Source organism: Haemophilus paraphrohaemolyticus (assembly GCF_002015045.1).
Classification (GTDB): domain Bacteria; phylum Pseudomonadota; class Gammaproteobacteria; order Enterobacterales; family Pasteurellaceae; genus Haemophilus_A; species Haemophilus_A paraphrohaemolyticus.
Window position 1 is genome coordinate 1 of sequence record NZ_MUXX01000013.1, and the last position, 57671, is coordinate 57671.

50 protein-coding genes are annotated in these 57671 nt (G+C 41.4%); 31 read left to right on the forward strand and 19 right to left on the reverse strand.

The genetic code is table 11. From position 1 onward, the window contains the following. The first annotated feature begins 280 nt into the window (after nucleotides 1-280). The 3 genes from tal to B0184_RS07935 all read left to right on the forward strand — a co-directional run bounded on the left by tal (nucleotide 281) and on the right by B0184_RS07935 (nucleotide 2587). Nucleotides 281-1231, forward strand: a complete 951-nt coding sequence (tal, locus tag B0184_RS07925) for a transaldolase (RefSeq protein ID WP_005709800.1) — start codon at nucleotides 281-283, stop codon at nucleotides 1229-1231. 319 nt (nucleotides 1232-1550) lie between these two features. Then, nucleotides 1551-1928 carry a DUF2220 domain-containing protein gene (locus B0184_RS07930; protein WP_078177660.1) on the forward strand — a complete coding sequence of 126 codons (378 nt, stop codon included), beginning with the start codon at nucleotides 1551-1553 and terminating at the stop codon, nucleotides 1926-1928. Then, the gene (locus B0184_RS07935) at nucleotides 1925-2587 is read left to right on the forward strand and encodes an MOSC domain-containing protein (RefSeq protein WP_005709789.1); all 663 of its coding nucleotides are present in this window, start codon (nucleotides 1925-1927) and stop codon (nucleotides 2585-2587) included. The genes B0184_RS07930 and B0184_RS07935 overlap by 4 nt, the downstream gene beginning before the upstream one ends. Before the next feature lie 139 nt (nucleotides 2588-2726). Here B0184_RS07935 and B0184_RS07940 read toward each other — a convergent pair whose 3' ends face one another. Together B0184_RS07940 and B0184_RS07945 are read right to left on the reverse strand one after the other, a co-directional pair. Continuing rightward, nucleotides 2727-3257: an inorganic diphosphatase gene (locus B0184_RS07940; protein WP_005709785.1), complete on the reverse strand. Its 531-nt coding sequence runs from the start codon at nucleotides 3255-3257 to the stop codon at nucleotides 2727-2729. A gap of 79 nt (nucleotides 3258-3336) precedes the next feature. Continuing rightward, the gene (locus B0184_RS07945; protein WP_005709787.1) at nucleotides 3337-4026 is read right to left on the reverse strand and encodes a YggS family pyridoxal phosphate-dependent enzyme; all 690 of its coding nucleotides are present in this window, start codon (nucleotides 4024-4026) and stop codon (nucleotides 3337-3339) included. 66 nt (nucleotides 4027-4092) lie between these two features. Between B0184_RS07945 and B0184_RS07950 the strand changes: the two genes are divergently transcribed. From B0184_RS07950 to miaA, 5 genes are all read left to right on the forward strand, one after another. Then, nucleotides 4093-4629, forward strand: coding sequence for a KdsC family phosphatase (locus B0184_RS07950; protein WP_005709774.1), 537 nt, complete (start codon nucleotides 4093-4095; stop codon nucleotides 4627-4629). Nucleotides 4630-4764: 135 nt separating this feature from the next. Next, on the forward strand, nucleotides 4765-5790 hold the full coding sequence (gene murB, locus B0184_RS07955) for a UDP-N-acetylmuramate dehydrogenase (protein ID WP_039851619.1): 1026 nt from the start codon (nucleotides 4765-4767) through the stop codon (nucleotides 5788-5790). Nucleotides 5791-6013: 223 nt separating this feature from the next. Continuing rightward, a complete protein-coding gene (locus B0184_RS07960) occupies nucleotides 6014-7330 on the forward strand; it encodes an MFS transporter (protein WP_005709721.1) in 1317 nt (438 codons plus the stop codon). 94 nt (nucleotides 7331-7424) lie between these two features. Further along, on the forward strand, nucleotides 7425-8186 hold the full coding sequence (locus B0184_RS07965) for a biotin--[acetyl-CoA-carboxylase] ligase (RefSeq protein WP_005709765.1): 762 nt from the start codon (nucleotides 7425-7427) through the stop codon (nucleotides 8184-8186). Between the two features lie 14 nt (nucleotides 8187-8200). Next, entirely contained in the window at nucleotides 8201-9139 is a 939-nt protein-coding gene (gene miaA / locus B0184_RS07970) for a tRNA (adenosine(37)-N6)-dimethylallyltransferase MiaA (RefSeq protein WP_005709766.1), read from the forward strand. A gap of 94 nt (nucleotides 9140-9233) precedes the next feature. Here miaA and B0184_RS07975 read toward each other — a convergent pair whose 3' ends face one another. Further along, a complete protein-coding gene (locus B0184_RS07975; protein WP_005709802.1) occupies nucleotides 9234-9746 on the reverse strand; it encodes a DUF1440 domain-containing protein in 513 nt (170 codons plus the stop codon). 491 nt (nucleotides 9747-10237) lie between these two features. Here B0184_RS07975 and purL point away from each other — a divergent pair, with 491 nt between their 5' ends. Beyond that, entirely contained in the window at nucleotides 10238-14134 is a 3897-nt protein-coding gene (gene purL / locus B0184_RS07980; protein WP_005709748.1) for a phosphoribosylformylglycinamidine synthase, read from the forward strand. Nucleotides 14135-14221: 87 nt separating this feature from the next. Here the strand turns inward: purL and rdgC are convergent, their stop codons facing one another. The 6 genes from rdgC to cysB form a co-directional block, all read right to left on the reverse strand. Beyond that, entirely contained in the window at nucleotides 14222-15127 is a 906-nt protein-coding gene (gene rdgC, locus B0184_RS07985) for a recombination-associated protein RdgC (protein WP_005709793.1), read from the reverse strand. 99 nt (nucleotides 15128-15226) lie between these two features. Then, a complete protein-coding gene (gene trpD / locus B0184_RS07990; RefSeq protein WP_005709750.1) occupies nucleotides 15227-16231 on the reverse strand; it encodes an anthranilate phosphoribosyltransferase in 1005 nt (334 codons plus the stop codon). A gap of 118 nt (nucleotides 16232-16349) precedes the next feature. Continuing rightward, on the reverse strand, nucleotides 16350-16928 hold the full coding sequence (locus tag B0184_RS07995; RefSeq protein ID WP_005709742.1) for an aminodeoxychorismate/anthranilate synthase component II: 579 nt from the start codon (nucleotides 16926-16928) through the stop codon (nucleotides 16350-16352). A gap of 26 nt (nucleotides 16929-16954) precedes the next feature. Further along, the gene (gene trpE, locus B0184_RS08000; RefSeq protein ID WP_005709759.1) at nucleotides 16955-18502 is read right to left on the reverse strand and encodes an anthranilate synthase component I; all 1548 of its coding nucleotides are present in this window, start codon (nucleotides 18500-18502) and stop codon (nucleotides 16955-16957) included. 120 nt (nucleotides 18503-18622) lie between these two features. After that, on the reverse strand, nucleotides 18623-19267 hold the full coding sequence (locus B0184_RS08005; protein WP_005709725.1) for a hypothetical protein: 645 nt from the start codon (nucleotides 19265-19267) through the stop codon (nucleotides 18623-18625). Nucleotides 19268-19276: 9 nt separating this feature from the next. Next, the gene (cysB, locus tag B0184_RS08010) at nucleotides 19277-20260 is read right to left on the reverse strand and encodes an HTH-type transcriptional regulator CysB (protein ID WP_005709783.1); all 984 of its coding nucleotides are present in this window, start codon (nucleotides 20258-20260) and stop codon (nucleotides 19277-19279) included. Between the two features lie 123 nt (nucleotides 20261-20383). On the opposite strand from cysB, the gene rsgA reads away from it, so the two are divergent. The 6 genes from rsgA to B0184_RS08040 all read left to right on the forward strand — a co-directional run bounded on the left by rsgA (nucleotide 20384) and on the right by B0184_RS08040 (nucleotide 24244). Further along, nucleotides 20384-21421, forward strand: a complete 1038-nt coding sequence (gene rsgA / locus B0184_RS08015) for a small ribosomal subunit biogenesis GTPase RsgA (RefSeq protein WP_005709727.1) — start codon at nucleotides 20384-20386, stop codon at nucleotides 21419-21421. 3 nt (nucleotides 21422-21424) lie between these two features. After that, the gene (gene rnhB, locus B0184_RS08020; protein WP_005709723.1) at nucleotides 21425-22021 is read left to right on the forward strand and encodes a ribonuclease HII; all 597 of its coding nucleotides are present in this window, start codon (nucleotides 21425-21427) and stop codon (nucleotides 22019-22021) included. 12 nt (nucleotides 22022-22033) lie between these two features. Further along, nucleotides 22034-22399 carry a purine nucleoside phosphoramidase gene (gene hinT, locus B0184_RS08025; RefSeq protein ID WP_005709740.1) on the forward strand — a complete coding sequence of 122 codons (366 nt, stop codon included), beginning with the start codon at nucleotides 22034-22036 and terminating at the stop codon, nucleotides 22397-22399. Nucleotide 22400: 1 nt separating this feature from the next. After that, the gene (locus B0184_RS08030; protein WP_005709756.1) at nucleotides 22401-22757 is read left to right on the forward strand and encodes a YcfL family putative periplasmic lipoprotein; all 357 of its coding nucleotides are present in this window, start codon (nucleotides 22401-22403) and stop codon (nucleotides 22755-22757) included. Between the two features lie 392 nt (nucleotides 22758-23149). Beyond that, nucleotides 23150-23827 (forward strand): cation diffusion facilitator family transporter, encoded by a 678-nt coding sequence (locus tag B0184_RS08035; protein WP_005709763.1) that lies wholly within the window; start codon nucleotides 23150-23152, stop codon nucleotides 23825-23827. 24 nt (nucleotides 23828-23851) lie between these two features. After that, on the forward strand, nucleotides 23852-24244 hold the full coding sequence (locus B0184_RS08040) for a MerR family transcriptional regulator (RefSeq protein ID WP_005709773.1): 393 nt from the start codon (nucleotides 23852-23854) through the stop codon (nucleotides 24242-24244). An 86-nt stretch (nucleotides 24245-24330) separates the two neighbouring features. On the opposite strand, the gene cpdB is transcribed toward B0184_RS08040, so the two are convergent. From cpdB to trpS, 7 genes are all read right to left on the reverse strand, one after another. Further along, entirely contained in the window at nucleotides 24331-26304 is a 1974-nt protein-coding gene (gene cpdB, locus B0184_RS08045; protein WP_005709770.1) for a 2',3'-cyclic-nucleotide 2'-phosphodiesterase, read from the reverse strand. Between the two features lie 91 nt (nucleotides 26305-26395). Next, nucleotides 26396-27103 carry an acid phosphatase AphA gene (aphA, locus tag B0184_RS08050; RefSeq protein ID WP_005709754.1) on the reverse strand — a complete coding sequence of 236 codons (708 nt, stop codon included), beginning with the start codon at nucleotides 27101-27103 and terminating at the stop codon, nucleotides 26396-26398. A 79-nt stretch (nucleotides 27104-27182) separates the two neighbouring features. After that, the gene (locus B0184_RS08055; protein ID WP_005709729.1) at nucleotides 27183-31556 is read right to left on the reverse strand and encodes a two-partner secretion domain-containing protein; all 4374 of its coding nucleotides are present in this window, start codon (nucleotides 31554-31556) and stop codon (nucleotides 27183-27185) included. A gap of 159 nt (nucleotides 31557-31715) precedes the next feature. Continuing rightward, nucleotides 31716-33314 carry a ShlB/FhaC/HecB family hemolysin secretion/activation protein gene (locus tag B0184_RS08060; RefSeq protein ID WP_005709744.1) on the reverse strand — a complete coding sequence of 533 codons (1599 nt, stop codon included), beginning with the start codon at nucleotides 33312-33314 and terminating at the stop codon, nucleotides 31716-31718. A 74-nt stretch (nucleotides 33315-33388) separates the two neighbouring features. After that, nucleotides 33389-35263 carry an RNA polymerase sigma factor RpoD gene (rpoD, locus tag B0184_RS08065; protein ID WP_005709715.1) on the reverse strand — a complete coding sequence of 625 codons (1875 nt, stop codon included), beginning with the start codon at nucleotides 35261-35263 and terminating at the stop codon, nucleotides 33389-33391. Between the two features lie 120 nt (nucleotides 35264-35383). Further along, nucleotides 35384-35764, reverse strand: a complete 381-nt coding sequence (psiE, locus tag B0184_RS08070) for a phosphate-starvation-inducible protein PsiE (protein WP_039851615.1) — start codon at nucleotides 35762-35764, stop codon at nucleotides 35384-35386. Nucleotides 35765-35896: 132 nt separating this feature from the next. Beyond that, nucleotides 35897-36925: a tryptophan--tRNA ligase gene (gene trpS, locus B0184_RS08075; RefSeq protein WP_005709761.1), complete on the reverse strand. Its 1029-nt coding sequence runs from the start codon at nucleotides 36923-36925 to the stop codon at nucleotides 35897-35899. A 184-nt stretch (nucleotides 36926-37109) separates the two neighbouring features. Between trpS and menD the strand changes: the two genes are divergently transcribed. From menD to B0184_RS08095, 4 genes are all read left to right on the forward strand, one after another. Then, a complete protein-coding gene (gene menD, locus B0184_RS08080; RefSeq protein ID WP_005709758.1) occupies nucleotides 37110-38816 on the forward strand; it encodes a 2-succinyl-5-enolpyruvyl-6-hydroxy-3-cyclohexene-1-carboxylic-acid synthase in 1707 nt (568 codons plus the stop codon). Continuing rightward, nucleotides 38816-39595, forward strand: a complete 780-nt coding sequence (menH, locus tag B0184_RS08085) for a 2-succinyl-6-hydroxy-2,4-cyclohexadiene-1-carboxylate synthase (RefSeq protein WP_005709731.1) — start codon at nucleotides 38816-38818, stop codon at nucleotides 39593-39595. Before menD ends, menH begins: the two co-directional genes overlap by 1 nt. A 149-nt stretch (nucleotides 39596-39744) precedes the next feature. Next, nucleotides 39745-41520 (forward strand): aspartate--tRNA ligase, encoded by a 1776-nt coding sequence (gene aspS, locus B0184_RS08090; RefSeq protein ID WP_005709790.1) that lies wholly within the window; start codon nucleotides 39745-39747, stop codon nucleotides 41518-41520. A gap of 151 nt (nucleotides 41521-41671) precedes the next feature. Continuing rightward, nucleotides 41672-41878 (forward strand): Lrp/AsnC ligand binding domain-containing protein, encoded by a 207-nt coding sequence (locus tag B0184_RS08095; RefSeq protein ID WP_005709805.1) that lies wholly within the window; start codon nucleotides 41672-41674, stop codon nucleotides 41876-41878. A gap of 19 nt (nucleotides 41879-41897) precedes the next feature. On the opposite strand, the gene B0184_RS08100 is transcribed toward B0184_RS08095, so the two are convergent. Next, a complete protein-coding gene (locus B0184_RS08100; RefSeq protein ID WP_005709781.1) occupies nucleotides 41898-42689 on the reverse strand; it encodes a substrate-binding domain-containing protein in 792 nt (263 codons plus the stop codon). A 73-nt stretch (nucleotides 42690-42762) separates the two neighbouring features. Continuing rightward, on the reverse strand, nucleotides 42763-44703 hold the full coding sequence (locus B0184_RS08105) for a TonB-dependent receptor plug domain-containing protein (protein ID WP_005709795.1): 1941 nt from the start codon (nucleotides 44701-44703) through the stop codon (nucleotides 42763-42765). A gap of 198 nt (nucleotides 44704-44901) precedes the next feature. Between B0184_RS08105 and glyQ the strand changes: the two genes are divergently transcribed. From glyQ to B0184_RS08165, 12 genes are all read left to right on the forward strand, one after another. After that, nucleotides 44902-45810 carry a glycine--tRNA ligase subunit alpha gene (glyQ, locus tag B0184_RS08110; protein ID WP_005709718.1) on the forward strand — a complete coding sequence of 303 codons (909 nt, stop codon included), beginning with the start codon at nucleotides 44902-44904 and terminating at the stop codon, nucleotides 45808-45810. Between the two features lie 53 nt (nucleotides 45811-45863). Continuing rightward, a complete protein-coding gene (locus tag B0184_RS08115; protein WP_005709803.1) occupies nucleotides 45864-46514 on the forward strand; it encodes an FABP family protein in 651 nt (216 codons plus the stop codon). Continuing rightward, a complete protein-coding gene (locus B0184_RS08120) occupies nucleotides 46514-46771 on the forward strand; it encodes a hypothetical protein (protein ID WP_005709778.1) in 258 nt (85 codons plus the stop codon). Before B0184_RS08115 ends, B0184_RS08120 begins: the two co-directional genes overlap by 1 nt. 1 nt (nucleotide 46772) lies before the next feature. Continuing rightward, nucleotides 46773-47153, forward strand: coding sequence for a hypothetical protein (locus tag B0184_RS08125; protein WP_005709733.1), 381 nt, complete (start codon nucleotides 46773-46775; stop codon nucleotides 47151-47153). Nucleotides 47154-47198: 45 nt separating this feature from the next. After that, nucleotides 47199-47837, forward strand: a complete 639-nt coding sequence (locus B0184_RS08130) for a hypothetical protein (protein ID WP_005709788.1) — start codon at nucleotides 47199-47201, stop codon at nucleotides 47835-47837. Between the two features lie 9 nt (nucleotides 47838-47846). Next, complete coding sequence (locus B0184_RS08135) at nucleotides 47847-49112, forward strand: histidine-type phosphatase (RefSeq protein WP_005709768.1); 1266 nt, start codon at nucleotides 47847-47849, stop codon at nucleotides 49110-49112. Between the two features lie 5 nt (nucleotides 49113-49117). Continuing rightward, the gene (locus tag B0184_RS08140) at nucleotides 49118-49483 is read left to right on the forward strand and encodes an endonuclease domain-containing protein (RefSeq protein ID WP_005709776.1); all 366 of its coding nucleotides are present in this window, start codon (nucleotides 49118-49120) and stop codon (nucleotides 49481-49483) included. 356 nt (nucleotides 49484-49839) lie between these two features. Beyond that, nucleotides 49840-50310 carry an OsmC family protein gene (locus B0184_RS08145; protein ID WP_005628144.1) on the forward strand — a complete coding sequence of 157 codons (471 nt, stop codon included), beginning with the start codon at nucleotides 49840-49842 and terminating at the stop codon, nucleotides 50308-50310. Nucleotides 50311-50356: 46 nt separating this feature from the next. After that, entirely contained in the window at nucleotides 50357-52423 is a 2067-nt protein-coding gene (glyS, locus tag B0184_RS08150; RefSeq protein ID WP_005709738.1) for a glycine--tRNA ligase subunit beta, read from the forward strand. A 60-nt stretch (nucleotides 52424-52483) separates the two neighbouring features. Beyond that, on the forward strand, nucleotides 52484-52771 hold the full coding sequence (locus B0184_RS08155) for a DUF5377 family protein (protein ID WP_005709713.1): 288 nt from the start codon (nucleotides 52484-52486) through the stop codon (nucleotides 52769-52771). Nucleotides 52772-52932: 161 nt separating this feature from the next. Continuing rightward, nucleotides 52933-53844 (forward strand): tyrosine recombinase XerC, encoded by a 912-nt coding sequence (gene xerC / locus B0184_RS08160; RefSeq protein WP_005709720.1) that lies wholly within the window; start codon nucleotides 52933-52935, stop codon nucleotides 53842-53844. Between the two features lie 79 nt (nucleotides 53845-53923). Then, nucleotides 53924-55795 (forward strand): SLC13 family permease, encoded by a 1872-nt coding sequence (locus B0184_RS08165; protein ID WP_005709746.1) that lies wholly within the window; start codon nucleotides 53924-53926, stop codon nucleotides 55793-55795. A 95-nt stretch (nucleotides 55796-55890) separates the two neighbouring features. On the opposite strand, the gene B0184_RS08170 is transcribed toward B0184_RS08165, so the two are convergent. Then, a complete protein-coding gene (locus B0184_RS08170) occupies nucleotides 55891-57411 on the reverse strand; it encodes a catalase (protein ID WP_005709752.1) in 1521 nt (506 codons plus the stop codon). Between the last annotated feature and the right edge of the window lie 260 nt (nucleotides 57412-57671).

A 57671-nucleotide genomic window follows, 5' to 3' on the forward strand; every position in this document is an offset into this window, starting at 1 on the left:
TACTTTTTGCAAAAAATTTAAAAAACCTTACCGTTTGTTTACATTTGAATCACAAAGCGTATTTTTATCTCAAATATTGTTCAATTAAACATCACACCATATTCTTATCTAATGCTTTACACTATTGAAGTAATCATTTGACAATTTTTGATTGAATTTAGGATTACTTTTGATTACATTCAGAAAAGCGTGATCTATCTCACATAAATACGAGAAAAAATCGGCTATTATATATAAATATATTTTCAACAATCCATTGATAACACAATAGGAAAACATTATGAGCCAATTAGATGCTTTAAGAGACATGACAGTAGTAGTTGCTGACACCGGTGACATTGATGCAATCAAGCAATACCAACCACAAGATGCCACAACTAACCCATCTTTAATTTTAAGTGCTTCAGCATTACCACAATATGCGCCACTAATTGATGAAGCTGTTGCTTATGCAAAAGCAAAAAGCAATGACAAAGCACAACAATTAGTTGATGCTGAAGATAAATTAGCCGTAAACATTGGTTTAGAAATCTTAAAAATCGTTCCAGGACGTATCTCAACCGAAGTCGATGCTCGCTTCTCATACGACACAGAAAAAACCATTGCTAAAGCACGAAAGCTCATCGCTCTTTATAATGAAGCAGGCATCTCAAATGATCGCATCTTAATTAAAATCGCTTCAACATGGCAAGGTATCAAAGCGGCAGAGCAATTAGAGAAAGAAGGTATTAACTGTAACCTCACCCTTTTATTCTCACAAGCTCAAGCTCGTGCGTGCGCTGAAGCAAACGTGTACCTCATCTCTCCATTTGTTGGACGTATTCTAGACTGGTACAAAGTAAATTCAGATCAAAAAGAATACGCACCAGCTGAAGATCCAGGTGTAGTTTCTGTTACCTCAATCTACAACTACTACAAACAATACGGCTACAAAACCGTGGTAATGGGTGCGAGTTTCCGTAATGTAGGTGAAATTACCGAATTAGCAGGTTGCGATCGCTTAACCATCGCCCCTGCTCTATTGAAAGCATTACAAGAAAACAACGAACCATTAGTACGTAAATTAAGCTTTAACGACGAAATTCAAGCCCGCCCAGCACCAATGACCGAAGCAGAATTCTATTGGGAACACAATCAAGACCCAATGGCAGTAGAAAAATTAGCTGAGGGCATCCGTAAATTTGCCATTGACCAAGAAAAATTAGAAGCAATGCTTTTAACAAAACTTTAATTTAATTATACACTCAAGTATATCACTGCCTCTATTTAGTGAGATTAATCGATGCTAAATAGGGGCATTTTTATAAATCTATAATTTATCTGAAATTATAAAAATATGTCATTAGACTTTCTTACCCTCCAAAATTATCGACAGAATAAACCTACTTGAAAATTACTTTATGTAACTAGCTCTCCATTAATTATTAGTTTTTTCAATTCTGCCTTTATTGAGCCATTTGTTTCAAGTATAGCAATTGTGAAAAATAGTGATGGGGCTTATTCAAGTTTAATTAACTTAAGCATCGAAGAGCATTTAGCAATGAAAGAAAATTTGGGGGGCAGGTTATGGCTGGCAAGCATTAGCTCAAGCAAAATGGTTGAATCAACGTGATATCTATTATTGGGGCAATTTAGATACGCACGGTTTTGCAATTTTGGACCGCTTACGCAGGCATTTTCCACATACCATCTCTTTCTTAATGGATGAGGAAACTTTGCTCAATTACCCCGATTTTTGGAGTAAAGAGAGCAAACCAAAGATAGAAAACCTTACCCTCTTAACCGAAGATGAATTACAACTCTATCTTGCCTTACAATATCACCAATTTGGGAAAAATGTGCGATTAGAGCAGGAGTTTATCCCATTTTCAGTGGTAAAATCAGCGATAGAAAAGATGACTAACAGTAAAAATCAGGAGAAAAAATGACAGCAGAAGTGTTAGCAATAAAAATTGGTTTGGTAGAAAAGATTACTTTTGCCGATGGCACCACGCTTGAAAGTGCGATTCGCAAGCAACCAGTTGAGCAAATGGTCGTGAATGAAATTGGGGCTGAGGGCAACGATGTTGGCTTAAAAGCACATCATGGCGGAGTGGATAAAGCCCTTTTCTTTATGGCAGAGAAAACATTCGAACATCTCACAAGCTTAATTGGCAAGGATTTTGACTGGCAAGGTAGTGCGATTTATGGTGAGAATTTCATCGTTTCTGGCTTAGATGAATATAATGTTTGCGTGGGCGATCATTACCAGATTGGCGAGGTTATTGTCGAAGTTTCGCAACCACGTAAACCGTGCGAACGTTTATCACTCAACAGCGAATATTCCGATACCCAGAAAATTGTGCGAGAAAAAGGCTTAACCGGCTGGTATGTCCGAGTGATTCAAACAGGCGTTTGCAAAAAAGGCGACAAAATCCACCGCTTGCAGCAGCCATTTCCGAAACTCAACATAATGTACCTCAATCAACTTGCTACTCAAAAACCAAATGAAGCAATGAGAGCTGATTTAGAAGAAGCATTAAATTATGAAATATTAGCCGAAGCATTTAAGAGAACGTTGAGAAATCAGTTGAGCAGAATCAAATAGCAAAAAATAAGATTACAGTCAGTAATCGAACCAATGCTTTGATCTACTATGCCTATAAAAAATCCTCACTATATAATGAATAAGATTTACAACCAAAATTCAAGATATAGGAGGATTGATTTTAATCTAAAAAATTAAATTAACGTTCATTCCAACGTTTGATTGATTCACGAATTACTTCTTTTGCTTCTTCTACATCGCCCCAGTGAGTTACTTTAGTAGAACCTGTTTTTTTCAACGCTTTGTAGTTATTGAAGTGGAACTCAATTTGTTTAATTAAGTTCGTAGGTAAATCTGCTAATGTGTTGTATGCATTACCTGTATCACGATCATCTGCTGGCACACAAACGATTTTGTCATCTACTTCACCATCGTCCACGAATTTCATCACACCGATTACTTTCGCTTCAAGGAACACGCCTGTCGCTAATGGTTGGCGAGTGATCAATAACACATCTAGCTCATCGCCATCTTCATCTAAAGTTTGTGGAATGAACCCGTAGTTAGTTGGTTTAGCGAAGATTGCAGGCTCAACACGGTCTAATTGGAATGCTGCAACTTTACGGTTCCATTCGATTTTGTGGCAGCTGCCTTCAGGGATTTCGTTTACTACATTGATAATACCAGCGTCTACATCGCCTGGTGTTAAAATTTGATTAAAATCAGCCATTGAAATGTCCTCATTGGTTGGGTTAAAAAACGTGGCAAGTATATCAGTTTTTGAGTGCTTATCCACAAATAATCTGCATTTATTGCTTGTTATAATCCCTCGCCCCAAAAATCGCTGTGCCAATGCGTACCATAGTTGAGCCACACTCAATTGCACTCGCCATATCGTCCGACATTCCCATTGAGAGCGTATCAATGCCCTCAAATTGCTGCTGTAAGCGGTCAAGAAGTTCCTTCATTTTGCGTAACGCGATTTTCTGCTGTTCTGGCCCACTTTCAGGCTTTGGAATTGCCATCAAACCGCGTAATCTTAAACGTGGCAGCTGGCTGATTTTTTCTGCAAATAACAGCATCTCCTCAGGCTGAATCCCCGATTTTGAAACTTCATCGCTGATGTTGATTTGAATTAACACATTCAACGGTGGTAAATGCTCAGGGCGCTGGTCATTCAAACGCTCGGCAATTTTAAGACGATCTACCGTTTGAATCCAATCAAAATTTTCCGCTACCAAACGGCTTTTGTTTGATTGTAACGGGCCAATAAAATGCCATTCAATCGCTTTATTTTCAGCAAAATAGGTTATTTTTTCTACACCCTCTTGCACATAATTTTCGCCAAAAGCTCGTTGCCCTGCTTTGATTGCTTCTTCAATCGCCTGCACAGGCTTGGTTTTAGAAACGGCTAACAAACGCACATTTTCTCGTTGATATTGGCGAGAAATCTGCTCAATTTGTTGATGAATTCGAGATAAATTTTCAGAAATCGACATAACACTTCTCTTTTTTGCGTGGCTAAAGGCTATAATGGGTAAATCATATCATAAAAGGACAAAACAATGGATTTAACCAAGATTAAATTAGTGATTACTGATGTGGATGGCGTACTTACCGATGGCGGCTTGTATTACACCGCAGAAGGCGAAGTGATGAAGCGCTTTCACGTGCACGATGGCTTAGGCGTGAAAATGCTACAAACTTGTGGCATTCAGGTTGCCGTGATTTCAGGTGGCGATCATCCTTTGCTTCGCAAACGCCTTGAAGTGCTGAAAATCAAGCTGGCTTATTTAGGCAAAATGGAAAAACGCTCCGCCTGTTTCGATATTATGCAGCAAGCTGGTGTAACGCCAGAGCAAACCGCTTTTATTGGCGATGATACGCTTGATTTACCCGCATTCGAAGTGTGTGGTTTAGCGATTGCGACCAAAAATGCCCACGATTACGTAAAAGAAAAAGCGGATTGGGTGTTGGAAAAATCAGGCGGCGAAGGGGCGTTTCGTGAGGTGTCGGATAAAATTTTAGATGCCCAAGGCTTTGATGAGATTTTCCGTACAACGGATGGTTTTTTAACAATTGCGGAGAAAATGGCGCAGTAGCCTTTTATTGGATGCAATTTTAGATGTTGTAAAAGCATAAATTGGAAAACAAGCGGTTGATTTTGCAAATCAAAATGCAAAATCAACCGCTTGTTTATGTTAAAATGCCCGAAATTTTCTAACCGATTAAATATTATGCAAAGTTTAACTCCTTTTCACACCTTTCATCTGCCTACCAAGGCTTCAGAAATTATTGAATATACTAATGTTGAGCAACTTTTAACTGCGTGGCAAACTGCAACTAACGCCAACCAGCCTGTTTTGCTTTTAGGACAAGGCTCGAATGTGCTTTTTACCGATGATTTCCACGGTGTTGTGCTCGTCAATAAAATGCAGGGCATTGAACAGCATGAAGATGCTGATTTCTACTATCTACACGTACAAGGGGGACAGAATTGGCACGAGTTAGTGAAAACAGCGCTCTCGCTTGGCATTTATGGCTTAGAAAATTTAGCCTTGATTCCAGGTGTGGCGGGCTCTGCACCGATTCAAAATATCGGTGCCTATGGCGTGGAGTTTGCGAATGTGTGCGATTTTGTCGATGTAGTGCATCTACCAACGGGCGAACATTCTCAATTAAGCAAAGAGGCGTGCCGTTTTGGTTATCGCGATAGCATTTTCAAGCACGAATACAAAGACGAATATGCGATTATTGCTGTTGGTTTGAAATTGCCAAAAGCGTGGGCACCGGTGCTGAATTATGGCTCATTGGCTCAGTTTGAGCCTGAAACTGTAACGGCTCAGCAAGTGTTTGAAGAAGTGTGCGCTGTGCGTTCTAGCAAATTGCCAAATCCAGATGAATTTGGCAATGCAGGTAGTTTCTTCAAAAACCCTGTGATTGATGCTGTAACTTTCCAACAAATTCAGACCGCTTACCCGCACATTCCAAACTATCCGCAAGCAGATGGCACGGTAAAACTTGCTGCAGGTTGGTTGATTGACCAATGCGGTTTAAAAGGCTTCCAAGTGGGCGGAGCTGCAGTGCATGCCCAACAAGCGTTGGTTTTGATTAACAAAGAGAACGCAACAGGAATGGATATTGTGAATTTAGCCAAAGCGGTTCGCCAACAAGTTCGTGATAAATTTGACGTAGAACTACACCCAGAAGTGCGTTTTATGGGCAAAAATGGCGAAATTGATAGTGAATTGATTACGCGATAATATTTAACGCTTAATTGATTAAAAAAATTTTATGATACCTATCAATATTCAATTCTCTATAAGAAAACTGTTTGCGTTCTAAATATAGTATTTTTCTCTAATAAAGTACAAGTATGCAATATTTTATAAAAACACCACCATTTTCATTGGCTTTTATGACATTGCTCGCGGAATTTTTAAATGGTAGGATTTGCGAACTTTTTACTTTATTGAGAAAAATAATATGTCAAATCAACTTCGTAATGATCCGAAAAAAGTGGCAATTGCCTCGATGATCGGCACAGCAATCGAGTTTTTCGATTACTATATTTATGCAGCAGCTGCTGTGTTGGTCTTTAACACGCAATTCTTTAAAAGTGGCGATCCAGTTTCTGATGAGCTACTTTCCCTTTCTACTTTAGCATTAGCTTTCTTTGCTCGCCCGATTGGTTCGGCATTATTTGGACACTTCGGTGACAGAATCGGTCGTAAAAAAACCTTAGTTGCCTCTTTATTATTGATGGGTGGTTCAACCGTGATGATCGGGATGCTCCCGACCTATGAAAGCATCGGTATCTGGGCGCCAGTATTGCTCTGCTTATGCCGTGTTGGTCAGGGCTTAGGTTTAGGCGGTGAATGGGGCGGTGCTGCATTAGTTGCAACAGAAAACGCCCCTGAAGGTCAACGTGCGTGGTATGGAACATTCCCACAATTAGGTGCGCCAATTGGCTTGTTCGTGGCAAATGCTTCTTTCTTCTTGGTGAGTTATTTCTTGGGTCACGATGCGTTAGTACAATGGGCGTGGCGTATTCCGTTCATCTCTTCAATTGTGTTGGTCATGGTGGGCTTATGGGTACGTTTAACCTTGCACGAAAGCCACGTATTCCGCGAAGCTGAGCAACAAGGCAAAACGCAAAAAGTCCCTGTTTCTGTGGTCTTCCGTCATCACTTAAAACCGTTAATTCTTGGCACATTCATTATGACGGCAACTTACGTGTTGTTCTATATTATGACGGCGTTCGCACAAGTGTATTCTCGCACGCCAGCAAAACTCTCTGAAGCAGGACATGCAATGGGTTTAGGTATTGCACCTAATACATTTACAGGCTTATTGTTATTAAATTCTATCGTATTTGCAATTTTCACCAGTATTTCGGGCATTTATGCAGACAGAATTGGACGTCGTAAATTCTTATTATGGGTAACCTTTGCAATGGGGATTTTCGGCCTAGCTATGCCATTATTCTTATCAAACGGCACGCCAGTTTCGGTATTCTTTTTCTTGGTGGTTGGTATGAGTTTAATGGGATTCACTTTCGGCCCGATGGCAGCATTACTGCCTGAATTATTCCCAACAGAAGTGCGTTATTCTGGTGCATCATTGGCGTATAACTTCGCGTCAATTGTGGGTGCAACCATTGCGGCAACCTTTGCGATTAAAATTAACGCAGCATACGGCATCTTTGGTGTGGGAGTTTATTTGACGGTGAATGCTTTAATCACGCTTCTCGCATTATGGGCATCAAAAGAGACTAAAGATTTAGACCTAACGAAAGCCTAATTTTAGCTTAAATAATATGATATGATTTTCACCTAGCATTGTGGATCAACCGCATTGCTAGGTGAATTTTTTGCTTAGCCAGTAAGGGGGAACAATGAAGCTCAACCAACCTCAAATTCAAGAAGCCTTGCTTTGCGGGCAAGCCTTTGTGTTTAATGAAATTAACTCCACCAACGCTTATTTGCTGGAGCACTATCAAACGTTGGAACAAGGCACAGTTTGTCTTGCTGAAATCCAAACCGCAGGTCGGGGTAGACGAGGCAGAACATGGTTTTCACCTGAAAGTGAGAACCTTTATTTTTCAATTCTGTGGCATTACAAACAAAACGAATTAGAGAATTTACCTGCGTTGAGCTTGGTTGTTTCGCTGATTATTGCCGAAGCTTTGCAAGCCCAAAATGTGCAAGATATTCAGATCAAATGGCCGAACGATATTTATTATCAAGGCAAAAAAATGGGGGGGATTTTGATTGAAACCAAAGCCAACCGAGAGGGGATTCATTTGATTATCGGCATCGGGCTGAATTTAGGGATGGCACAGGTAGATCAGAAGATTGTGACGCAAGCATGGTCTGATCTTTCGCAATACCATTTCGACCGCAATAAACTCGTGTGCGACTTAGTACAAACATTGCAAAAAAACATGAAAATTTACCCGCTTGTTGGCTTTTCTCACTACCAAGAACGCTGGCAAACCTTCGATATTTTCCAAAACCAAGCAGTCAAATTGATTGCCAACGCTCACGAAATTCACGGTATTTCACGTGGCATTAACGAACAAGGCGAGCTGGTGCTTGAGCAAAATGGCGAACTGAATGCCTTTGCGATTGGCGAAATGTCGCTCCGTTCTGAATAAAAGTAGAATAAAAGATGAACAATAAACCTAAAGCGATTTTTTTAATGGGTCCGACCGCTTCGGGCAAAACCGACTTGGCAATTGTCCTGCGTGAGAGCCTGCCCGTGGAAGTGATTAGCGTGGATTCCGCCCTGATTTACAAAGGAATGAACATTGGCACAGCAAAACCAAGCCGTGAGGAATTAGCAAAAGCACCACATCGTTTAATCGATATTTTAGACCCCGCGGAAAGTTATTCTGCAATGAATTTCCGAGCTGATGCCTTAAAAGAGATGGCGGAAATCACTGCAAGCGGTCGAATCCCGTTGCTCGTTGGCGGCACGATGCTTTACTACAAAGCCTTGATTGAAGGGCTTTCGCCGCTGCCTTCTGCCGACAGCGAAGTTCGCACAAAAATCGAACAAAAAGCCGCAGAATTTGGCTGGGGTGCTTTGCATCAAGATTTGATGGCAATCGATCCTGTTTCAGCAAACCGCATCAATCCGAATGACAGTCAACGCATCAACCGAGCGTTGGAAGTATTCTACATCACAGGCAAAACAATGACCGAGCTTACGACTCAACAGGGCAAAAGTTTACCTTATGATGTATTGCAATTCGCTATCACACCTGAAGATCGAGCTGTGTTGCACCAGCGTATTGAGCAGCGTTTTTATAAAATGATTGAACTTGGTTTTGAGCAAGAAGTACGAAAGCTATTTGAGCGTGGCGATTTGAATATTGATTTGCCATCTATCCGCTGCGTAGGCTATCGCCAAATGTGGGAATATCTACAAGGAGATATTTCACTAGACGAAGCGATTTTCAAAGGCATCTGTGCCACCCGCCAACTAGCCAAACGCCAAATTACATGGTTACGTGGTTGGCAAAGTGAAATTACGTGGTTAGATAGTCTTGAGCCTGAAAAGGCAAAACAAATTGTATTAGAAAAATGGGCTAAGTTTAGTGCATAATCAAGCGGTAAAATTTTCCTGATGTTTTGCTTTATATGCCAAATAAAAAAACCACAATCATTTGATTGTGGTTTCTTTTTACTTAAATCATCAATTAACGGCTAACTTCATCAACATCTGGTTGGTGAGTAATACGATTACGTAAATCACGACGAATTACCTCAATACTCCAGAACCAGAAGATGTGGCCTACTAATTCAGAAATGTGCTCATATAAAGGCCATTCTGCAACAGGTGGTGTTAAGCCTAACGCTGGGAATGTGATGTAGTGAACACAGATGTTTGCGATGATACCCGCACCGATACCTTGCCAGAATTTGATTTTCGGGAAGATTTCAGCAACAACACAGTAACCAATTGCGAACACTAATGAGCAAATCATATGTGTTACACCGATTGAGTTGAATGGGTGATCTGCAAAAGTGAATGCAACCGTGTTATAAGGATCGATACCTATATAATCACGTAAGAATACTGCTGGTGGGTTTAATACCGCACGTGAACATTGCTCTAAAGCATTGCTCATCGTAATTGAGCCTGCATTTAATGCGTCTAAAACAGGTTGTGGACATGCAGCAGTGAATAAACTTTCCCTGATGAATGGCAATTTGCAGGTTCAATGGCAAATCAATATAAATAAATCGGCAATGCTGTACCTGTAAACTTGCAAAAGCTATAGAAGATGAATTAATACCTATATTTCAACAAATTCAATAGAATAATAAATATCAGTCAACTTTTTCTTAATAGCATAAGTATTAACACTTGTGCTTTTTAGTTTATTGATAGATACAAGCAAAAATACTTACACATCAGTAAAATAAGATAAGCAATTCATTTGATCATAGCCTGTTACGCATAGGGCTTTCGCCTGAGGCTTACGCATAAATACGTCCCTACAAGATGCTGCGATTTGTTCATTATAATCATCTTATCTGTAACATCTAGCCCCAGTAGGGCTGATTTATGCGTAACCTATAGCGTGAGCCATAAGATCATCACACTATCAGCATTCCCCTCAAATTTTAAAATGCAAACGTTTGCGTTATCCGTTATAATACGCCCAACTTTTTACTTTTCTTAATACGGAACTGCAATATGACTGTAAAAACCTTTCGTGGCTCTCCTGCCCTTTCAGAATTTCGTTTAACCCAACTTCAACAAAAATTCCAGCAACATCAGCTGCCTATCACTTCAGTGTATGCAGAGTATTTGCATTTTGTTGAGCAAAATGCACCGCTTGCAGAAGGCGAAATTGCTAAATTACAAGAATTATTGCACTACGGTCCAACCCTTGCGGAACACGAGCCAACAGGTTTTTGCTTAATTGTAACCCCGCGAGTAGGGACGATTTCGTCTTGGTCTTCCAAAGCGACCGACATTGCCCACAACTGTGGTTTAGCGAACGTAAACCGTATCGAACGTGGCTTGGCGTACTATTTCAGTTTTGAACGTGAGTTAACCGAAGCAGAATTGGCAACACTAAAAGGTTTATTGCACGACCGTATGTTAGAAACAGTGTTAAATAATGAAGCGGAAGCGGGGTCGCTCTTTACGCAACAAGCACCGAGACCATTTACCACCATTGATATTTTAGGCGGTGGTCGCCCTGCCCTAGAACAAGCGAACATTGAGCTAGGCTTGGCATTAGCCGATGATGAGATGGATTATTTAGTAGAAAACTTCACGGCACTAAACCGCAATCCAAACGACATTGAACTTTATATGTTCGCTCAGGCGAATTCGGAACACTGCCGCCATAAAATCTTCAATGCAGACTGGACAATCGACGGTAAAAAACAAGAAAAATCGTTGTTCAAAATGATCAAAAACACCTTCGAGCAAACGCCTGACCACGTTCTTTCTGCGTATAAAGATAACGCGGCGGTGATGGAAGGTTCAACCGTGGGGCGTTGGTTCCCAGACCAAGATGGGCAATATCGCGCCCACCAAGAAGATGCCCATATTCTGATGAAAGTGGAAACCCACAACCACCCGACTGCGATTTCGCCATTCCCAGGGGCGGCGACAGGTTCGGGCGGGGAGATCCGCGATGAAGGCGCAACAGGTCGTGGGGCAAAACCAAAAGCAGGTTTAACGGGTTTCTCGGTCTCAAACTTGGTGATTCCAGAATTCAAACAACCGTGGGAAAATGAGCTTTCTAAACCAAACCGCATTGCTTCGGCACTCGATATTATGATCGAAGGCCCTCTTGGTGGTGCAGCATTCAACAATGAATTTGGTCGCCCTGCGTTATTAGGCTATTTCCGTACTTACGAAGAAAAAGTCAACAGCTTCGCGGGCGAAGAAGTGCGTGGCTACCACAAGCCGATTATGTTAGCAGGCGGTATCGGTAACATTCGTGCCGAACACGTTCAAAAAGGTAAAATTCCAGTAGGTGCGAAACTGGTGGTGCTTGGCGGACCTGCAATGAACATCGGTTTAGGCGGTGGTGCTGCCTCCTCAATGGCTTCAGGTAAATCCAAAGAAGATTTAGATTTTGCTTCTGTACAACGTGAAAACCCAGAGATGGAACGCCGTTGCCAAGAGGTAATCGACCGTTGCTGGCAGTTAGGCGAAGAAAATCCAATCGCATTTATCCACGATGTGGGCGCAGGCGGTTTATCGAATGCAATGCCTGAGCTCGTTCACGATGGAGACCGTGGCGGTAAATTCAATCTTCGCTCGATTTTGTGCGATGAAAAAGGGATGTCGCCGCTTGAAATTTGGTGTAACGAGTCGCAAGAGCGCTATGTATTAGCTGTAGTAGCGGACAAACTTCCACAATTTGAGGAAATCTGCCGTCGTGAGCGTGCGCCTTATGCGGTAATTGGTGAAGCGACCGAAGAGAAACACTTAACCTTACACGACAACCATTTTGACAACAATCCGATTGATTTACCAATGAATGTGTTGCTTGGCAAAACCCCGAAAATGCACCGTGAAGTTTCGTCGAAATCTGTGGAAAATCAACCGCTTGATCAACAAGGCATTCAATTAAAAGAAGCACTGCACCGTGTGTTACGCTTACCTGTAGTGGCAGAAAAAACCTTCTTAATCACCATCGGTGACAGGTCTGTCACAGGGATGGTAGCACGCGATCAGATGGTCGGCCCGTGGCAAATCCCAGTGTCTAATGTTGCTGTAACTACTGCTTCATTAGACGGCTATCACGGTGAGGCTATGACGATGGGAGAACGTGCACCTGTTGCTTTATTAGACTTCGGGGCTTCTGCACGTTTAGCAGTGGCGGAATCTATTACCAATATCGCCGCAACCAACATTGGCGACATCAAACGCATTAAACTTTCTGCGAACTGGATGAGTGCCGCAGGTCATGCAGGCGAAGATGCGGGCTTGTACGAAGCCGTGAAAGCGGTGGGCGAAGAGCTTTGCCCAGCGCTAGGCTTAACCATTCCAGTGGGTAAAGACTCAATGTCAATGCGTACCACTTGGGAAGAAAACGGAGAGCAAAAAGCCGTGACTGCACCACTTTCATTAGTAATTTCTGCATTTGCTCGTGTGGAAGATGTGCGTAAAACTATCACCCCACAACTCCGCACCGACAAAGGTTTATCTAGCCTCTTACTCATCGACTTGGGCGAAGGTAAAAACCGTTTAGGTGCAACTGCACTGACTCAAGTGTATAAACAATTGGGCGATAAACCAGCAGATGTAGTGAACATTCAACGCTTAAAAGATTTTTACAACGCAATGCAAGCGTTAGTGGCAGAAGGTAAATTACTTGCCTACCACGACCGTTCAGACGGTGGTTTAATCACGACATTAGCAGAAATGGCGTTTGCAGGACATTGTGGTGTGGAAGTGGATATTTCCGCTTTAGGCGACAATGACTTAGCTGTATTATTCAACGAAGAGTTAGGTGCAGTAATTCAAGTTGCTGACAGCCAATTAGAAAGCGTGCGTGAAGTGTTAAAAACACATAACTTGCTTGGCATTACCCACGAACTTGGTGCGGTAACTGCTGATGACCGCTTTGAGATCAGCCGCAGCAGCCGTAAATTACTCAGCGAAAAACGCTCTGAATTACGCGGTATTTGGGCGGAACTCACTCACCAAATGCAACGTTTACGCGACAATCCAGAGTGTGCCGACCAAGAGTTCGAGGCTAAGAAAAAACCAGCAGACAAAGGTTTATCGGCATTCTTAACTTACGATGTGAACGAAGATATAAGTGCACCATTTATCAATAAAGGCACGAAACCAACCATTGCGATTTTGCGTGAACAAGGCGTGAACAGTCATTACGAAATGGCGGCCGCATTCGATCGTGCTGGTTTCAACGCAATTGATGTACATATGTCTGACTTAATGGCAGGTCGTCGCCATTTAGCCGACTTCAACGCATTAGTGGCATGTGGCGGTTTCTCTTACGGTGACGTATTAGGTGCAGGCGGTGGCTGGGCGAAATCAATTCTCTTCAATCCACAACTACGTGACCAATTTAGCCAGTTTTTTGCGAACCCGAATACCCTTACTTTAGGCGTATGTAACGGTTGCCAAATGGTGTCAAACTTAGCGGAAATTATCCCTGGCACAGAAAATTGGCCACGTTTCGTTCGCAACAAATCTGAACGTTATGAAGCACGCGTGGGCTTAGTGAAAATCAATGAAGTGGCATCACCTTGGTTTGCCGGAATGGCAGGTTCGCATATGCCAATCGCGGTTGCACACGGGGAAGGTCAAGTTGAGTTCAAATTCGCTACTCAATTAGCGGGCTTAAAAGCACAAGGCTTAATTGCTGCACAATATATCGACAACAATGGCAACCCAACCGAAGTTTATCCGGCCAACCCGAACGGCTCGGTGGAAGGTATTACCGCGATTACCAACGTGGGCGGTCGCGTTGCCATTATGATGCCACACCCAGAACGTGTATTCCGTGCAGTGAGCAACTCATGGCATCCAGAAGACTGGACAGAAGATGGTGCGTGGATGAGATTGTTTAGAAATGCAAGAGTAGCGTTGAAATAATCTAGTCGCTAAGTATAAACGGATAATAAAGCAACCTTTATTATCCGTTTTTCTATGCAAAAATTCTCAAGTCTATGAGTTAAAATCTTAAATCCGTTCTTTAATGCCACCAAATTCGGCAATGATTTTTTGCGTAAAGAGTTTCAGCTCTTCAGTCATCAACAAGAAATCGGCATCAAAACGCTGCGCAACATCTTCTTTTAAAATATCGTCATTTTTCTCGCGAATTTCATCGGCAAATTTAAGGCGAGAAAGCACTGCTTCTTCATTCAACACACAAGAAAAATGGTTTTCCCAGTCGATGGCAATTTTGGTGACAAATTTACCCGCTTGTAAGTGTGGTGTAATCTCATCGCTTTCCAACATCTGATTTTTACAGCGAATCACACTGCCGCTTTCAAAGGATTTTAACTCTGCTTCTTCTAACAGATTCAGCCACGCTGGTGTGTAACCTTTTGCCACCCAATCGGTCATTACTTCATAAGGCGGAATCACAAAAGAAATCGGCACAACAGGGAGCGAACCAAGCGTTTTCCGCAGTAATGCTAGTGTGTTTTCCGCACGCTTGCTTGAACTTGCATCAACATAAACTAGCTGCATCTCTAAATCTAACCAAATTGCAGTGAATTGATGTTTACTAAATGCTCGAGGCATTAAAACCGAGACGACTTGATCTTTCACAGCCTGCTTCTCTATTTTTTTGAGTTTACGTGCCTCTTTTTCTTCCAATTCAGCAATGCGTTTTTCAACCTCTTGCTTTACCACATTTGCTGGCAACAGTTTGTTTTCTTGATGTGAAATCAGCAAAAATTGCTTACCTTGTGAGAAGCACAGCTGTTCAGAACTAGCAAGAGGTTTGCTCCAACCAAACTTACTCATATCGTGAGCTTCACAAGGCGTGAAGCGGTTTTCGGTTAGCTGCTCATTAAGCGTTTGCTCATCTAGCGTTAATTCGCTGGTAAGACGATAAATCATTACATTTTTAAACCACATAGATTATCCTTCGTAAATTATTTCAATTTTTTCCTGTGGAAATACACTATTCTATCATAAAAAAACGCCCCAAATTGGGGCGTAAAAAGCACTAAAGATTTATTGATAACTCGCTAAGTTTTCTAACGTCTCAAACGCCTTTCCACTAGCCAGCACCGCTTTTACTTTTGCTGCATTGGCTTTTAAGTCAGGCTCGCCAAAGATTCTCATTAACATGGCAACATTCACGGCAACCGCATCAATATGTGCAGCTTCACCTTTGCCTTGTAATAAAGCTCGGATTTTCTCAGCATTTTCAGCAGACTCACCGCCTTTTAAGGCTTCGATTGGATGACGTGAAACGCCAAAATCTTCAGGCGTCACAGAATAATAACGGATTTTTCCATTTTCAATTTCTGCTACTTGAGTTTCACCGTGAACAGCGACTTCATCTAAACCCGCTCCATAGACGACAATAGTGTGCTCGTGGTTTAAGGCTTTTACCGTTTCCGCATAGATTTTTAAAATTTCTGGCGAATAAACACCTAAAAGTTGGCGTTTAGCGTAAGCAGGATTGACGAGCGGTCCTAAAATGTTAAACAGCGTACGGGTTTTCAATGCTTGGCGGACAGGGATGGCATATTTGAAACCTGAGTGATAAAGCGGGGCGAATAAAAAGCAGATGCCAATTTCGTCCAATGCTTTGCGAGCGATCTCGGCTGGCACTTGGATATTGATGCCAAGTTGAGAAAGTACATCACTTGCCCCCGTTTTGCTAGAAACACTACGGCTGCCGTGTTTTGCCACTTTGTATCCCATTGTCGCTGCCACAATGGCACTTGCTGTTGAGATGTTGATGGTGTTATGCCCATCGCCGCCTGTGCCTACAATGTCTGCAAAATCATAGTCTGGTGTTGGGAAAGGGGCTGCATTTTCAAGTGCAGCAGTCACTGCACCTGAAATTTCGTCAATTGTTTCGCCTCGCATTTTTAACGCAATTAACGCCCCAGCGAGTTGCTCATTTGATACCTTGCCTTGCATAACTTGAGTGAAGAAGAAGGTGGATTCAGCTTTATCAAGCGGTTGATTATTAAATAATTTTTCCAAAAGTTGTTCGGTTTGCATAGTGTGTTCCCTTCTATATCCGTAGGGTGTGTGAACAAGGTTTACGCACGCAAACGGTTAATTTTTTATGAAATTTATAAAAGCGTGCGTGAATTTTTCAAATTTACACACCCTACAATTAGCTTAATAGCCATTCCACTGACTGCTTCAATAATTTTGTCCCTTCTACGGTCAAAATTGACTCTGGGTGAAATTGGAAGCCACAAATTGGCAAAGTTTTATGGCGAACCGCCATTACAATCGTGCCGTAACGTGCATTGACTTCCAACTCTTCCGGCAAATTATCGCCCATTAAAGAATGGTAACGAGCCACAGGCATTGGGTTGTTGATACCTGCGAACATAGCTTGGTTATCGTGCTCAATTTTTGACACTTTACCGTGTAATACCGTGCCTGTATGTACAACTTTTCCGCCTAAGGCTTCAATAATCGCTTGGTGACCTAAGCAGATCCCAATCATCGGCACTTTGCCTTTTAATTGCGTAATAATGGGCAATAAATTACCCGCTTCCGCTGGGTTGCCAGGTCCAGGTGATAGAGCAACTAATGAGTTTTCGGTGGTTAAAGCTTTTTGAATAAAATCCTCTAACGGATAATCGTTACGGAAGATCGTTACTTGGTGTCCTAGTTCGCGGAATTGATCCACTAAATTGTAGGTAAATGAGTCGAAATTATCGACAAAAAGAATATGTGCCATAGTGCTTTCCTCTTATCCTAATGTGGCTACCCTTGATTCACCTGCCCAATCGCTTTTAATACTGCACGGGCTTTGTGGCGAGTTTCATCAGCTTCTAATTGCGGATCTGAATCTAACACTTCGCCACAACCTGCTTGCACGTAAGCCGTACCATTTTGAACGAAAGCAGAACGAATGACGATACAGGTATCTAAATTGCCTTCGGAGGTTAAATAACCGACCGCACCGCCGTAGCTATGGCGTTTTTGCTGTTCGAATTGGTAAATCAACTGCATTGCCTTGATTTTCGGTGCACCCGTGAGCGTGCCCATATTCATACAGGCTTGGTAAGCGTGCAATGCATCTAAATCGGTGCGAAGTTTCCCTACCACACGTGAAACAAGATGCATAATTTGCGAATAGCGGTCAATTTGCATCAATTCCACTACTTTTCGCGTGCCCGATTGGCTTACGCGAGCCACATCATTTCGAGCTAAATCGACCAACATTAAATGTTCAGCAAGCTCTTTTTTATCTAAACGTAATTCTAATTCAAGACGAGAATCGAGTTCTAAATCAATGTTACCGTGCTCATCAAAGCCACGCGGGCGAGAACCTGCAATAGGGTAAATTTCTAGCTGACGATCGTGTTCAGAATATTTCAATGCACTTTCAGGCGATGCTCCAAATAGCGTGAAATTTTCGCCTTGCATAAAGAACATATACGGGCTTGGATTGTTCATTTTAAGTTGGCGGTAACTTGCTAGAGTATTTGGGCAAGGTAAGCTGAAACGGCGAGAAGGTACAATCTGAAATACATCTCCCACGTGAATATGATGTTTCAGCTTGCGAATAATCTCTTTGAATGGCTCATCTTCTAAATTCGCCACCGCTTCTGCATTTGCAGTTTGAATTGGTAAGCTGAAATTGGTTGGTGCATTGGCAAGTTGTTCTGCAAATTCGACCGCTTGTTGGCTTAATATTGCTTGCTCAGCTGGATTGAAACAGAAAGTATTAAGCGTTGCGGTTTGAGCTTGGTGATCGATAAAGACTAATTGCTCGGCTAAATAGAAGCTGTAGTCTGGACAACTTAAGCCATCGTCTTGCAAGGTAATGTTATCCATTGGGATAAAATTCGCCACTAAATCGTAGCTAAATAATCCGCCTAAATAAACGGGTGAGCTTGCTGCTTCAAACAGTTGGTTTACAACACGCAAGCCATCAAACACCGTGCTAGTTTTGAGTTTGCTATCTTCGTCTAATTGAGTAGGAATAGTGGGGAATTCTGCAACCAAGCGGTGTGATTCTGCAAAAAATTCGCAAGTAGGTGCAGGATTTAAACTCGCTAAAGCAACTTGAATATATGGAATGACGGCTTTGCCGTTTTTAGTTAGAGGCTCAAAAGTGACTTGCTGTGCGTTGCAAAAAATATGCAATGCAGATTGGGCGAAGAGTAAACTTTTGAGGCTATTTTTGCTTTGGATTTCAGCGGAGTCTAATAATAAGGTATGAGGCTGGTTGCCACAAAGAGCGTGATACATCGCGGTAGTATCGGCAAAATAGGGCAACGTAGTTTGTTGAATTTGCACGTTCATGATTATCTTCCTGTGTTTATTTCTGTACTATTAAACTAGTACAAAAGGGATTTGTCAAGCGTGCAAGTAAAAATAGCACAAATTTCTTTGTGCTATTGATTAGGAATCATTAAATAGAATTTATTTTACAAAGCTATCAAACTTCAACTCATAATTATCGCCATCGCGATTGTAAGAGATAAAACGAGGGAATTTTTCGCCCTCGAATTTTTTCACTGTAATCGCTTTGTGATCTGCGGTTGTGAAGCTATAGGTAATTTCTTGATAAGTTTTACCATTTTGCGTGACCGCTTTTTGTGTTTTGTTTAGATTCACATTCGGTGTTGGATAGAGTTTTTTACCGTTTGTGGTTTGGAAGCTGGTTGGCAATTTATCGTAGTAGCTTAACTGGAATGCCGTCGTAAACAAGTCAAAAGTTGGCATGGTTAAAGGCTCAGTTTTAAGCGGCTCTTTCGCTTTGCCGTATTGAATATTTTTGCTATCAATTTCCGCTAATGCATAAGTTTTACCGTTACGGGTGTCTCGGTAGCTTAACATATTAAAGATACCATTTTTCTCTGTGCCTTTTGCCGTAAATACAATGCTATAGAGTGGAATATTGATTTTTGATTGAATTTCATATTTTCCGCTGTCATGTTTAAAGTTCACATAAGCGGGCATTAAATAGTTTGAACTATATTTAATGTTGAAATTTTCCGCGTAAGCGGTCGAAATCATTGAAAAAATTGCAACACCAGTAAAGGCGATTTTTTTGAAAAATGTCATTGGTTTTCCTTATTTTTCTTCCAATTGTGTGTGGTCAAACATTCGCATAATGGCGGTATTATCTCGCAGTTGTTCAGCTTGTTCCACCTGCATTCGGGTTAAATGCGGAGAGAAATAGTTAATAAAATCATACATATAGTTGCGCAAGAATGTGCCACGTTTAAAGGCAATCTGCGTCATGCTTGACTGGAACAGATGGCTGGCGTTAATGGCGACCAAATCGCTGTCGCTTTCCGTGTACGCCATTGAAGCCATAATGCCTACTCCCAAGCCAATACGTACATAGGTTTTAATCACATCTGCATCGGTTGCGGTAAAGACGATATTCGGCAAAATCCCCTCTTTGTTAAAGGCTTTGTCCAAATCCGACTGCCCCGTAAAGCCGAAAGTGTAGGTGATTAAATCATATTTTCCGAGCTCTTCGACAGTTAATTGTTCTGGTTGGTTCACATATTTTGCGAGCGGATGATCAGGCTTGACAATCACCGAGCGGTTCCACATATAGCAAGGGAGTAAAATCGCATCTTCAAACAGATATTGTGCTTCGGTCGTAATCGCTAAATCCACTTCGCCCGCCATCAATGCATCGTAAATTTGCGTCGGTGAACCTTGGTGCAGATGCAAACTCACGTTCGGATACTTCGCCTTGAAAAGTTCAATCACACTGGGTAACACATAACGAGCTTGCGTATTCGGGCTGGCAATGCGAAGCACGCCACTATTTGGGCGAGTTTGTTCTTCTGCCACAGCTCGAATGCTTTGCGCTTTCACCAAAAGCTCACGCGAAATCGCTACAATTTTCTCACCCGCGGGGGTTAAGTCTTTAATGTGCTTACCGTTTCGCTCAAAAATATTGATGCCAAGCTCACTTTCCAGCAGTCGCACTTGCTTGCTGATTCCAGGCTGTGAAGTATAAAGGGCATCCGCCGCTTCGGTAATGTTAAGGTTTTGATTGACGATTTCGACAATATAGCGAAGTTGTTGTAGTTTCATATTCTTCCTTGCGGGCTGATTTTTATGCTTTAATGTTATAAGAAAAGATTGGCGGTTTCAATTAGCTATTTAGGCTAATTTTTAGTATGCTAGCCCCAATTTTATTTTTGATGAGAAATCCTTTTGAGCAAAAGAAGATTAACCCAAAACCAGCAACGCCGTATTCAATCCAACCACCATAAAAGAATCTCGAAAAAAGAGGTGGAATGGCAAGATGAAATGTTAGGCGAAGTGCAGCAAGGAGTGGTGGTCACCCGTCACGCTAAACATGCTGATGTAGAAACCGAACAAGGTGAGATTTATCGCTGTAACTTACGTCGTACTCTGAAAAATGTGGTGGTTGGCGATCAGGTTTCTTGGAGACTTGGTAATGAACAACTACAAGGCATTAGCGGGGTGATTGAAGCGATTTACCCGCGCAAAAACGAACTCAGCCGTCCCGATTTCTACGATGGCATCAAAGTAATGGCATCTAACATCAACCAGATTATTATTGTCTCTGCCGTCTTGCCAACGCTCTCGCTCAACATTATCGATCGCTATTTGGTCATTTGTGAAGCGGCAAATATTCCTGCGTTAATCGTGCTCAATAAGGTTGATCTACTCTCTGAAGAAGAGCGACAAGCGGTCAAAAAACAGTTAGCCATTTACGAAAAAATTGGCTATGAAACCTTGATGCTTTCAGCCGACACAGGCGAAAATATGGAAGCTCTGCACGCTTATTTACGCCAAGGCACTTCTATTTTCGTGGGGCAATCGGGCGTAGGTAAATCAAGCCTCATCAACCAACTTTTGCCAGAGATCAATGCTTTAACAGGTGCTGTCAGCGATGTTTCAGGCTTGGGGCAACACACCACCACCGCTTCACGCTTGTATCATCTGCCACTTGGTGGGAATTTGATTGACTCACCAGGGATTCGCGAATTTGGGCTTTGGCATTTAGAGCCGAACCAAATTACTGACGGCTACCGCGAGTTTCAAAGCGTACTCGGTACCTGCAAATTCCGAGACTGCAAACACGGCAGTGATCCAGGTTGTGCCATTCGAGAGGCAGTCGAAAAAGGCGAGATCGATCCTATCCGTTTTGAAAATTATCACCGCTTGATCGAAAGCAGAAACGAAAGCAAAAGCCAACGCCATTTTAGAACAGAAAATTTATAGAAAATGACAGAATTTGTATATCCCAACGCCAAGCTCATCGCAGGTGTGGACGAAGTAGGCAGAGGCCCGTTAGTCGGGGCAGTTGTGACCGCTGCGGTAATTTTAGACCCTAATAACCCGATTGAAGGCTTGGCAGATTCGAAAAAATTAAGCGAGAAGAAACGCCTCACCCTTGCTGAAGAGATTAAAGCGAAAGCACTATGCTGGTCACTCGGACGAGCTGAACCCAAAGAAATTGATGAACTTAATATTCTGCACGCAACGATGCTTGCAATGCAACGTGCTGTAGATGGCTTAAGCATTCAGCCTGATTTTGTGCTTGTCGATGGCAACCGCGTGCCAGCAAGTCTTTCTATTCCCGCACAAGCGGTCGTAAAAGGCGATAGTTTGGTAAAAGAGATTAGTGCAGCCTCGATTTTAGCAAAAGTCGCCCGCGATCAAGAGATGGACGAACTAGACCAACAATTCCCCGAATACGGTTTTGCCAAACACAAAGGCTACCCAACCAAACTGCATTTTGAAAAACTTGCCGAACTTGGTGCAACCCAATATCATCGCAAAAGTTTTGCACCAGTGGCAAAAGCATTAAATTTAAAATAAGAGGAACTAACAATGACTACAGAAAAAACCTACGAAGAAACCATCTTCAGCAAAATCATTCGCAAAGAAATCCCTGCGAATATCGTTTACCAAGATGAATTAGTGACCGCTTTCCGCGATATCGCACCACAAGCGGCAACACACATCTTAATCATCCCAAACAAATTCATCCCAACGCTTAACCACGTAACCGCAGAAGATGAGCTTGTGCTAGGTCGTTTAATTACTGTGGCGTCAAAACTTGCTAAAGAAGAAGGCATTGCCGAAGATGGCTACCGTTTAATTATGAACTGCAACGCCCACGGTGGGCAAGAAGTCTTCCATATCCATATGCACTTAGTCGGTGGCGAGCCATTAGGCAAAATGTTGAGTAAATAAAATGCGTAAATTTTTATCTTTAGCCATTTTTTCTCTCTTTTTGACCGCTTGTGGTAGTAATCCACAAAGCTACATCACGCCAAAATCAAGCCCAATTGTGAACATTGATTCAAGCTTAAATGCAACTTTGGACGTGAAGGCAAAATCAGACTATTTAACGATTAAAAACCTAAGCGAACAAGCGGTTAATTTTGCTTATAAATTGTTTTGGTATGACGGCAAAGGGGTAACTCAAGCCGCAGAACTCTCGCCACAAACTTGGCAGCCCGTTACTTTACGAACAAAAGAAACGATGAAAATTGAGTTGGAAAAGCCAACAGAAGAGAGTGAAAATTATCGGGTTTATTTAAAACCGTAGATATAAAGGCATAATAGACATATAGAATAAAAACGGCACTTTCGTGCCGTTTTGCTTATCTATTTACAACTCTCAACAAATCAATCTACTACCGCTCAATTATTTTTCTTATTTCCATTCCACCATAGCTTCAACAAAATTCAATAATTTCGCCCGATCTTTCGTATTTAGTTGTGTAAGTAATTCGTCAAATTGGCGAGATTTCAACGCCAACTTAAAAACAAAGTTAAATTTAGCTAAAACTGGCTTTTCGGTAAAACAAAATCGTTGAATTGGTTTGGGTATCGAGTCTACGTCAGCACCTGATTAAATGTACGTTTTATGACTTGACATTGTAGTTACTACAGACTTTATGATTCTTGCAAAGTAAATCAAATAGTTAAGAAAATAAAATGAAAGAAGTTTCTATAGTAAAAAATGATACTCCTAAAGAATATCAGCAACATGCATCTTGCCCTCATAGTCAAATCTCTAAAAATAAAATGGTATTAGGCATTAGTTTTGCAATTATTACCTTTTATATGGTTGTTGAATTTCTAGGGGGATATTGGTTTAACAGCCTTACTTTGATGGCTGATGCTGGGCATATGGCAAATGATAGTTTATCTATTTTTTTAGCATGGATTGGGTTATTTTTAAGTCTAAGATGGCAAAAATGGTTCGCTTTAATCAATGGAATTTCATTAGTTTGGGTCTCTATTTGGATTTTCATCGAGGCTATAACACGTTGGCAGGCTCCGATAGAAATAGCCGCTTTGCCAATGTTAGGTGTAGCTTTACTAGGGTGTGGGATTAATTTGTTGGTAGCTTTTATAATGCTAAAAAGTAATCGCCATAATTTGAATATTCGTGCAGCATATTTGCATGTTTTAGTAGATTTATTTGGTTCGGTTGTTGCTATTATTGCAGGAATAAGTGCTTATTGGTTAAATTGGCAATGGGTTGATGTAGTCGCTAGTGGTATTTTAAGTCTTTTTGTCTTATACAGCGGTATTTCCACAGTTTCTAGAGCTGTTAAATCCTTGTATGATAGTAATACAAATTTCTTATTAGATGATCATTCTCATTAAAGTAAAAAATTGCTTGAGGAAATAATGAAAATTAACGAATTAAGTAAATCTACGCATACTAATATTGAAACTATCCGCTACTATGAAAAGCAAGGAGTATTACAGCCACCTAAGCGATTGGCTAATGGTTATCGATATTATGATGAAGAAAGTGTAGAACAATTAAAATTTATCAAAAAATGTCGAACGTTGGGTTTCTCTTTAGAGAATATTAAGGCACTCAATCGTATTAAATTTAGTATGAAAGATCATTATCAAGCAGATCAATTAGTACTTAATCAACTTATTCAAGTGGAAAATAAAATATCTCAATTATTAGAAATTAAAGATTTTTTACAGTCAATTGTTACCGAAAGTGAACATAATGAAGAGGAATGTAAAGCAATAGAAGGATTGAAAAGCGAATGCAATTTGTAAAAATACTCAGAAATTTGACCGCTCTTTAGGAAGAAAAAATGCCGCCTAAATTTTTATATTCAGGCGGCATTTTATTTTTCTAATTATTATTTAGATAAATCAATTTGATACACGGCAAAACCGATTTCGTCAGTACCCACCTGTTTCATCGGATATTGTGCTTTTTCAGCGATAAATTTCGCCGCTTGTTCGCTTGGCGATGTTTCAAAACGGACATCTAATTTATCGTTACCTGTGATAGGCACAAAACGCCAGTTTTTATCCGCATTTGGATTGACTGAACCCTCTTTCTCACTGGTTGCTTTAATATAATCAGCCAAAATTTGACGGCTTTCATCAGGCGAAGCATAAACAATATGTTTATCACCAGTACCTGGGAATTTATTGCCGTAAGCACGATAGTTATTCGTTGCAATCAAAAATTCTGCTTTTGGATCAACTGGTTTACCTTGATAGGTTAAATTTACTACGCGATGTGATTCTGGATTGATCAATTTACATTCACCATCATAACGTGCAGGTTTGGTTAGATCGTATTCATAATTGACACCATCAATCACATCAAAGTTATAAGTGCGGAACCCTTCCCAATCAATTAATGATTGAGGTTTATCACTTGTAGGGTCAATTTGTTTAAACATACCAGCACTACATTCTAACCATTCTTTTAATTGTTCGCCTGTCGCTTTAACAACCACTAGCGTATTTGGATAAAGGTATAAGTCTGCCGCATTACGGAAAGTTAATTCACCTTTGTTCACTTCGGTATAGCCTGTTGGGTCATTTTTACGACCACCCGCTTTAAATGGAGCACCTGCACTTAAAATAGGCAAACCAGTCATTTCTGCCACACTTGGTGCCACTTTTTCAACGTATGCTTTTTGTGCTTGGTTTACAATTTGAATGGTTGGATCATCTTGTACTAATGCAAGGTAACTATACATATTGTCTGTAGCTTTGCCGATAGGTTGAGACACAAATTTACGTGTTGCTTCGTGAACTGGTGCTAAAAGAGCGGTGATTTCTGGGTCATTTTTTGCGAGTGCTTTTTTGGTTTCTACATCATAAATTGGACGAAGCACCGCTTTGCCTGAAGTCACAATCCATTTACCTTTGTGTTCTGTTAAACCTAAATCTACCACACTGATATTATTTGCCCAATAGCCAGCCATACTTTCTGGTACGCCTTTTACGGTACCATTTACGATGTCTGTATTTGGTGATTTCGCAAATTCTTTATTTGGGAATAAACGGTGTGAGTGACCAAAAATAACCGCATCAATATGTGGAACATCCGCTAAATAGAATGCAGAGTTTTCAGCACCTTCTTTGTATGGTTCATCAGACGGGCCAGTGTGAGCTAATGCAACGATAATATCTGCCCCTTTTTTCTTCATTTCAGGGACATATTTTTGTGCTGTTTTTACAATATCACGGGTTTCCACTTTACCTTGAAGGTTCGCTTTATCCCAAACTATAATTTGTGGCGGTACAAAACCAATATAACCTATTTTTAATTTATGTGTTTTGCCATTATTATCCACCACAGATTTTTCTTGAATGACATAAGGTGTGAAATAAGGTTCTTCAGTTCCGACTTTTACTACGTTGGCATTTACAATTGGGAATTTAGCTTGTTTGATACAGTCAGCTAAATAATCTAAACCATAGTTAAATTCGTGGTTACCTAATGTACCCACTTCATAATTCATCGCATTTAAACAATCGACCGCAGGGTTAGATTTGCCTTCTTTATAGCCTTGTGCAGCTTGATAGTCTGCAATTGGATTACCTTGAATTAGGTCACCGTTATCTACTAATACGCTATTTTTTACTTCAGCACGTGCTTGGCGAATAAGGCTTGCCGCACGAGTAAACCCGAATTTATCGGTTGGTGCATCTTTATAATAGTCAAAATCAGTTAAGAAACTATGAATATCTGTTGTTGCCACAATGCGTAGATCAATATCGCTCTTTCCTTTTGCCATCGCAAAACGGTTTACACTTAATGCAAGAAGACTGGTCGCACCAATTTGAATAAAATTACGTCTGTTCATCATAAAAACTCCACAAAAATTTTGAAAAAGTAGGCGGATAGAAATCCGCCCACATAAATATGTTTATCCTATTTTAAGATCATTCAACACTATTTTAATAGCTTGAGTTAATTAAAACTTCTTCGCCATAACCGCCTAAAGTTGGCATTGGCTGGTAAGTTGAGTTTGCCGCACGCATTAGACGAATACCACGAATACCCGCTTCTTTCGCGGCTAAAATATCATCATCGCTGTCGCCATAGTGGATAGTCACTTTATGGGCAATAATACCAGGGGTTTTATTATATTTTGTCGTACGTTCACGACCGCCCATAAATTCCACTGGATGCATATTTTTAATATCAAATGCTTTTTGTAATACAGGGGTTACGCCATCGGTTTTACCTGCTGTACGACCCGTAATAAAGTAAATTTGGTCGCCACGCTCTTGGTGCATTTTGATTAAATCGGCACCAATTTGTTTTGGAATTGAGTAATTATCACACCCTGCATTTACTTCATTCCAGAAGTCTTGATTTTTTAAGTAATCTTGTTTGCCTGGTGAGTATTTTTGCTGACCGTAGTAGAAGCAAGGGCTACTAAATAACACGGTATCGTCAATGTCAAAGCTCACATTAATCGGTGCTTTGCCCTCTAATTCTTTTTTAATTTGATCAACTGAAATCCAGTGAATGGGTTGTTCAACCAACATTTCACGGGCGTTAGTGCCTGATTGAGTGTAAGGCTCAGTTTTAGACGCAAATGCTGGCATCATTAAACTACCGATAACGACTGCTAATGAGAGTTTAGTTAATTTGTTCATAAAGAATCCTCTTTTTTATGATTGAAATAAGCGGTCAATTCCGTGAAAAGTTTCACAAAAATTGACTGCTTGATGGGTTTTAGTGTCTTACACGTACTTTATAATTTACCTTATTATTTTTAATAAGTTGTAAATTTACTGCACGTATTGGTTTTACTACCTGTCTTACTTTTTCAGGAATTTTTGCTTCAACTTGTTTTTTTATCGCTGTAGTAGCTTCCGCTTTAAAATGTATTTGGCGACTATGATGATTTTTCATCTCAGTACGAGATTTCACACCTTTGACTACAACTGTATCCTGTGTTGCATTCATGCCAGCATTAGTTGCTGTTTGCTGATGTTTAGCGTTAACCTCTAATTTTGCATCCGCTTTCACACCTGCAATGGAACCGTTATTCCAGTCATTTTTTGCTGCTTCTGCCCACTTATCTGTAGTTGGTACAGCAAGTTTACCACTACCATTCGCAGCAAGGCTTACACTTACTTCATTGACTTTATTGGCTAATTGCTCACTGTGAGAGTCGCCTGAAATCGTACCGCTTGCCTGGTTAGCATTGACAGAGCCACCGATAAATTTCGCATCACCACCAGCATTGATTTTAGCTGTATCGGTGTTGAGAGTGGTTTCGGTATATGTTTCATTACGCACCACATTCACAGCAAGATGGCCGCTACCTGAAGACGGAGCCCATTTTTGTTCAGCCACGCCACCACCTAGTTTTAAGCCTACTGAAACATCAGTTTTGTTCACGCTATCTGTTGCTGCCGTTAACGCTAAATTGCCTTTGCCTGCATTAAGATTGAGCTGTTCAGAGGTTGAGGTCACGCCTTTTAAATTCACTCCGTTTTGAGCTTGAATGCTCACATTTTTACCGTTTACTGCCACGCCTGTGTGCGTTTGGCTGTTTTCAGTGTTTACGCCTACATTTGTATTAAAGCCTGCATTTGCTACTTTAGCTCCAATATTCACGCCTGTTGCGACAGAGGCTGCCACATTTTGAACGTGATTATTGCCCGCTGTAATGTTCACACGTTTGCCAGAAAGTTGAGCATTTTCAACCGCTTGCACGTTTGTGCCTTGCAAATTCAATACGCCTTGTGTTTGCACATTTACGTTTTTACCCGCAATGGTGTTCGTCACCGCTTGGCTTTGGTTGCCGTTTTTACCATTTGCAGAAAGGCTTAAATCAATAGATGGAACTGCTGCACCTGCTGATGGCACAACCATTGCACCAACACCTACTTTCGCTTCAAAACCACCACCTGATTGGGTTTTACTGCTTGTTGCTTGGCTGAATTGAGCACTTTGAGCTTGAATATTCACATTTTCACTTGCGTTAATATTTGCTTGACTATTAAATTTGCCTGTGTGAATGTTCACGTTTTTCGCATTAATTGAGCCTTGCACAGCATTGCTTTCTTGGCTAGCAGATTGATTGTAATTTGCTCCTACTTTTGCTGCAACGTTAAAGCGTTGGAAGTCGGTAGTATCGGCTGAAACGCCTAAACTCGCCCCAGCCGAAAGGCTGTTTTTCTCAACACGATTTGCAACTGCTACAAATTGATGGCTGCTTGAATTAAATTGTGCCGTTTCTCCTGCGCTGTATTGGGTAGCATTATCTTGAATGTGGTTTGCATTCACGCTGATATTTTTGCCTGCTTGTAACTGCGTTGCGGTATGCGTTATGCTTGATACGGTTTCACGTCCACCTTTTGCAGCAAGTTCTGCTTCCACGCTGAAAGCTTTGGATTTATCAATGCTCGCAGACACGGTGAGATCAACATTCACATTATTGCCAAAGCTATTTGTACTATTTTTCGCAGTAGTGTGGAGTACCTCTTTCGCATTTTCTTGAATATTTCCGCCTGCTTGCACTTGGCTGCCTTGATGCTCAATGCGATTTGCATTAAGTTTTACATCATTTGCCGCTGAAAGTTTGCTTACTTGGGCTTTGTTTTCCACGCTTGAATTCAAGGAATGAGCTACGCCAACACCTAAAGTGGCACTTAATTTGTTCTCGGTTACGGTGCCGCTCAAACCAATATTCACTTCGTTTTTCACGCTGTTGTTAATGCTTTGATTTTGGGCCGCTTGTGTCGTGATTTTATCCGCGTTAATGACTAAATTACCGTGAGTTGCCGCCACTTCACTACCTGAAACAGTCACAGTTTTTGCATTCAATGCTACATCATTACCTTTTACGCTTGAACCTGTATGCGTTGTTGTGTGACTATTTTGGCTGTTATTGTAAACGTTCAAGCCCAAGTGGAATTTACCTTCTGCATTTACAGCATCTGCTTTTTTCTCTTTGCTGATTTCAACATCCGCATCCACGCTTGGCTTACCTTTGTTATTATCAAGGTTGAGATTTGCGGTTAAATGCCCGTGTTGGAATGATGTTTTGAGGCTGTCGAAACCGCCCGCGAAACTAAAACCAGCCTTGCTTGATTCCGTACGAACATGGTTAGTTGCACCTTTCACTTCAATACCACTTTTTGCTGCAATATCGAGCAACCCTGCAGATTGCACGGTTGAGCCCACAATGCTCACGTTTTTGTTGGTAGAAAGTTGGAGATTTGATTCTGATTTTAAAGTTGAACCTTTTGCAGTAGAGGTATGTGTATAGCTACTTTGGCGAGCCTTGGTAATATCAAAAATAGTACCTTGACGAGCGTAATCAACTGCAGTGGTTTTCGCTTGAGTGCTATCAATAACTAATGCACCTGCATTGCCTTTTACCACACCATTACCGCCCGTTACGACACGGCTGCCTGAAATATGCACGCCACGGCTTGCATCTAAAGTCGTATCGCCTTTCACGGTAATATCTGCCCCGTGAACAGTTTCTGCACTTCTACCTGTACCAACGGTTTTAGAGCCTGCTAAACCACCCCAGAAACGCATATCATCGCTGAGGTTATAACTTTCGCTAGATCTTTCTGAGCCGAATGAAAGCGAACCGCTATTTTTCGCGAGCAATGTACCATCTACATTTGCCACGACGCCGTTTAAATACAGGTCGCCGTTACCGCCTAAAATAAGATCTTGTTCGGTCGTTAATTCTGTTGCAGTGTAGTGCTGCACGCTACTATCTTGGCTACTTAAACCTGTTTTTAAACGTGCAGTTTCATTTTTAAATTCAGCACGAGCCGTTTGAGTGGTAGTGGCTTTTGCACCACGTAAATTCACGCCTTGTTCGCCATAAATAGCGGTCGTTTTTGCGGAAACTTTTGCACCTTCTGTGGTCACTTTACCTTTGGTTGCTTCAATGTTTACACTATCGCCTGCAATCGTAGTGCGGTGTGTGGTTTCAACACGATTGCTCTCTTGTTCATTGCGATACCAACTGCCTTTGCTTTGGTTTTTGCTGTGTTCACGTAAATTTACGGTTTTTTCTGCCCCTAAGTGTACATTGCCACCGAGAATATTGCTATTTTTGGCTTGAATATCTGCTCCTGAAATGTTCAATTTACCACCGACATTCACGTTAAATTGATCAGTTTGCACACGGGTTGCTTGGTAGGTTTCGCTTGAGCCACTTTGATGATCGCGAGACTGTACGCCATTTTGATGCGTAATTTTTGCTTTACCACGATCTGTATGACGACTAATTCTACCGTTTAAGTTTGCATTGCCTGCGGTAATATCCACTTCTTTTGCTTGTAAATTAGCCGCTTGAGCGGCGATAGTCGCACGATCATCGGTTGAATGAATACGAATTCTGCCTGCTTGAATACTACCCACGACTTTGCCATCTAGCACTTGACCTTTACGCTCTGTAGTCGTGATTTTAAGCGTGCCATTATCTTCACGTGCAATTTTATTTTTTCCCGTAATCACATTCACCCCTTCGCGGGTGGTAATTTGACCGCCAACGGTCACTTGCGGGGCGATTAAATCAATGTCGCCAGAACTGGTAATTTTGCCGCTGGTGCTTAACGCGTTATCGCCTGTTGCATCATAGCCTTTAAGTTTACCCTCTGCGACTTGTGGCTTACCTACCACAAGCGAAGCACGAGGCGTATTAATAAAACCACCTCCTTCCACGCTAATGCCGTTCGGGTTAGCTAATACATAATCGGCTTTTTCACCAAAGATTTCTTGCTGACCAGCAATTTTAGAAGAATTGCGACTCACCACTTCATTGAGAATCACTTTTGCGGATTGGGTTTTGAGATTTGGGTTGACGTTCAGATCGCCTGCAAGTTGAGATTTACCATTTTGGCGAGCATTGTTTAGCACAGCACCAGATTTATCTACGTTAAACTTATCATATCGGTTATGCGATAACCCTGCGGCACTTGGATTGGCGATATTGATAATTTCAATGCCTTGTTTTTTGCTAATTTGTGTGTTGGCATCTGCCGCACTAATTTCTGCAAAAGCAGATTGCCCCGCAATGCTGAATGCAATGGCGAGCGAAATTTTGCTTAAAGAGTAAGTTTTAGACATTTTGTACCTCGTAAAATGGAACATAACTAAATAAGAAATGCTCGTATTAAAACAAAAATGGATAGGTTAGACCAGTCATTTATGGAGTAAAAATGTGATCTGCTTCACAAAAAAATAATTTATTGAGTAAAAAATCAAGTGTGAATTAGTGTAATAAGCTTAGAATTTATAGCTGATGCTTCCCAACACTAATCGCTCTTGTTTGACACCATCAGTTTTCGAAAACAATCGCCCCATTGCCCATTCAAGGTTAGCTTGAAAGGTTTTCTGCTCCCAATTCAACCCAACGGCATAAGCAAAGGCTTGTTCTCGCTGAGCATTCGCTTGTGTTGATTTTTGTACGCCAAAATCAATGCCAACGTAAGGCAAAAATGTACCAAGTTCGGTTGCTTTTACCCACGCAATATCGTTGTGTAAAACAATATTTTTCTCTGCCGACAAACTTAAATCATTCAAGCCACGTACGCGATAACGCCCCGTCAAATCTTCCTGTTTAATCGAAGGCAAATAATCGTGGCTATATTGTGCTGTAAGCTGGTGAGAATGGCGGAAAAGTTGCTCTCCAATTGATTGATAGCGGTTAAATTTCAGCTCAAAATTCCAACGGCTAAAAAGATCTTCTGGCTGATTTTTGCCTTTGTTTCGCCCTTGTTCATAGCGGAAATCTGTAGCAAAGGTAGCATTTTCAAACAGCTGCAAATGATTTAGCCCAATAGAAATGCTCGTTAATTTAGGACTTTGAAGATCTAAAACCACATCATCTAGTCGGTTTTTGCTGTTAATTTTCTCGATCTGCGTTGAAAATGTTGAAATATGGTTAGAACCACGATGGAAAACATAATCTGCGGTTAATCCCGTTTGGAGAGTTTGCCCTTTTTGTTGCAGGCTTAATGTCTGAAGTGAGAGCGGCGTTTTAAATTGGGAAATAGAAGCAAAGCCACTGAATGTCCAATAGCCATAAGGTAAGGAATAATAGAGCAATGCCGAGCGGCTAAATTGATGACGAGATTTTAGTGTATGCGAACCGCTTAGATAAAGCGTATCTGATAAGCCAAAAGGGTTGCTAATGCTAACAGAAGAACGCACCTGCCAACGATCGTAGGTTCTTGACGCGTAATTATCCAATCCAATTGAACCATTGAAACGAGAAGTCGGTTCGTTCGTAAATTTCAGTTTAATTTCGCCATTTTTAGCTGGTAAAACATCAACAGAAACGCTGTTTCCCGTGATACGATTCGCTTGATCAAGTGCTTGGTCAAGATCTTGCACTTTTAGTGGTTTACCTATCGCATTTGGCAAAATTTGGCTTAAATTAAACCGCTTGTTATCGCTTTCTATAGCAGCAATTTTGCCCTCAAATACGTGCAGGGTTAAAATGCCTGATTGATCGTCTTCAAACTGAAAAGGGTTGTGAATGTAGCCTTTTCTCACATAGGCTTGAGTAAGTTGTTGACTCAGCTGATTAAGACGAGCTTCATTCAAACATTCGCCCGATTTAGGCACAAAAGGCATTGGATCAATAAGCGTTATTCCTTTAAATTTCACACCTTGATAATCTAAACAAATTTGCGAGAAATCGCCATTTTCAACCGCTTGAGAAGTAGAGTGGAATTGATGTTGTTCTAGCCAACGTTGTTGATTTTGGCTTTGTAGATCAGCGAATTGCTGTTTAGATTGTTGGAGCGATTGGGTGATATCATCAGCCCAAACATTTGATGAAAAAAGAGTAAGAAGAAAGGGAAAAGCAAATTTATTCATAGCAGCGATGAAATAAAAAATAAGCGGTCAATTCTTCGCAAAATTTTGCAAAAAATTGACCGCTTGAAAAAAGATTAATCGTCTAAGAAACTACGTAGCGTTTCTGAACGACTTGGATGGCGTAGTTTACGCAACGCTTTTGCTTCGATCTGACGAATACGCTCACGGGTGACATCAAATTGTTTACCCACCTCTTCCAGCGTGTGGTCGGTATTCATATCAATACCAAAACGCATACGCAACACTTTCGCTTCACGTGGGGTTAAGCCTTCCAATACTTCATTGGTTGCAATACGTAAACTTTCTGCCGTTGCGGAATCTAAAGGCAATTCAAGGCTTTCGTCTTGAATGAAATCACCTAAATGCGAATCGTCGTCATCACCGATTGGCGTTTCCATTGAGATTGGCTCTTTAGCAATTTTCAACACCTTACGGATTTTATCCTCAGGCATATTCATACGCTCAGCAAGTTCTTCTGGTGTCGCTTCACGCCCCATTTCTTGTAAGCATTGGCGAGAGATACGATTCAGTTTGTTGATCGTTTCAATCATATGCACAGGAATACGAATCGTACGTGCTTGGTCTGCGATTGAACGAGTAATCGCCTGACGAATCCACCAAGTTGCATAGGTTGAGAACTTATAACCACGGCGATATTCAAATTTATCTACCGCTTTCATCAAACCGATGTTCCCTTCTTGGATTAAATCTAAGAATTGTAAACCACGGTTGGTATATTTTTTCGCAATTGAGATCACCAAACGTAAGTTTGCTTCAACCATCTCTTTTTTCGCGCGGCGAGCTTTTAACTCCCCGTTGGCAATACGACCACCAATTTCACGAATTTGGGTAATGGTTAAGCCAGAGTTTTGTTCTAAATTCTGCAAGTTTGTGATATTTACACGGATCTTCTCAACATAATTCGCTAATTTCGGTACGCCACCGCGTTTTGCATTGATGGCTTTTTCCATCCACGCTTCACTGGTTTCATTACCTTGGAAGTTTTTAAGGAAGTCCGCTTTCTTCATTCCCGCATATTCCACCGCATAGCGTTGGATTTGCCGTTCTTCCGAACGCACTTGTTTCATCAATTTTTGCATTGTTTCTACAAGTAGGTCGAATTGTTTCGGCACCAAACGGAATTCACGGAAAATATCAGATAATGCATTGATTTGCTCGCGCGCTTTTGCGTGTGTACGACCATGTTTACGAATAGCTAATAACGCGTTTTCGTACTGTTCTTTAAGCGCAGTAAATTTTTCACGTGCAAGCTCTGGATCGATTGAATTATCATCGCCAGAATCTGCATTACCGCTGTCGCCATCTTCCTCTTCTTCCTCATCTTCAACATCGTCCACATCGGCGTGTTCATTATCATCAAGATGAATAGAATCATCATCGGCAACAGGGTTCTCTTCTTGTGCATTTGGATCAACGAAAGCCGTAATCAAATCTACTAGACGCATATTGCCTGCTTCCACTTCTGCATAGCAACTTAATACGCCTTCAAGTGCTTCTGGATACTCTGCCACTGCACATTGAACTTCATTAATACCTTCTTCAATGCGTTTTGAAATTTGAATTTCATCTTCGCGGGTTAGAAGTTCAACCGTCCCCATTTCACGCATATACATACGCACAGGATCAGTGGTTCTACCGAGTTCTGATTCTACGGTAGAAAGCACTTTGGTCGCTTCTTCCACCACATCTTCATCGGTAATATTTTCGGCAAGCATTAATTCATCAGTATCAGGTGCCGTTTCTAAAACTTGGATCCCCATATCGGTGATCATTTGAATAATATCTTCGATTTGCTCTGCATCAACCAATTCTTCAGGCAGATGGTCATGCACCTCAGACAGAATTAAATACCCCTGTTCACGACCTTGAGCAATCAGAAGTTCGATTCGAGATTGTTGTTCTAATTGTTGATCTACGTGTTGTTCCATAATGATTTCCGTTTTTCGAGCAGGCAAAAATAGTGGTGGATTATACCATTTTTTTGAGCTATTTTGTCAAAATAGGGCAGTTATATTGGATTTTTGTTATGATTTTCAAGTAAAAATCCATTAAATATTTTTTAACTTATCCGAATATAAAATTAAACAAAGTGCAATCACCATCAGCAAAATTGCCCCTGCAAAGAGAATCGTACTGGTTGCACTTTCGTGATCCACAATAATTAAGCGTACCATTGCGGTAATTCCCGTATAAATAAAATAACGTAACGGAAAATGGTAGCCACTACGGAAATATTGAGAAATCAGTCCTAAAAAACCAAAATAGAGGAAAAAGTTCAAAATTTGCTCAGCTAAAGTATTGGTCACAATAGTATCTGGACTAAGCACCATCAAAAACAAACTATAACTGATTTTGGCTAAAGCAATAACCAATACAACAGTTAAGCTAAGTACAAAGCCAATTAAAATGGTTTTAAGCAATTTGGGCATTACACCTGAAAGATGTGTGGCGAGGTTGTGTGTGGTCATAGAATAATAAAAACTTACGAAACTTTATGTTTACCTTTCACAAAATAGCAGTCAGATTTGACCGCTATTTTTTAAAAATATAAATAAATGAATTTACTTCACAAAACCCACCAATTTATACACTTCATCAAGTGTTACTTTCGCTTTTGCACGAGCTTTTTCTGCCCCTTCGCGATAGATTTTTTCAAGCAATGCTTCATCTTGGCGGAAGTGATTGTAGCGTTCTTGCAAGCCTTTAAGCAATTCAGACACTTGCGTTGCGACTTCGGTTTTTAAGTGTCCGTACATTTTGCCTTCAAACTCGGCCTCCAATTCAGCAATGGTTTTGCCTGTAACTGCTGAGAGAATATCTAATAAGTTAGACACACCCGCTTTGTTTTTCTGATCATATTTCACCACAGGTGGTTCATCACCATCGGTCATTGCACGTTTGATTTTTTTCTCCACCGATTTCGGATCTTCTAAAAGAGTAATCACATTGTTACGGTTGTCATCTGATTTCGACATTTTCTTGGTCGGTTCTAATAACGACATTACACGCGCCCCCGCTTTCGGAATAAAGACTTCAGGCACGGCAAACACAGGCTCAATCACATTCCCTTCCGCATCTTTTTTACCATAAAGTGCATTAAAGCGGTTGGCAATATCGCGAGTGATTTCAAGGTGTTGCTTTTGGTCATCACCCACTGGCACTTGGTTGGCTTGATAAAGCAAAATATCCGCCGCCATTAACACGGGGTAAGTGAATAAGCCAACGTTCACGTTCTCTTCATAACGAGCTGACTTGTCTTTAAATTGAGTCATTCGGCTCATTTCACCAAAGTAGGTATAGCAGTTTAACACCCACGCAAGTTGCGTATGTTCTGGCACATGAGATTGAATGAAAATGGTGCTTTTTTCAGGATCGATACCGCTCGCTAAATAAAGAGCAAGCACATCTAAAGAAGCTTTACGTAACGCTTCTGGGTCTTGGCGCACAGTGATTGCATGTAAATCCACGATACAGAAAAAGCATTCGTGATCGTCTTGCATTTTCACAAAGTTGCGTAACGCACCGAGGTAGTTACCGATAGTTAATTCGCCCGATGGCTGAATCCCACTAAATACAATAGGTTTGCTCATTTTTTATTCTCTTTAATACAAAGTTAAAAACGCTGTTATCTTAACTTTTCCCATCATTTTTGTAAAATACCAATCGTTTTTAACCACGTGTAACGAAAATAAAGAATTTACCACCAAAGTCATTGATTTTTTGTTACAATTGTGCCCATTTATATAGCCATAAATTTGAAAATAGAGAAAAAGAATGAACACCAGCACGTTTAACCGTTCTTGGGCAAAAGTGATTTTAAATGCCGTGAACCGCTACGGAGTGAAACATTTTTGTATTGCTCCAGGTTCACGCTCCACCCCGCTTACATTGGAAGCATTGCAACTACAACAAGAAAAACTCGCACAATGCCACAGTCATTTTGACGAACGCGGCTTGGGCTTTTTCGCGTTAGGGATTGCGAAAGCCACCAACGCTCCTGTTGCTGTGATCGTCACCTCTGGCACTGCGGTTGCTAATCTTTATCCTGCCATCATTGAGGCAAGCTTAACGCACCACAAATTGATCGTGCTGACTGCAGATCGCCCAACCGAATTTATTGGCTGTGGAGTGAATCAAGCGATTGAACAGCAAGGTATTTTTGCAAATTATCCGATTGCAAGTATCAATCTGCCAAAAGCGACTGATAGTTACTCTCCAACTTGGTTAGTTTCAACAATTGAGCAAGCCTGCAATAAACAGCAACAAGAAGGTGGCGTTATTCATATCAATGCTCCGTTTTCTGAGCCTTTGTATGAAGCGGATGAAGCAGCAATAGCGAATAATCCGTGGCTTAGCCCAATTCAAAGTTGGTTGAATAATCCACAAGCGAAATGGCTCGATCATCAGCAAATTCAAGCGGAAGTGTCCATGCATGCAAACTGGGATTACTGGCGAACCAAACGCGGGGTGATCGTGGTAGGACAATTGCCTGTAGAGCAAGGCATTGGAATTAAAACGTGGGCGGAAACGCTGGGCTGGTGTTTGATTACCGATATTCAATCTTGCGTGGATGCCAGCCTGCCTTACGCAGATATTTGGCTCTCCAACAAAACCGTGCACGACCTTTTATTACAAGCAGACATCGTGATCCAATTCGGTTCTCGCATTGTGAGCAAACGCGTAAACCAATTCCTTGAAGCGTTCAAAGGTGAGTTCTGGCAAGTTGATGAGCATCAAGACAATATCAACCCGTTCTCACATCATCAAACCCGTTTTGTGGCTAAAGCTCATCACTTCTTGCGTGTGCATCCGCCACTTCGCCAAAAACCATGGCGATTGGAACCGCTTGCGTTGTCTCAATTTTGTACCGATTTTATTGAAAAACAGATCGGCGGTGGCTTAAATGAAGCATCATTAGCACATAATTTACAAGATGTGTTGGTGCCAAAAGGCAACCTTTTCTTAGGCAATAGTTTATTTGTGCGTTTAGTTGATGCGTTATGCAAGCTCCCCGAAGGCTACCCAGTTTATACTAACCGTGGAGCAAGTGGCATTGATGGCTTAATTGCTACTTTTGCAGGTATTGCGAAAGGCAGTGAGCAACCGACGGTCGGCGTAATTGGCGATATTTCCGCCTTGCACGATTTGAACTCAATTGCCTTGCTTTCGCAAATTAACCAACCGACTTTATTGTTTGTCATCAACAACAGCGGCGGTGCGATTTTCGATATGCTGCCTGTGGATAGCAAAGCAAAAGCACAATTCTACCGCTTGTCGCACAACCTTGAATTCGGACAAATCGCAACAATGTTCGGCATTGAATACATCCGCCCATTCACTTGGGCAGATTTGAAAACCAAACTCAAATTGGCTTATAACCGTCGTGCCGTAACTTTGGTGGAAATCAAGGTCAATGACCAAGACGGAAGCAATTTGTACAAGTCGCTTATCAAACAAATTTCACAAGCGGAAATTGCCTAATGTTAGCGGCAACTTGGCATTCAAACAGAAACAACGGGCAAGCAACGCCCGTTGTTTTTTTACACGGCTTACTCGGTTCGCAAGAGGATTGGCAAGGTGTGCTTGCTCTTTTGCAAAATTTCCCTCAATTTCAACCGCTTACCATTGACCTTCCTTTTCATGGTAAAAGCGAGAAGATCACTTGCCAAGATTTTGCTGATCTCAGAACTCAACTCCACCAAACGCTCACCACTTTATTGGGCGATACGCCCTTCTTTCTTGTAGGATATTCTTTAGGTGGACGGGTTGCATTGGATTACACCTTTCACGCCCAAAATCCACATTTACTCGGCACGATTTTAGAAGGCACAAATATCGGCTTAAAAACCGAAGCAGAATGCCAAGATCGCTGGCAAAATGATCAATGCTGGGCAGATCGTTTCCGCACTGAGCCGATCACGCAAGTATTAAACGATTGGTATCAACAGCCTATTTTCGCTCATCTGGATGCTTGCAAGCGGTCAATTTTAATCGAAAAACGGCAACGTAATTCAGGCAAGAATATCGCCCAAATGTTGGAAAGTACAAGCCTTGCCAAACAGCAAAATTACGCAGATTTACTCAAAATGCGTGAAAAAAATATCACATTCTTTATTGGCGAAAAGGATCAAAAATTCCGCCAACTCGCGGAGAAAAACCAGCTTCCACATAGGTTTATTGCCAACGCAGGGCACAATAGCCATGCGGAAAATGCGGAAGGGTTTGTTCAAAGAATGGTAGAAGCAATAGCTAATATATAGCAATGAAACTTTCTAATACTTAAGAATGAAAAGAAATTTCACCGCTTGCCTACCTTTATCTACCCATCTTTCGCCTATTCCGCTATAATTCCGACAATTTTCCCGTTATCTTCCCTTTATCGGAAGCTAATTTTCAAAAGGACATAATTATGATGCGTACAAACTATTGTGGCGAATTAAACCGTAGCCACGTTGGACAAAATGTAACTTTAAGTGGCTGGGTACACCGTGTGCGTAACCTTGGTCGTTTTATCTTTATGCAAATCCGCGACCGTGAAGGCGTGGTGCAAGTGTTCTTCGATGAGAAAGATGAAACATTATTTAAAGTGGCATCAAGCCTGCGTGCAGAAGCGTGCGTGCAAATTCAAGGTGAAGTGATTGCACGTGATGAATCGCAAATCAATAAGGATATGGCAACGGGCGAAATCGAAGTGTTAGTGAAAAATGTGTTGGTTTATAACAATGCTGATGTGCTGCCTCTCGACTTCAACCAAAACAACACCGAAGAGCAACGCTTAAAATATCGCTACTTAGATTTACGCCGTCCTGAAATGGCGGAAAAACTTAAAACTCGTGCGAAAATTACCAGCTTTGTACGTCGCTTTATGGATGAACACGGTTTCTTAGACATCGAAACTCCAATGCTTACCAAAGCAACGCCAGAAGGGGCTCGTGACTATTTAGTGCCAAGCCGTGTGCATAAAGGCAAATTCTATGCGTTGCCGCAATCTCCACAGCTTTTCAAACAGTTGCTGATGATGTCAGGCTTCGACCGTTACTATCAAATCGTGAAATGCTTCCGCGATGAAGATTTGCGTGCCGACCGCCAACCTGAATTTACCCAAATCGATGTGGAAACCTCATTCTTAACTGCAGAAGAAGTGCGTGCCATTATGGAAGAGATGATCCACGGTTTATGGTTAGATCGCTTAAATGTGGATTTAGGCAAATTCCCAATGATGACGTGGCATGAAGCAATGAATCGCTTTGGTTCAGACAAGCCAGATTTGCGTAACCTGTTAGAATTAGTTGATGTCGCAGATATTTTAAAAGATGTTGAATTCAAAGTATTCCACGAGCCAGCGAACTCACCAGATGGTCGTGTAACGGTGTTACGCGTGCCAAACGGAGCAACTTTAACCCGTAAACAAATTGATGAATACACGCAATTTGTCGGCATTTATGGTGCGAAAGGCTTAGCGTGGGCGAAAATTAACGATGTGAACGCAGGCTTAGAAGGCGTGCAAAGCCCTGTGGCAAAATTCTTAAATGAAGAAGTCATCAAAGCGTTAATTGCCCGCACCAACGCTCAAACGGGCGATATTTTATTCTTCGGTGCAGACAAATGGCAGGTGGTAACCGACTCAATGGGTGCATTACGCTTAAAAGTGGGTCGTGACTTAAACTTAACTGATTTAAGTGCATGGAAACCGTTATGGGTTATCGACTTCCCAATGTTTGAACGTGATGAAGAGGGCGGCCTTTCAGCAATGCACCACCCATTCACTTCACCAAAAGGCTTAACTCCTGAAGAATTAGCAGCAAATCCTGTGAATGCAGTAGCGAACGCTTACGATATGGTAATCAACGGCTATGAAGTAGGCGGTGGTTCAGTACGTATTTTTGACCCGAAAATGCAGCAAACCGTGTTCAACATTTTAGGTATTAACGAACAAGAACAACAAGAAAAATTCGGTTTCTTGCTCGATGCATTAAAATTCGGCACACCACCACACGCAGGTTTAGCATTCGGTTTAGACCGCTTGACAATGCTTATCACTGGTACAGAAAACATCCGTGATGTGATTGCCTTCCCGAAAACCACCGCAGCAGCATGTTTAATGACAGAAGCCCCAAGCTATGCAAATCCACAAGCGTTGGAAGAATTAGCTATTGCGGTGAAAGCGGTAGAAAAAGCGGAATAATTTGCGAATTGAAAACAAACAATGCGATCAGAAATGATCGCATTTTTATTTATACAACCGCCCGCTGAATCTCCACCTCCGCAATCGAAATGACCACAGTAGGGAAAAGAAAAATCGTATCATAGCAAAGAAAGTTACCATCACCGCCAAGTTGCCGGATAAAATCACTGGTGCTATAGTACAGGCACAACGCTTATTTGGCGATCCTGATTATATGCTACACATCGTCACAGAAAACCTTAACCCCCTCCATAAACTCTACTACAAACGGCTTGTTGCCTTACCACACGTTTTGCGATTAAATTCGACTTTGGTGATGAAGGAAATTGTGAAGAAAGGATTGCCGATTAAAGGCTAAGGTTGCTATTTCTAGTAGATTAATTTCCATGGCTTTGCTTATAAATCATGCTCGCGCCTTGCCACACGCCGTGATCAAAGCAATAAGTATATTTCATTGGAATACGAAAGTGCGGTCGATTTTTAAAAAGATTTTGCAAAAGCGGATGTTTAAGCAATTCCGCTTGCTCGTTGTAACTTTGTTGGTCGCTGATTTCAATCAACACGTTGGGTTCAGCTCGTAACACTTTTTCAAGAGAAAAATTTTGTGCCGTAAGCGGTGTTTTTAGCGGGCTTAAGCCTAGCAAGTTAAGTAAAGTAGGGTACTGTGGCGTATAAGTTTCTACAATGCCCGTATCTGAAAGTATCAATGTGTCGGTGAGTGATAGATTGAGGCGAGAATCTTGTAATTTAAGTTTATCGATTAAAGCGTTCGCATGCGTTTCGTTATCCGTGAGTTTGCCCAAGTGCAATATTAGCCCAAATAATTCTTCTGCCGTTTGTGGCGTGTCATTAATTGGCTCAATTTTTGCCCCGAGTTTTTTTAAATCTGCTACAAGTTGTGGATAAAAGGTTTCATTGATCAGAAACGTTTTATCGAGATAGGGCAATAATGCAGTGAGTTGTGGCTCAAGTGTTGGCTTATTCACATTGAGTTTATCCAACATCATCAAGGGATTTTTAGAATAAGGCGACTGTGCAGCAATTTGCTCAGGACGCGCAATTTCCGACAAAAGACGATCGCTACAAAGCGTGAGCGAGACAAATTGCTCCGACGCATGCGAAGTCAAGGGCAAGAAAAGTGCGGTTAAAATCAAACGAGTTTTTTGCATATAGATAATGATACGCTACGCCATCAATAATGTAAAAAGGCGTGCTAAGCACGCCCTTATAGGTGGATAATAATTAGAACGATCCTTTCAACCCAACGTAAACGTTGCGACCGTCTTGGCCGTAGCCTACAATATTTTCGTATTTTTTGTTGAATACGTTGTTAAGATTGGCATAAATCGTCAAGCTATCCGCCACTTTGTAGTTTACGCCTAAGTTTGCCAAGGTGTAGGATGGCATTTTGAAATCGCCGGAATCAAGGCGTTTACCTACATAAGAAACATTCACATCAGAACCTAATTTTTCCGTGATTTGATAAGTTAAACCAAGGTTTCCTGTGTGTTTTGGGCGACGAACATAATTTAAACCATATTTATCATTTTCAGATTTAATATAGGTGTAAGTATAGTTCGCGTAACCTGATAGAGACTCAGAAAATTTGCCATTATAAGATATTTCGACACCTTTAATTTTAGTTTTTCCATCACGATTGACAGAACGATAAAGCGTGTAAGTATTATTTAAAGGTATTGCATCAAGAAAATTATCTACATTACGAGCAAAAAGTGTAGTATCAAGACTATGACGTTTATCATTGCTTTCTACTAATAATCCTAATTCACCGCCTAAGCTTTTTTCTGGTTTTAAATTTGGGTTTGCAGCCCAACTGGTAGAATTACCCCATCCATAAACATCAATAAATGTTGGATTGTGGATTGCTTTACCAATACTTACGTGTGCTTTTAAATTTTGTGATAAACGATAAGCTCCAGCAAGGCGAGCCGTGAATGCATTTTCAAATAAGCTGTTATCTGTATAACGACCGCTGACAGAAAGACTGTGGTCGGCTTCGGTAAATAAACGGTACTCTGCGGCAACACTTTTCTCTGTTAATTTTTTCTCAGCAAAATTGTAAGCAGAAGCAATATATTTCGTATTTTGATAATCCGCTAATACGCTGAAGGCTTGTTTTATTTCGCCTTCTCGGTCAAAGTTAATGTCTAATTGATAGTTAGTATTGAGTTTTTTGCTATCATATTCCGTTTTGCCCACGGAAGGGGATGGGTAAGAATTATATTGTGTAGTGTTATTATCAGTTTTAATATGACTAATAGTCGCTTTATGTACAAACAACTCATCTGCACTACCTAGGTAACCACTTAATTTATATCTGGTTTCACGAATGCGAGTATTATCATCAAATTTTAATTCATCTACTGCACTATTATCAAAATGTAAGGTTTGAGAAGAGTGAGAAACAAGGAAGTCTACTCCTTTTTTGCTATCATCAAAACCTAAGCGAATTGAGGTATTATCTTTGTGAAAACCGTCTTTTTCGTTTGCTGGCACGTTAGTGGATTTTGCACCTGAGATACTTGTGTAATTAAATACATTTTTACTACGGGCAGATATACCAGTCGTACGGTGGCTATCTCCGTGAAGAGCATAATAGAAACCATTTTGCTGACCAGATACAGTGACAGACCCATCTCGTGTACGGTGAGAGCCTGTACCAAAGTCAAAATCTACGTTAAATGGTTTGTCTTTGTATAATCCACTTTTTGTGGTGATATAAACTACACCACCCATAGCATCACTGCCCCAGAGTGCAGATTGTTCGCCACGTAACACTTCGATTTGTTCAATGTTGCTTAATGGTAAACCACCAAAATTAAAATTAGTATCAACAGGATTGACTCGAATGCCATCGATAATCACAGCTGTATGTTTTGAGTTTGCACCTCGTAAGAAAAGGCTTGTTGCTGCACCACGCCCTCCACTGATTCCCATTGCCACACCTGGCACAGTTTTCAATACATCACTCACATAAGTCGCATTACGCTGTGCAAAATCTTTTTCTGTTAATACGGTGACTGATGATGCAGTTTGATCTTGGTTTACAGGCGTGGCGTAAGCCGAATACACATTGATCGGTTCAAGCTCGGTTTTGGTTTCAGCTTGTACAAAAGCAGATGCACTCAATAAAAGTGCGGCAGTAATTAAGTTAGTTTTCATTAAGTTGGTTCCTCTTTTTAAAAAGTGCGCTATTTTGGCACAATAGACATTCATTTCCTAGTTGAGAATTTTCATTTACTTTAAAAATTCTGTTCATTTTGTAAAAAAATTCGTTTTTTGACCGCACTTTTTCGCCTTTATCCGCCTTGCGCTTTCAAGTATAATGCGGACATTTTTAATCACATTAGATCAACGATTATGAGCACAAAATTTAACGTAAAAACATTCCAAGGTATGATTTTAGCCCTGCAAGAATATTGGGCAAACCAAGGCTGCACCATTGTGCAACCTTTTGATATGGAAGTGGGCGCAGGTACTTCTCACCCAATGACTGCATTACGCGCATTAGGCCCAGAGCCGATGGCATTTGCTTATGTGCAACCTTCACGTCGCCCGACCGATGGTCGTTATGGCGAAAACCCAAACCGTTTACAACATTACTATCAATTCCAAGTGGTAATCAAACCTTCTCCAGATAACATTCAAGAACTCTATTTAGGTTCACTTGAAATGCTCGGTTTCGACCCGACCAAAAACGATATCCGTTTTGTGGAAGATAACTGGGAAAACCCAACCTTAGGGGCTTGGGGTTTAGGCTGGGAAGTGTGGCTAAACGGTATGGAAGTGACTCAGTTTACCTATTTCCAACAAGTGGGCGGCTTAGAATGTAAACCTGTAACTGGCGAAGTGACTTACGGTTTAGAACGTTTAGCCATGTACATCCAAGGCGTAGATTCTGTTTATGACTTAGTTTGGTCTGATGGTCCATTAGGCAAAACCACTTATGGCGATGTTTTCCATCAAAATGAAGTTGAGCAATCAACCTATAACTTTGAACACGCAAACACAGATTTCTTATTCTACTGCTTCGATCAATACGAAAAAGAAGCACAAGAGTTATTAGCCTTAGAAAAACCGTTACCATTGCCAGCTTATGAACGTATTTTGAAAGCAGCACACAGCTTCAACTTGTTAGATGCACGTAAAGCAATTTCGGTCACCGAACGTCAACGCTATATTTTACGCATTCGTGCCTTAACTAAAGGCATGGCGGAAGCCTACTATGCAAGCCGTGAAGCCTTAGGTTTCCCTGGTTGTAAAAAATAGGCAAAAAAACAACCGCACTTTAAGCATTAACACAACGATATAAGGAGATGATCATGAAGGATTTTCAATACCCAGATGATATCTACACGGAAGCAGAAACAGATTCTAATACACTTGCGAATTTAGGTCCATTGGTAAAATTAGCAGGGGTTTGGGAAGGTAAGCGTGGTGTAGATATCAACCCGAAAGCAGAAGGACCAGAAAAAGATCCTTATATCGAACGTTACGAAGCCCATCCAACGGATGCGCAAACCAATGGTCCGCAACTCTATTATGGATTACGCTATCACACCCATATTGTACAACCAGGCGAAGTGGAGATGTTCCACGATCAAGTGGGCTATTGGTTATGGGAGCCTGAAACAGGCAATATTTTATTAACAGGTAGCATTCCACGTGGCCAAACGTTTATTGCTGTTGGTAATGCACCGGCTGATGCGAAAGAGTTTACGGTAAAAGCAGTACGTGGTTCACTAACAAACGGTATTATTTCGAATCCGTTCTTAGAGCGTTCATTTACAACGGAAAGTTTTGAAATGACGGTAAAATTCCATGATGATGGCTCTTGGTCATATGATCAAACTACAACTATGATTATCCCGAATTATGATGCGCCGTTTGAACATCGCGATCGTAACCGCTTAACCAAAATTGGCGAACCGAAATTGAACCCAACTGCGGCAGCAGAACAGGAAGGTGAATAATGAAACCTATTCTTTATTATGCGGCAGATTGCCCTGATACTGCGCCATTTGTCGCGGAGTTAAAACGCTTGGGCGTGGATTATGAGTCAGTGGAAGTACTATCTTCCATCCCGAATTTGAAACAATGGTTACGCTTGCGTGATCGTCACGCCGCATTTGATGATGCAAAAGCACAAGGCTATGCGGGCTTTCCGGCGTTATTGTTAGATGATGATCGTGTTATTTTAGATGAATCTAAATTAAAAGAGATTTTCTAAAGTGATGAAAAAAATGTTAGCTCTTGCAACTTCTGCTATGATTTTGACCGCTTGTAGTAATGCGCAACCGCAAGCTGAAATGCTAACTGTGGGCGGTCAAACCGATGCTCACGGTTGCTTACCAAGTGCGGGGCAGTCTTATTCTTATTTGAGAAAAGCCTGTGTACAAGTGTTTGATGTAGCGGATATTAAGCTAGACGACCCCGCCAATAAAACCCAAGCGGTTTACGGCATTCTTTCGGAAGATAAACAACAGGTTGAAGTGTTTGCTTCTGATTTGCCTGAAAACATGATTTTAGAGGTAGTTAAAGGCGGCTATGTCTCCAAAGACGGTAAAGTGCGTTTAATGAAAACCAAGAAAAGTTGGAAGATTCGTAAGTAGTTTCATTTCATAATAGAAGTAACAAGTAATCCTAAGGAGCTTACTATGACAATTGAATTTAAAAATGGCGTTCCTACTTTCTTTGGGCAAGGACCTACGATTTGTTTGCGTGATCCCTTAGCTGCATTTTTAGGTGCAGCAGAAGGTGGTTTAATGACCTATTCTTATCAAGATGCAGTGAAACTGGCTGGTCATTCTTGCCCGACTGTTGCAGGAAGCTTTGTTGCGGTTATTCGAGGTTTAAAAGCGCTTTATGGTAATGACATGCCAGAGCGTGGCACTATTGAAGTATTGATGACAAAAGGTAGAGAAGAAGGTACAACAGGTGTGGTTGCCTCTATCGCAACATTACTTACAGGCGCAACAACGGAGATGGGTTTTGCTGGCATGGGTGTGGCTAAACGTTTTTCTCGCAGAAATTTATTGAGCTTCAATAATGAAACTGATGCGACCTTCATCTTAAAACGTAAAGATAATCAAAGTGCGGTTAAATTAACCCTTAATTTAGATGAAGTAGCCCCATGGTCAGATGAAATCCGTGAGTTGCTGCCAAGAGCATTTAACAATCAATTAAAAGCAGATGAAATCACGCATTTCCAAAGCCTCTGGCAAGAACGGGTAAAACGCATTTTAGTGGATTGCGTGAATGAAGAAAGATTGGTACTAGTAGAAAAATTAGATTAGGTCTCGAATATGAAAAAAATAATCCTAAAATTCACCGCACTTTTGCTTGGCTCAGCTTTAGCAAGTAGCGTGTTGGCAACAGAAAATGGCTCAAATTCCTCAAGTTCTGATTATGAATTAGAGAAAGTATTGATTTTTAGCCGACATGGGTTGCGTTCACCAGTGGAAAAAGATCCGCAAGAAATGGCGAAATATTCCCCTTATGAATGGGCGAAATGGGATGTGCCATCAGGTTATCTCACGGCAAAAGGTACAGTATTAGAAACCTACTTCGGACAATATTTAGGTCAATGGCTTGCGGATAAAGGGTTATTAACGACAGAACGTTGTGCATCGGGCGAAGGTATTTTCGCTTATGCGAATGGTGTGCAACGCACCATTGCAACAGGGCAAGCGATTGTTTCTGGCGCATTTGCCGGCTGTAATGTTCAACTGCAACATCACGGTAAAATTGGTTCAGAAAAAGATCCAATTTTTAACACGCAGGCGCATAATCCAAGTCAAGCCTTGATTGAATCTGCAAAAAATAACGTTGATTTAACCGCTTTACAGCAAAAATTAGCGCCAAATTATGCGCTATTGAGTGAAATCATCGATTACAAAAACTCACCAAACTGCTTGCAAAAAGGCGAATGTGATTTAGGTAAAAAAGTCGGTGAATACAGTATTAAAGACGGCAAGTCGGTCAAAATTACGGGTTCTATCAGCACAGGAAAGAAAATTGTCAGTGCATTATTACTCGCGCATTATGTGGGCAAGCCTGATTCAGAAATCGCAAACGGGCGCGTGAATAGCCAAGAAAAATGGCGTGCAATTAACGAAATTAAAAACGAATATTACCGCACTTTATTTAAAAACAACGAAGCGTTGGCACAAAATGCCTCATATCCGTTATTGGCATTTATTCAGCAACAGCTAAATAGTGAGAACAAAATTAACTTATTGGTTGGACACGATTCTAATATCGTCGCTCTGCTTGCAGCACTAGGTGTTGAGCCTTACGAATTGAATGATTCATTAGAAAATATCCCAATCGGTGGCAAGTTACTATTTGAAGTGTGGAAGCACAAACCAAGTGGTAAGCTAAAATTTAAGTTGGATTATGTGTATCAAACCACTGAACAACTGATTAACATCACGCCATTAAGTTTAGCAACACCACCAAACCAAACAGCATTAACCCTCAAAGGCTGTGAAAAAGATGAAAAGGGCTTTTGTGATTACGAGCGTTTTCAACAGGTGTTGAGGGAGAGTATTGAAAACGGTAAGAAGTAGCGTTCATGCAACCCTATGAAAAATACTTAAAAGAAAATTCGCAGAAACTGCGAGTGGATCAAACGGATGCGGAAAGAAAATTATGGCAACGCATCAATCGAGATCAATTATTAGGATTTCGATTTAATCGACAAAAGCCACTTTTAAGTTATATCGTTGATTTTTATTGTGCGAAAGCGAAGTTGATTATCGAATTAGACGGTAGTCAGCACTATGAACCTGATTATCAGGAAAAGGACGCATTGCGAGATGCAGAATTAAATTCACTTGGTTTTACGGTGATGCGATTTAGCAATGATGAAGTTATACGTGAAATTGAAGCGGTAGTTGAGCAGATTTATTTGTTTTTAGAGAATGTGAGGGCTGATTGAGTATAAGGTTGATTAACTTCTGCCACAAACGCAAGCGTTTGAACGTTGCTTTAGCAACGGCACGAAGTGCGAGCGAAGCAAGTAAATCTCCCCTAACCCCTCTTTGCTAAAGAGGGGAATTATTGAGTAAATTGATAGTAACTGGCTCATTTACATTTTAATTTCCAATAGAGATTAAATTATCTTCTTTCAAAAACGTTAAAGTAGAACATAAATATTTAATTCCCCAAAGATCCAATCCCCTCTTTAGCAAAGAGGGGTAGGGGAGATTTGGCAGAAGTGATAACGAAGAAAATAATCAAATAGGACATGAATTTCTTAATTTACATGCGCTATAAGAGATAACGGAAAATATAATGAAGCAACATACTTATCAAACTACGGTAGAGTGGGTTGGAAATTTAGGAGCTGGTACTTCATCTTATATCGCATACGAACGGGATTTTATTGCTTCGGCATTGAATAAACCTAATATTTTAGGTTCTGCTGATCCTGCTTTTCGTGGCGATAAAACTCGTTGGAATCCTGAAGATATGCTACTGGCATCTATTTCTGCCTGTCATAAATTATGGTATTTACATTTTTGTGCAGTTAATAACATTATTGTGCAAGAATACCGTGATGAAGCAATAGCGATTATGGATGAAGGTAGTTCTGAGCATGCTGGCCGATTTATTTCGGCAACATTAAAACCTCGTGTGAGAATTTCAAGCGAGTCGGATGCCGTTAAGGCATTGGCATTACATGAAAATGCGCATCACGCGTGTTTTATTGCAAATTCACTTAATTTTCCGGTGAAATGTGAAGCTATTATTGAAAAAGATTAAATTAAAATAAAATGGTGCCAACGCGCACCTTACCAGAGAAAACAAAATGACAACCCAAAACTTCCTAGTAGAAATCGGCACAGAAGAGCTGCCACCAAAAGCTCTCAAAACATTAGCGACCTCTTTTGCGGATAACGTTGAAGCGGAATTAAACCAAGCGGGCTTAACCTTCGACAAAATCGAATGGTTTGCGGCGCCGCGTCGTTTGGCGGTGAAAGTGTTGAACTTAGCCACACAACAACCGAGCAAAGAAATCGAAAAACGTGGTCCAGCAGTGTCAGCCGCCTTTGATGCAGAAGGCAAACCGACCAAAGCGGCAGAAGGCTGGGCGCGAGGTTGTGGCATTACTGTGGAACAAGCAGAACGCATTGCGACTGATAAAGGTGAATGGCTTGTTCACCGTGCAAAAATTGAAGGTCAACCGACCAAAAACTTACTTAACGACATTGTAGCTAATGCGTTGACGAAATTGCCAATTCCAAAACCAATGCGTTGGGCAGATAAAACCGTGCAATTTATTCGTCCGGTTCATACTGTGACTATGTTGTTAGGTGATGAATTAATTGAAGGCGAAATTTTAGGTGTGGCAAGTGCTCGCACCATTCGCGGTCACCGTTTCTTAGGCGAGAAAGAATTTGAAATTCAACACGCAGACCAATATCCACAATTATTACGTGAAAAAGGTTCTGTCGTAGCTGATTTCAACGAGCGTAAAGCAGAAATTCTTGCAAAATCTCAAGCAAAAGCAACCGCACTTGGCGGTGTGGCTGATATTGAAGAAAGCTTGCTTGAAGAAGTGACTTCCTTGGTGGAATACCCGAATGTATTAGCGGCAAAATTTGAAGAGCGTTTCTTATCCGTGCCGGCGGAAGCCTTGGTTTACACTATGAAAGGCGACCAAAAATATTTCCCAATTTATGACAAAGACGGCAAATTATTACCCCACTTTATTTTCGTATCGAACATCAACCCAGAAGATCCAACCGCGATTATCGAAGGTAACGAAAAAGTGGTTCGTCCACGTTTAACCGATGCGGAATTCTTCTTTAAAACCGACTTAAAACAAAAACTGGTTGATCGTTTACCGCGTTTAGAAACCGTGTTGTTCCAACAACAATTGGGTACATTGAAAGACAAAACTGACCGTATCGAACAACTTGCAGGCGAAATTGCAAAACAAATCGGTGCTGATGAAGTGAAAGCAAAACGTGCGGGTTTACTGTCAAAATGTGACTTGATGACCAACATGGTATTTGAATTCACCGATACGCAAGGTGTAATGGGGATGCACTATGCTCGTCATGATGGTGAAGACGAAGAAGTGGCCGTGGCGTTAAACGAACAGTATATGCCACGCTTTGCGGGTGATGAATTACCAAAATCACTCGTTGCAAGTGCGGTCGCTTTAGCGGATAAATTTGACACCTTAACGGGGATTTTCGGCATCGGCCAAGCACCAAAAGGTAGTGCAGACCCATTTGCACTTCGTCGTGCGGCATTAGGTGCATTACGTATTATCGTAGAGAAAAACTTACCACTTGATTTAGAAGATTTAGTGAAAAAATCAGCCGCGCTTTTCGGTGATAAACTCACCAATCAAAATGTGGTTGCTGATGTGGTGGACTTTATGCTCGGTCGTTTCCGTGCATGGTATCAAGATGAAGGCATTGCGGTGGATGTGATTCAAGCCGTATTGGCGCGTCGTCCAACTCGCCCTGCTGATTTTGATGCGCGCGTGCGTGCGGTTTCACACTTCCGTACTTTAGATTCAGCGGAAGCGTTAGCAGCAGCAAATAAACGTGTAAGCAACATCTTAGCGAAAGTGGATGCTGCAATTGGCGAGATCAATTTGACTGCTTGCGTAGAGCCAGCAGAAAAAGCCCTTGCTGAAGCGGTACTTGCATTACGCACTGAAGTACAACCGCTTATTGCACAAGGCGATTACACAGCAGTATTAGATAAATTAGCGAACTTGCGCGCACCGGTAGACAGTTTCTTTGATAACGTAATGGTAAATGCTGAAGATTCAGCATTACGCCAAAACCGCTTAGCGATTTTAAACACGTTACAAGGCTTGTTCTTGCAAGTGGCGGATATTTCTGTTTTACAATAAAAACATAAAGGGCAATGAAAATTGCCCTTTCATTTACCTCAAAATAAGAAGGAAAGCACAATGTCAAAAACTGAAATTTTATTTAGCAATAACTGGAATGTTCGCGTTAGTGATCCAGGTGAGGAAGGCAATGTAAACCACTTTTTCGAAACTGTTTATCTTACGCTTGAAGCCAAAATTGAGAACGGCAAAGCGGCTTATGAATTCGTGCGTAAAGTGGAAGATGATGTGAAAGTACAACGCCAATTCACTGATTTAGATGAGCTGTTTGAGTTCTTAGGTCAATATTTAAGCCCTGTTGCCTTGGGTAATGTGGGTGTGAAGATTGGGCAGTTGAATCTTACGTAATTAGCTTTCTTTCTGTGGAGGGAGAGGTCGAAGGCGGAGGGAGGGAAAACAAGCGGTCTAATTTGGCTCATTTTTTGCAACTCCGTTACAATCTCTCCCCCGTTGCTTTGCAACAGCCTCCACAAGCATAGGGGTGCAGTAATCTTTTAAATAACAAATTTATGCCAAGCACAACGAATCCTTTATTCCAACAAACCTCCCCTTACTGGGACTTCCTTCGCCTTGAAAAACAGGTCAGTCCCCATACGCTCAAAAATTACCAACGCCAATTATTCGCTGTTTGTGAGTTGCTTGATTATCAACAAGAGCAATCTTGGTTGGATGTCGATAGTTCAACTGTGCGTTGGGTGTTAAGCCAAAGCCATAAACAGGGCTTAAGTGCAAAAAGTATTGGTTTGCGATTGGTCGTGTTGCGGCAATGGTTTGCTTATCTTTTGAAGATGGGCGAAATTAGCGTGAACCCTGCGGTGGGCATAAAAGCACCAAAGCAGCCAAAGCATTTGCCGAAAAATGTGGAAGCGGAACAGCTTTCCCAATTGCTAAATGTCGAGGCAAATTCACCGCTTGAAAAACGCGATTTAGCGATGATGGAACTGATGTATAGCTCCGGTTTGCGTTTGTCTGAATTGCAAGGCTTAGATTTAGATAAGTTAGATTTACAAGCGGGCGAGGTACGTTTGTTGGGAAAAGGAAACAAAGAGCGAATCGTGCCTGTGGGTTCGAAAGCAAAACAAGCGTTAGAAGCTTGGCTTGCTGTACGTGGTGCATTTTCACCTAAAGATAATGCCATTTTTCTGAACCAACGCGGCGGGCGGTTATCGCACCGTTCCATTCAGCTGATTATGGAAAAATGGGGCAAAAAACAGGGGCTAGAAGCCCATATTAATCCGCATAAACTCCGCCACTCATTTGCAACGCATATGTTGGAAGGCTCAGGCGATTTACGTGCGGTACAAGAACTACTCGGACACAGTAGCCTTTCAACGACCCAAATTTATACCCATTTGGATTTCCAACATCTGGCTCATGTGTATGACCAAGCCCATCCACGAGCACATCGGAAAAAATCTTAATTTTTTTGAGCAATCTTGCCGTCAATTTCCACAACAAGCGGTATAATTTTCAGCAAAGATTGCTAAATTTGAGACCGCTATGACCGCCTTTATCGAAAATATTTCCAACCATTTTCCACCTCTTTACTTCGTGTTAGCCCTGCTTGGCATGGCGATTGCCTTGTTTATTCAGAATAAATTGCGGATGGACACCGTAGCACTCCTTGTAATGCTCGGCTTTGGTTTAAGCGGTATTTTGACCAGCGAAGAAATTTTTGCAGGCTTGGGCGATCCCAATATCGTCTTGCTTGCCTTGCTCTATATTATTGGGGAAGGCTTGGCACGCACGGGCGTGGCAAATATGATCAGCGATTGGCTGATGAAGGTGGCAGGTGCAAGCGAGGCCAAGCTATTGGTGCTGTTAATGCTTTCAATTGGCTTGCTTGGATCATTTATGAGCTCAACGGGTATTGTGGCGATATTTATTCCTGTGGTATTGGCAATTTGTGCAGGCATGAATATTTCTCCGCGTCGCCTGATGATGCCACTCAGTATGGCAGGTTTGATTAGCGGTATGATGACATTAATTGCCACTGCACCGAATCTTGTTACCCATTCCGAGCTAATCAAAGAGGGCTACAAAGGCTTTCACTTTTTCAGTTTTACGCCGATTGGCATTGTGGTGCTGATTTTGGCGATTGCTTATATGCTCGTGGCTCGTCATTGGTTAAATGATGACAAAATCGCCCCTAGCTCTCCCAATCATAGCGATGACTCTATGGCAAAACTAATTGAGGAATATCAGCTTAACGGGCGTGCAAAAATGGTGATTTTGGCGACAGATTCACCTTTCATCGGTAAAACAATTGATGAACTAAAACTGCGTTCGCTCTATCAAATGAATGTGATTGCGGTGCAACGTTTTAAGAATTTTAGCCACCTTACGCTTGCCGCCTTTGGTAATACGCAGTTGCAGAAAAAAGATATTCTACTAATGGATATTGGCATCAGTGAGGCGGAATTTGAAGCGTTATGCGAACAGTTCAAACTGCAACGCATTGAGCTAAAAGGCAGTTATTTTTCTACTCACGCCAAATCGGTTGGCATGGCAGAGTTGGCAATTAAACCTGAAACCGAAAGTGTGGGACGGAGCATTAACGAGCTTGGTTTTCGCTCACGTTATGGCGTAAGTATTATCGGGATTAAACGCGATAAAACTATTTTACAAGATAACTTGTTGAATGAAACACTGAAATCTGGCGATATTTTGCTGGTGATTGGGATTTGGTCGAAAATCGAGATGTTGGTAAATAACCGCAAAGATTTCTTCTTGCTCACACTGCCAAAAGAGAGCAAGCAAGCTGTGCCAGCAGCCAGTCAAGCACCGCATGCGATTTTTTCTGTATTCGTAATGGTTCTGCTAATGGTAACGGGTATTGTGCCAAACGTAATTGCAGCCCTGATTGGCTGCCTATTACTCGGTAAATTCCGCTGCATTGATATGAAATCAGCCTATGCTTCGATTCATATCCCAAGCCTTATCCTAATTGTCGGAATGATGCCATTTTCGATTGCAATGCAAAAAACGGGAGGGGTCAGTTTGATGGTGGAAGAGTTTATCCGAATGACTGGGGGCGAGAGCACCAGCTCATTCTTTATTTTGCTTGGCTTATTCGCCTTAACCGCAGTGGTTGGGCTCTTTATCTCCAACACCGCCACCTCAATTTTAATGGCACCGATTGCAATTGAAATTGCTAAACAGCTCGGCTATTCGCCAACCGCACTGGTTATGGTAGTCGCAATCGCCTCTTCCGCCGCCTTTATGACCCCAATTTCCTCGCCTGTGAATACCATGGTAATTGGTCCTGCAGGCTACCGATTCGGCGATTTTGTGAAGATTGGCGTGCCATTTACAATTATCGTAATGTTCGCTACGGTGTTATTGGTGCCGGTGTTGTTTCCATTGCAATAAAGCACCATAGCAGACAAAGCATAATAAACAAAAAGGCAGTTTCTCTGATGAAAAACTGCCTTTTTTTCTATCTAATTATTATCTAAAAACAAAGGTTACAACAATCCACCTTGTCCTAAAGCAGGATCAGTATCACGAGCTTTTAATGCATCTTCAACGGTTAAACCTAATGCCTTCGCAACGCCTTCACCATATGCAGGATCACACCAGTGGCAGTTGCGGATGTGGCGATATTTGATGAAATCAGGTGCATCGCCCATTGCAGCTGCAGTGTTGTTGAATAACGCTTGTTTTTGCTCTGCGCTCATTAAGTTAAATAATGCACGCGGTTGGCTGAAGTAATCGTTATCGTCGTTGCGATAATCCCAATGTGCCGCATCGCCATTGATACGAAGTGGTGGTTCAGCAAAATCTGGTTGTTGTTGCCATTGGCTGAAGCTGTTTGGCTCGTAGTGCGGTAAGCTACCGTAGTTGCCATCTACACGGCCTTGACCATCACGTTGGTTGCTATGAACAGGGCAACGTGGACGGTTTACTGGAATTTGACGATAGTTCACGCCTAAACGGTAACGTTGTGCATCCGCATAGTTGAATAAACGAGCTTGTAACATTTTATCTGGGCTTGCGCCGATACCTGGAACTAAATTGCTTGGTGCAAAAGCAGATTGTTCTACATCAGCAAAGAAGTTTTCTGGGTTACGGTTAAGTTCAAACTCACCCACCTCAATTAACGGATAATCTTTTTTCGGCCATACTTTTGTCAAGTCGAATGGATGATAAGGTACTTTTTCCGCATCTGCTTCTGGCATAATTTGTACGAATAGCGTCCATTTCGGGAAGTCGCCACGTTCAATTGCTTCATATAAATCACGTTGGTGACTTTCGCGGTCGTTTGCAATCACTGCAGCCGCTTCCGCATCGGTTAAGTTTTTGATGCCTTGTTGTGTATGGAAATGGAATTTTACCCAGAAACGCTCGCCTGCTTCGTTCCAGAAGCTGTAAGTGTGTGAACCGTAACCGTGCATATGGCGGTAGCTTGCAGGAATACCACGATCACTCATTACAACGGTTACTTGGTGTAATGCTTCTGGTAATAATGTCCAGAAATCCCAGTTATTTGTTGCTGAACGCATATTAGTGCGTGGGTCGCGTTTTACCGCTTTGTTTAAATCTGGGAATTTACGTGGATCACGTAAGAAGAACACTGGGGTATTGTTACCCACTAAGTCCCAGTTACCTTCTTCGGTATAGAATTTTAATGCGAAACCGCGAATATCACGCTCTGCATCAGCCGCACCACGTTCACCTGCAACAGTGGTAAAGCGTGCGAACATTTCTGTTTTTTTGCCCACTTCACTGAAAATTTTTGCACGAGTATATTTAGTAATGTCGTGTGTGACAGTAAAGGTACCAAATGCACCAGAACCTTTCGCGTGCATACGACGCTCAGGAATCACTTCACGCACGAAATCGGCTAATTTTTCATTAAGCCACAAATCTTGTGCAAGTAACGGACCACGCGAACCAGCGGTTAAGCTATTTTGGTTATCTGCAACAGGTGCACCGTTGCCCATGGTAAGGTTGGTATGCGCAAAAGGGCATTTTGAAGAACTCATAGGAAACTCCTTGTAAAATAAATAGGTAATCGTTAGGTTGAAATAAATTTCGTAAACATCTTACAAAAAGGTTTTAACGATTGAAAGCTATTAAATCAATTCAAGAAAACTATTTCTACCTATTCTTTTAAAAGAAAAACAATTTCCGATTCGCTCTATCACTCATAACGTTTCACCAACATCGCCATCATCCTCGTCACATAAGCAACGCCAACCAAAATCGCAAAATAATCCATAAAACGATCAATTAAACAACATTA

What these genes read in the sequence shown, in the direction of transcription:
- tal (WP_005709800.1), top strand. Translation starts at nt 281, where the DNA reads ATGAGCCAATTAGATGCTTTAAGAGACATGACAGTAGTAGTTGCTGAC.
- B0184_RS07935 (WP_005709789.1), top strand. Translation starts at nt 1,925, where the DNA reads ATGACAGCAGAAGTGTTAGCAATAAAAATTGGTTTGGTAGAAAAGATT.
- B0184_RS07940 (WP_005709785.1), bottom strand. Translation starts at nt 3,257, where the DNA reads ATGGCTGATTTTAATCAAATTTTAACACCAGGCGATGTAGACGCTGGT.
- B0184_RS07945 (WP_005709787.1), bottom strand. Translation starts at nt 4,026, where the DNA reads ATGTCGATTTCTGAAAATTTATCTCGAATTCATCAACAAATTGAGCAG.
- B0184_RS07950 (WP_005709774.1), top strand. Translation starts at nt 4,093, where the DNA reads ATGGATTTAACCAAGATTAAATTAGTGATTACTGATGTGGATGGCGTA.
- murB (WP_039851619.1), top strand. Translation starts at nt 4,765, where the DNA reads ATGCAAAGTTTAACTCCTTTTCACACCTTTCATCTGCCTACCAAGGCT.
- B0184_RS07960 (WP_005709721.1), top strand. Translation starts at nt 6,014, where the DNA reads ATGTCAAATCAACTTCGTAATGATCCGAAAAAAGTGGCAATTGCCTCG.
- B0184_RS07965 (WP_005709765.1), top strand. Translation starts at nt 7,425, where the DNA reads ATGAAGCTCAACCAACCTCAAATTCAAGAAGCCTTGCTTTGCGGGCAA.
- miaA (WP_005709766.1), top strand. Translation starts at nt 8,201, where the DNA reads ATGAACAATAAACCTAAAGCGATTTTTTTAATGGGTCCGACCGCTTCG.
- purL (WP_005709748.1), top strand. Translation starts at nt 10,238, where the DNA reads ATGACTGTAAAAACCTTTCGTGGCTCTCCTGCCCTTTCAGAATTTCGT.
- rdgC (WP_005709793.1), bottom strand. Translation starts at nt 15,127, where the DNA reads ATGTGGTTTAAAAATGTAATGATTTATCGTCTTACCAGCGAATTAACG.
- trpD (WP_005709750.1), bottom strand. Translation starts at nt 16,231, where the DNA reads ATGCAAACCGAACAACTTTTGGAAAAATTATTTAATAATCAACCGCTT.
- B0184_RS07995 (WP_005709742.1), bottom strand. Translation starts at nt 16,928, where the DNA reads ATGGCACATATTCTTTTTGTCGATAATTTCGACTCATTTACCTACAAT.
- trpE (WP_005709759.1), bottom strand. Translation starts at nt 18,502, where the DNA reads ATGAACGTGCAAATTCAACAAACTACGTTGCCCTATTTTGCCGATACT.
- B0184_RS08005 (WP_005709725.1), bottom strand. Translation starts at nt 19,267, where the DNA reads ATGACATTTTTCAAAAAAATCGCCTTTACTGGTGTTGCAATTTTTTCA.
- cysB (WP_005709783.1), bottom strand. Translation starts at nt 20,260, where the DNA reads ATGAAACTACAACAACTTCGCTATATTGTCGAAATCGTCAATCAAAAC.
- rnhB (WP_005709723.1), top strand. Translation starts at nt 21,425, where the DNA reads ATGACAGAATTTGTATATCCCAACGCCAAGCTCATCGCAGGTGTGGAC.
- hinT (WP_005709740.1), top strand. Translation starts at nt 22,034, where the DNA reads ATGACTACAGAAAAAACCTACGAAGAAACCATCTTCAGCAAAATCATT.
- B0184_RS08030 (WP_005709756.1), top strand. Translation starts at nt 22,401, where the DNA reads ATGCGTAAATTTTTATCTTTAGCCATTTTTTCTCTCTTTTTGACCGCT.
- B0184_RS08035 (WP_005709763.1), top strand. Translation starts at nt 23,150, where the DNA reads ATGAAAGAAGTTTCTATAGTAAAAAATGATACTCCTAAAGAATATCAG.
- B0184_RS08040 (WP_005709773.1), top strand. Translation starts at nt 23,852, where the DNA reads ATGAAAATTAACGAATTAAGTAAATCTACGCATACTAATATTGAAACT.
- cpdB (WP_005709770.1), bottom strand. Translation starts at nt 26,304, where the DNA reads ATGATGAACAGACGTAATTTTATTCAAATTGGTGCGACCAGTCTTCTT.
- aphA (WP_005709754.1), bottom strand. Translation starts at nt 27,103, where the DNA reads ATGAACAAATTAACTAAACTCTCATTAGCAGTCGTTATCGGTAGTTTA.
- B0184_RS08055 (WP_005709729.1), bottom strand. Translation starts at nt 31,556, where the DNA reads ATGTCTAAAACTTACTCTTTAAGCAAAATTTCGCTCGCCATTGCATTC.
- B0184_RS08060 (WP_005709744.1), bottom strand. Translation starts at nt 33,314, where the DNA reads ATGAATAAATTTGCTTTTCCCTTTCTTCTTACTCTTTTTTCATCAAAT.
- rpoD (WP_005709715.1), bottom strand. Translation starts at nt 35,263, where the DNA reads ATGGAACAACACGTAGATCAACAATTAGAACAACAATCTCGAATCGAA.
- psiE (WP_039851615.1), bottom strand. Translation starts at nt 35,764, where the DNA reads ATGCCCAAATTGCTTAAAACCATTTTAATTGGCTTTGTACTTAGCTTA.
- trpS (WP_005709761.1), bottom strand. Translation starts at nt 36,925, where the DNA reads ATGAGCAAACCTATTGTATTTAGTGGGATTCAGCCATCGGGCGAATTA.
- menD (WP_005709758.1), top strand. Translation starts at nt 37,110, where the DNA reads ATGAACACCAGCACGTTTAACCGTTCTTGGGCAAAAGTGATTTTAAAT.
- menH (WP_005709731.1), top strand. Translation starts at nt 38,816, where the DNA reads ATGTTAGCGGCAACTTGGCATTCAAACAGAAACAACGGGCAAGCAACG.
- aspS (WP_005709790.1), top strand. Translation starts at nt 39,745, where the DNA reads ATGATGCGTACAAACTATTGTGGCGAATTAAACCGTAGCCACGTTGGA.
- B0184_RS08100 (WP_005709781.1), bottom strand. Translation starts at nt 42,689, where the DNA reads ATGCAAAAAACTCGTTTGATTTTAACCGCACTTTTCTTGCCCTTGACT.
- B0184_RS08105 (WP_005709795.1), bottom strand. Translation starts at nt 44,703, where the DNA reads ATGAAAACTAACTTAATTACTGCCGCACTTTTATTGAGTGCATCTGCT.
- glyQ (WP_005709718.1), top strand. Translation starts at nt 44,902, where the DNA reads ATGAGCACAAAATTTAACGTAAAAACATTCCAAGGTATGATTTTAGCC.
- B0184_RS08115 (WP_005709803.1), top strand. Translation starts at nt 45,864, where the DNA reads ATGAAGGATTTTCAATACCCAGATGATATCTACACGGAAGCAGAAACA.
- B0184_RS08120 (WP_005709778.1), top strand. Translation starts at nt 46,514, where the DNA reads ATGAAACCTATTCTTTATTATGCGGCAGATTGCCCTGATACTGCGCCA.
- B0184_RS08130 (WP_005709788.1), top strand. Translation starts at nt 47,199, where the DNA reads ATGACAATTGAATTTAAAAATGGCGTTCCTACTTTCTTTGGGCAAGGA.
- B0184_RS08135 (WP_005709768.1), top strand. Translation starts at nt 47,847, where the DNA reads ATGAAAAAAATAATCCTAAAATTCACCGCACTTTTGCTTGGCTCAGCT.
- B0184_RS08140 (WP_005709776.1), top strand. Translation starts at nt 49,118, where the DNA reads ATGCAACCCTATGAAAAATACTTAAAAGAAAATTCGCAGAAACTGCGA.
- B0184_RS08145 (WP_005628144.1), top strand. Translation starts at nt 49,840, where the DNA reads ATGAAGCAACATACTTATCAAACTACGGTAGAGTGGGTTGGAAATTTA.
- glyS (WP_005709738.1), top strand. Translation starts at nt 50,357, where the DNA reads ATGACAACCCAAAACTTCCTAGTAGAAATCGGCACAGAAGAGCTGCCA.
- B0184_RS08155 (WP_005709713.1), top strand. Translation starts at nt 52,484, where the DNA reads ATGTCAAAAACTGAAATTTTATTTAGCAATAACTGGAATGTTCGCGTT.
- xerC (WP_005709720.1), top strand. Translation starts at nt 52,933, where the DNA reads ATGCCAAGCACAACGAATCCTTTATTCCAACAAACCTCCCCTTACTGG.
- B0184_RS08165 (WP_005709746.1), top strand. Translation starts at nt 53,924, where the DNA reads ATGACCGCCTTTATCGAAAATATTTCCAACCATTTTCCACCTCTTTAC.
- B0184_RS08170 (WP_005709752.1), bottom strand. Translation starts at nt 57,411, where the DNA reads ATGAGTTCTTCAAAATGCCCTTTTGCGCATACCAACCTTACCATGGGC.